Source organism: Allobosea sp. CRIB-10, assembly GCF_900112185.1.
Taxonomy (GTDB): Bacteria; Pseudomonadota; Alphaproteobacteria; order Rhizobiales; family Beijerinckiaceae; genus Allobosea.
Genome location: NZ_FOKP01000014.1, coordinates 54,964 through 111,442, shown reverse-complemented (window position 1 = coordinate 111,442; position 56,479 = coordinate 54,964). Strand labels below are relative to the sequence as shown.

Genomic DNA, 56,479 nt, shown 5'->3' with positions numbered 1-56,479 from the left:
GACCGGGCCGGTTTCTTCTCTGCGCTCTATCTGCTGATCCACGAGAGGCGGCCGCTCGCAGAGGCGATGGCCGAGCTTTCGCTGCGCTACGGCCATTTCCGCTTCGCCAAGACCGGGATTCTCGACGCCTTCTTCGAGACCTATGCGCGCGAGGGCGCCAGCAAGGGCACGCCGTTCCTCGACTGGGTGGCGAAGGAGTACGATCCCGAGCGGCTCGAGCGCGAATTCAAGCCGGGCTTCTTCTCCTCGCTGCTCGCCGACCGGCTGATCCGGCGCGAATAGTCCAAGCTTGGAGCCTCGCCGACGGGCACTGCTTCGCCGTCCAAGCGTCCTCTCATTGCTTCTGGGCGATTCCCGAAGCGGAACCGCTGCGCATCGTTCTGCCGGAATTGCTTCAGGCGGCCGCCGCGAGTGGTGCCTTGCCGATCGCCGTCCATGTCAGGCGCAGATGCAGCAGCAGGCGCAGCAGCGAGACCAGGCCGATCGCGGCAAGCAAGGCGGGCGACAGGCTGCCGAAACTCCAGATCACGATCGCGATTACGGCGAGCGCCAGGGCATTGGCCGACATCTGGCTGCGCGGGCGCGATGAGAAGGTCCCCATTTCCTGCAAGGGGCCGACCAGCGCGCTGCAGCCATAGAACAGCGTCATGACCGCCATCACCTCGCCGACACCGCCCCATTTGGTGCCATTCAGGATGAGCAGGTCGGCGCCGATCGCCACGAGGGCAATAGCGACGAAGAGCGCGATCGCGGCGGCCATCATGGCCCATGTCAACAGGCGTGCGCGTCGTTGCCGGTCGCGATCCCGATGCCCGCGCAGATCGCTCATCACCAGTGGCGTCGTCACGGCGCCGAACATCTGCGCCGGCATGTCGAGCAGACGCATCGCCAGCACCATATGCGCCGCCAGGACCGGGTCGCTCGACATCGGCAGAACCACCAACGGCGCTACCGAGAAGCCAAAGGAGAGCAAGGTCGACGGCAGGAGATAAGTCGGCGCGCTGCGCCATTGCCAGCCGGCAGCGAGCAGCTCGGCCAGCGACCAGCGCGCAGGATGCAGCATCCGCAGCAGCGAGTGCCGTCGCCGCCAGACGAGATAGCACGCCGTGACGGTGTGACCGAAGGCATCGGCCGCGAACAGGGCAAGCGAGACCGGTCCGAGCGGCCAGATCAGCAGGATCATCATTCCTGGCTGGACCAATGCCTGAACGACGTTGCTGTTGCCGATCGTGCCGAAGTCGCCTTCCGCCGTGGCTTCTGCCAGAAGCAGGCGGATCGCCGCCCGGCTGGCCAGGGAGATCAGGAAGAGCGCGCCGAAGCCACGCAGCACCCAGCTTTGCGCCGCCGCGAACAGAACCAGGATCGTCGCCACGGCGAGAAACATCGTGCCCGCGGCCACCGCCAGGCGAAAGGCCCGGCCGAGCCGCATCCGGTCGTTGCTCTGAAAGAAAACCGCCTCGAAACGCAGCAGCACCACGATCGCGACGAAGTTCGCCAGCGCTCCGAAGATCGCGAAATCGGTGAAGACCTTGGGCGGGCACAGGGCCGCGGCGAGCAGCAGGCCCCACACCGACAGCAGCCTTGCCTGCACGAAACGCAACGCCAGCATCGCCCCGTTGCGGAAGCTGCCGTGCCTTACCAGCGCGGCGGGAAAGGTGTTGGAGTTGGCAGCGGCCAGCGTGGGGCCGATTAAATCTTTGGCCAGGTTGACCCGTGTCAGGGCTAGCTGCGCCGCCATCTCAGCGTCCTCAGCCGGGGCCTCAAGCAGGCTGCCTGCGCCGGCTGGCTGGCCACGGCGTTCGCCTGACGGAGCCGGCACGTGATCAACTGGCTCGATCACGTCGCTTCGCTCCGCATGTTGAAGGCTGCGCCTGTATGGTTAACGTCTGGTAAATTCTCGACCTTTCAGGCGCCGCTGACGCAGCTCAATCGATATGATGGTCGCTATGGCGGAAAAGAGGCGATTGCCGTCATTTATAAGTGATCGGCCTGCCGCCACAAGCGTATCGCCCGACGAAGCAAAGCCTCTCCCGGCGGCCGGCAGAGGCTTTGCCGGGGTCCCGACAGCCGTAGCTGGTCGATCTCAGGCAAAATCGCGCGTCAGCGCCTCGAAACGTGCGACTTGATCGGGCAGAAGCTCGCGCGCCGCGTCGCGGCGGACGAAGACCTTGAACATCGCCTCGCCGGCGCCGTTGAAGAACTGCACCGAACAGGAGCGGCGGCCATGGAAGGCGCGGTCGACGAGATAGATCGCCTTGCAGCTGCCGGCCTTGATATGGCCCCCGATCGGGCTGTCGCCGTGGATGTTGTAATAGCCATGGCCGAAGGAGCCCACCGGCAGCGAGCCCTCGCATTCCAGCACGATATCCGGCGTGTGCACGATGAAGAGCACTGTGCCCCAGGTGGCGAGCTCCTGCCAGAGCGCCTCGAACCGTTCGGCGGCGATGAGGCGGCGCTGCTCCTCCGGCGTCGCCTCGAGCACGGCGAGCGTCGAGACGCCGTGCTCGCGCGCGACGGCCTCGATCACACCGTCCGGCTTGGCGGCGAGCGCCGCCCGGACCTTTTCCATGGCCTCGGCCGGAGCGGCCGGAGCCAGCGTTTCAGCGAGCGACATCGTCTGGAGCCTTCTTACTCGGCCGCCTGGCGCGGCAGATGCGGGTTGTGCTCGGTGAGGATGGTCTCGAAGCCCTCGAACTCGGGATGGCCGAGATAGAGCGGCTTCGGCCGGGGCTGGCCGGCATTGCGGTGCGACTCGCGAAACTGGTCCGACTTGGTCCAGGCGGTGAAATCGTCCTTCGAGGCCCAGGTCGTGTGCGAGGAGTAGAGGGTGTGGTCCTCCTTCTCCGGCCCCTTCAGCAGGTGGAAGGCGATGAAGCCCGGCATCTCGTCGAGACGGGTCTTGCGCGAGGACCAGACCGTCTCGAAGGCCTCCTCCTCTCCCTTGACGACCTTGAAGCGGTTCATAGCGATGAACATCGGGAAACCTCGGCGGCTCTTGAAAGGGGACGGTCGGGCGGTTTTGCCGCTCTTGACCCTCCTTAGTAAAGCCGAATATCACCGTCAATAATGGCTCGCTGACTGTTGTTTTGAATGGTTATAAACTGAGTCAATACTTTAGAACGACTTTAGCGTAGAAAGCTGCCGCTGCAAGGCCGCTTGCTGCGCCGCGGCGAGCCCCGAGATGCTCATGCACGATCTGTCATCCTCGACGTCAAGACCGTTCTCCAGCCTGAAGGCGAAGCGCCTCGGGCGCGAGCTTGCCGCAGCCATTTGCCTCAGCGCGCTGGCAGCCATCGGCTTCGCGGGGGATCTTCGCTCCGGCGGCTTCATCGCCGCCGCCCAGGCGCAGACCGCCGAACGCATCGTCGCGGCGGGCGGCGTCGTCACCGAAGTGCTTTACGCGCTCGGCCAACAGGACAAGATCGTCGGCGTGGACACCACCAGCCAGTGGCCGCCCGAGGCATTGAAGGAAAAGAAGAGCGTCGGCTATGTCCGGGCTCTCTCGGCCGAGGGCGTGCTTTCGCTCAAGCCTTCGCAGATCATCGCGGTGGAAGGCGCCGGCCCGCCCGACGCGCTGGCTCTGCTTAAGGAATCCGGCACGCCGATCACGATGATTCCGGAGGCGCTGACCCCGGAAGCCGTCGTTTCGAAGATCGCAGCCATCGGCAAGGCGGCAGGCGCCGCCGAGCCGGCTCAGCAGCTCGCCGCCGCAGTGAGGACCCGTTTTGACGAGCTCGACAAGCTGCGCAGCGGCCTGCCGAAGCAGAAGCGCGTCCTGTTCGTGCTCTCCCTACAGAACGGGCGCACCATGGTCGGCGGCAGGAACACGACCGCCGATGCGATCATCGCGCTCGCCGGCGGCGTCAATGCCGCCAGTGCCGTCGAGGGCTTCAAGCCGATGACCGACGAGGCGATCATCACCGCGGGTCCCGACGTCGTGCTGATGATGCGCCATTCCAGCGCCCACAATGCCGGTCCCGACGAGCTCTTCGCCATGCCGGCCTTCTCGCAGACGCCGGCGGCGAAGCAGAAAGCGTTGATCCGGATGGACGGGCTCTATCTGCTCGGCTTCGGCCCGCGCACACCGAACGCGGCCCGCGACCTGATGGCCGAGCTCTATCCCGACGCCAAGATCGCCCAGCTCTCCGCCGCCAAATGACATTGGCTGTGAAGCAGACTCCGAGCGCGAGCGCTGCGGCGCTGGCCCTGCTCACGGCCGGTCACCGTCGCAAGGGCGTCATCGCCGTCGCGGCGCTGGTCGGGCTCTGCCTGCTGCTGATGCTGCTCTCGCTCGGGGCAGGGGCCTTCGCGATCGCACCCGGCCGCGTCGCGGACATCTTGCTGGCGAAGCTCGGCTTCGGCCCGGCCGATCTGCTCGACAGCCGCGAGGCGCTGGTCGTGCTCAATATCCGCATGCCGCGCCTGCTGCTCGGCGCGCTGGTCGGGGCGGCGCTCGCCATCTCCGGCGCGCTGATGCAGGGCCTGTTCCGCAATCCACTCGCCGATCCCGGGCTGGTCGGCGTCTCCGCCGGCGCCGGCCTTGCCGCCGCCGCGACCATCGTGCTCGGCGACCGCCTCCTCACAGGCTTCGCGATGAAGCTGCCCTTCGCCGTGCTGCCCTTCGGCGCCTTCTTCGGCGGGCTCGTCTCGACGCTGGCGCTCTATCTGATCGCGACGCGCCAGGGCCGCACCTCGGTCGCGACCATGCTGCTCGCCGGCGTCGCGCTGGGCGCATTGGCCGGCTCGCTCACCGGCCTGCTCGCCTTCATCTCCGACGACCGGCAATTGCGTGACCTGACCTTCTGGTCGCTCGGCAGCCTCGGCGGCGCGAGCTGGACCAAGCTCTCGGTGGTGGCGCCGATCGTGCTGCCGCTGCTCTTTGCCGTTCCGCTGCTGGCACGCGGCCTCAACGCGCTGATGCTCGGCGAAGCCGAGGCCTATCATCTCGGCGTGCCCGTCCAGCGCGTCAAGGCGCTCGCGATCCTGCTGGTCGCGCTCGCGGTCGGCGCCAGCGTCGCCGCGGCCGGCGTGATCGGCTTCGTCGGCATCGTCGTGCCGCATCTGATCCGGCTCTCGATCGGGCCCGATCACCGCCTGCTGCTGCCGCTCTCGGCAATCGGCGGCGCGGCCCTCCTAGTCGGCGCCGACATCATCGCCCGCCTCGTCGTCGTGCCGGCCGAACTGCCGATCGGCATCGTCACCGCCTTCATCGGCGCGCCCTTCTTCCTCTGGCTGCTGCTGCGCCGCGGCCGGATCGCGGAGCTCTGAGCATGGCGATCCTCGAAGCGACCGATCTGTCCTTTTCGGTACGCAGTAGCACCCTCGTGCGCGGCGCCTCGCTCGCGCTGGAGGAGGGCGCCACCACCATCGTCGTCGGCCCCAACGGCGCGGGTAAGTCGACTTTGCTGAAGCTGCTTACCGGCGAGCTTGCCCCTTCGCAGGGCTCGGTCCGCATGGACGGCGCGACGTTGCCGCAGATTCCGGCCTGGGAGCTCGCCTGCCGCCGCGCCGTGATGGTGCAGAACCAGCGTCTTGCCTTCCCGTTCAGCGTCTACGAGGTCGCGCGCCTCGGCCTGGAAGGTGTCGGCCGGGCGCAGTCGCGCGTCCGCAAGGCTGAGATCATCGCCCAGGCGCTGGAGACGGCCGGCGTCGTCGGCCTTGCTGGCCGGCAATACCAGACCCTCTCAGGCGGCGAGCAGCAGCGCGTCCAGTTCGCCCGGGCGCTCTGCCAGTTGGAGGCCGGCCGCAGCGTCGCGCAGCGCCAGATCCTGTTCCTGGACGAGCCGATCGCCAGCCTCGACCTTTGCCACCAGCTCTCGCTGCTTGACGCCGCCCGCTCCATCGCGGCGCAGGGTGCGGCCGTGCTGGTGGTGCTGCACGACCTCAACCTCGCCGTGACCTATGCCGACCGGCTGGTGGTGATGCATGAGGGCGCGATCGTCGCCCAGGGCGAGCCCGCGACCATCCTCGACGACAACCTGCTCCGCGGCGTCTTCCGCGTCTCGCTCTCCTTCAGCCGCCTGCCGCCGGCCGGCCAGCCCTTCCTGCTGCCACAGCAGCACCTCACACCCGTTTCACCGGGCGGCGGCGTGTCCTTGCGCGCTGCCGGCGCCTAACGGGAGCCGGGCGCGACAACTTTGCGGTTGTGCGCTGCGACAACAGGTCTATAGCGAGCGCTCCGGCGCCTTCCGCCCGACAAGGCGAGCGGGCGCATCGCTGGACCATCCGAGCGCGCCATGAACCTTCCCACCGACCGGCTTTCCTTCCCGAAGGACCGACTCCGCGTCCTCCTGCTCGAGGGGATCAACGATTCCGCCGTCGCCGCCCTGCAGCAGGCCGGCTACACCAACCTGACACGCCTGCCGAAAGCGCTCGACGAGGCCCAGCTCATCGAAGCCATCGAGAAGACGCATATCCTCGGCATCCGCTCGCGCACGCAGCTGACCGAGCCGGTCTTCGCCGCTGCAAAACGCCTCTTCGCCGTCGGCTGCTTCTCGGTCGGCACCAACCAGGTCGATCTCGACGCCGCCCGCCTGCGCGGCGTCCCGGTCTTCAACGCGCCCTTCTCCAACACCCGCAGCGTCGCCGAACTCACTATCGGCGAGATCGTCATGCTGCTGCGCCGCATTCCCGACCGCTCGCGCTCGGCGCATGAGGGCGGCTGGGACAAATCGGCCAACGGCTCCTTCGAGGTGCGCGGCAAGGTGCTCGGCATCGTCGGCTACGGCAATATCGGCAGCCAGCTCTCCAACATCGCCGAGGCGATGGGCATGCGCGTGATCTATTACGATCACACCGACCGCCTGCGCCATGGCAACACGGAGCCGGTCGAGAGCCTGAAGGCCCTGCTCGCCAACAGCGACGTCGTCTCGCTGCATGTTCCGGAAACGCCGGCCACGCACAACATGATCGGCAAGGCCGAGATCGCGGCGATGAAGCAGGGCGCCTATCTCATCAACAATTCGCGCGGGACGGTCGTCGATCTCGATGCCCTCGCCGAGGCCTTGCGCAGCGGTGCGCTTGCTGGCGCCGCGGTCGACGTCTTCCCGAAGGAGCCGGCCTCGAACAGCGAGCGCTTCGTCACGCCCATCCAGGGCCTGCCCAACGTCATCCTGACCCCGCATATCGGCGGCTCGACCGAGGAAGCGCAGGAGCGCATCGGAGCCGAGGTGGCGCGCAAGCTGGTCGACTATTCCGATGTCGGCTCGACCGTCGGCGCGGTCAATTTCCCGCAGGTGCAGTTGCCGGCGCGCCCGGCCGGCACCCGCTTCATCCAGGTCCAGCGCAATGCGCCGGGCATGCTGCGCCGCCTCAACGACGTCTTCGCCAGCCGCAACATCAACATCGCCGCCCAGAACTTCCAGACCGACGGCGAGATCGGCTATGTCGTGATGGAAGCCGACCCGGTCGGCGAGGTCGCGCGCGAGATCATCGAGGAGATCCGCGCTCTCGACGGCACGATCCGGGCGCGGCTGCTCTACGAGCGCGGTTGAGCCTGCTACCCACCACCCGTTTCCAGTTCGTCATGCTCGCCCTTGTGGCGAGCATCCACGTCTCGACCGCCGCTCTCGACCAGTGAAATGAAGACGTGGATGGTCGGGACAAGCCCGACCATGACGGGGAAGCGCAGACACGTCTCACAAGCTGTGCAATTTCGCATTTCTCTGACGTCGTATCACACATCGTTATGCGTTATCGCACAAGTTATCTCATCGGCATCCAAACTTCGGAGCAAGCCGATGACCCCGATCGACCTCTATACCTACCAGACCCCGAACGGCCACAAGGCCTCGATCATGCTCGAGGAAACCGGGCTGCCCTATGCCGTCACCGTTATCGACATCGAGGCGGGCGAGCAGCATCGGCCGAGCTTCCTGGCGCTCAACCCGAACAACAAGATTCCGGTCATCGTCGACCACGACCGTGACCGGACGATATTCGAAACCGGCGCGATCCTGCTCTATCTCGCCGAGCGCTCCGGCGTGCTCCAGCCGAACGGCCCGCAGGCGCTCGGCAAGACGCTGCAATGGAGCTTCTTTCAGGCGGCTCATGTCGGACCGATGATCGGCCAGCTCTGGCACTTCAAGGTCTTCGCCAAGGAGACGCTGCCCTATGCGATCGAGCGCTATGAGCGCGAGACCGGCCGCATCCTGCGTGTCCTCGACGGCGAGCTGGCGCTGCGGCCCTATCTGGTCGAGGCCAGCTACGGCATCGCCGACATCATGGTCTGGCCCTGGATCAATGCCCTGCCCAAGCTCGGCGTCAGCCTGACCGATACCCCTCATCTCAAGCGCTGGCACGAGACGATCGCGGCCCGCCCCGCCGTGCAGCGCGGCCTCGCCGTGCCGGTGCTCACTCACGCAGACGCCTGAGCGCTCCCGGCCAAGCCTACAGGACGTCTCGTCATGGATACCCTTTTCATCCCGCTCTCCCTCGTCGCCGGCGGCCTGCTGGCGGTGCAGGCCGGCGCCAATGCGCAATTGTCGAAGGCGACCGGCAGCCCCTTCGCCGCGACCACGATTAAGGTCGTCCTGGCCGCCATCCTGCTGCTGATCGTCGCGCTCGCGACCGACACGAGCGCCGCTTTCGGCGGGCTGCGGGCCGTGCCCTGGTGGCATGCGATCGGCGGCGTCGCGACGGCGCTCTATGTCGCCTCGACCATCCTGGTCTTCCCGCGGCTCGGCGCCGTCGTCGCGGTTGGCCTGTTGATCGCCGGCCAGATGCTGGCTTCGCTCGGGCTCGACAGCTTCGGCCTGCTCGGCGTGCCCCGGCAGACGCCGAAGCCCGCCACACTGCTCGGCAAGGCCGCCGTCCTCATCGGCGTGGTCGCGATCGTCTTCGGCCAGAAAGGCGCGACCAAGGAACTCTCCGGCTCCAAGCTCGGCTGGATGCTGCTCGCCCTCATTGCCGGCGCCGTTCTGCCGTTACAGGGCGCAATCAACGGCTTGCTGCGGCAGGATCTCGGCGCGCCCTTCGTCGTCGGCGCGTTCAGCTTTGCGGTCGCGACCTTGTCGATGGTCGCGGTGCTGCTGGTGACGCTGCTGCTGATGGGCGGCGCCAAGCCCCAGCTCGGCGGCCTCCGGACCATGCCTTGGTGGGGCTGGATCGGTGCGGTCTGCGGCGCGACCTATGTCACCACCGTGTTCATCGCGATCCCCGTGATCGGCACCGCCGCCACCGTCGGCCTGACCGTTGCCGGCCAGCAGATCGTCTCGCTCTTCGTCGACCGCCATGGCTGGTTCCGCCTGCCCCAGCGCGAGATCTCGACCCTGCGCTTCTCCGGCGTCGTCGTCCTGCTGCTCGGTGTCGCCGCGATCAAGGTCTTCTGACCCCTCAAGCTTCAGGACGGCGCCGATCCGGCGCCGTCACCCCATTCCAAGGAGACATCCCATGTCCTGGTTGCTGCTCACCGGAGCGGGCCTACTCGAGATCGTCTGGGCGGTCGCGCTGAAGCAGGCCGGCGGCTTCACCCGCTTCTGGCCGAGCCTGATCGGCATCATCTCGGCGATCATCAGCTTCGTCATGCTGTCGCTGGCGCTGAAGCAACTGCCTGTCGGCACCGCCTATGCGGTCTGGGTCGGCATCGGCGCGCTCGGCGTCGCCCTCGCCGGCATCGTCACCCTCGGCGAAAGCGCCTCGCCGATGCGCCTAGGCCTGCTCGCGCTGATCCTGATCGGCGTGATCGGCCTCAAGCTGGTCGAGGCGTGATCCTCAAGCGGAGGGCGCGCCCTCGGCCTCCAGCAAGGCGCGGCGCTTGCGGAAGGCGCCATAGGCGAAATCGGTGAAGGCGCGGACCCGCGCCGCGGCGCGCAGGTCTTCATGGGTCAGAATCCACAAGGCGGTCTCTATCTCCGGCATGGGACGGCGCACGCAAGCGAGAGCCGGAACGCTGTCGCCGAGATAGCAGGGCAGCGCCACCAGACCCAAGCCCGCTACCGCCGCCTGCTGCATCGCCAGCAGCGAATCGGCCCTGAGCACGATCTCGCTCTTGGGCAGCTTGGCCTGCATCCAGCGCGCCACCGAGGTTCCGCCGAGGGTATCGTCCGGCCCGATCCAGCGATGCTCGGCGAGATCGGCATGATCGTGTCTCGCGAGATAAGCGGGCGCGGCATAGATCGCGAAAGCGATCTTGCCGACCCGGCGCCCGACCAAAGTCGGCGGCGGATTGTCGGCGGTGCGCAGCGCGACATCGGCATCGCGCTTGGTCAGGTTGAACATCAGATTGGAGACCGCGACCTCCAGGGCGATGCCGGGATGGGCCTCGCCGAATTCGGCGAGAATCTCCGGCAGGATCGAGCCCATCAGCGTGTCGGTGGCGGTGATCCGCAGCGTGCCGGAGAGGCGCAGATCCTGCCCGGCGATCCGGCGTTCGAGCTCGGTGACGGTGCCGGAGATGCTGCGCGCGGCGGCGACCAGCTCCTCGCCGCCGGCCGTCAGGACATAGCCGGTCGGCAGGCGCTCGAACAGGCGAAGGCCGAGCTGCTGCTCGAAGGCGGCGATGCGACGCAGCACGGTCGAGTGGTTGACGCGCAGTTCGCGCGCCGCACCGGCGAGCGAGCCGGCCTCGGCGACGGCGAGGACATAGCGCAGATCATCCCATTCGAGCGCGGCCATGGGCCTCCTCGCCAGGTGCCAGGGTCAGGCGACGCCCAATGCCAGCAGGTCATGGACGTGGACCAAGCCGACCGGCCTGTCATCAGCATCGGCGACAATCAGCGCGGTGACGCGCAAGCGGTTGACCATCTCCAGCGCCTCGGCGGTCAGCGCATCCGGCGCGATCCGGCGCGGATCCCGCGTCATCACGTCGCGCGCAAGCCGTCCGCCCCAGCCGGCGCCGAGCTTGCGGCGCAGGTCACCATCGGTGACGACGCCGGTGAGCCTGCCGTCGGCATCGATGACGACGGCGCAGCCGAAACCCTTGGCGGTGATCATCGCGACGACATCGGCCATCGCAGCGGTCTCGCCGACGACCGGCAGATGCTCGCCGGAATGCATGATCGTCGCGACGGTCTTGAGCTGCGCGCCGAGCTTGCCGCCGGGGTGGTAGACGTAGAAATCCTGGCGCGAGAAGCCGCGCGCCTCCAGCAGGGCGACCGCGAGCGCGTCGCCGAGCGCCATCTGCATCGTGGTCGAGGTCGTCGGCGCGAGCCCGTTCGGGCAGGCTTCCTCGGCTTTCGGCAGGACGAGCGGGATGTCGGCCTCGCGGCCGAGCGCGCTGTCGCGGTTGGCGGTGATCGCGATCAGCCCGACGCGGAAGCGGCGGGTGTAGCCGACGATCGCCGAGAGCTCGACCGCCTCACCCGACCAGGACAGGGCGATTACGACATCCTCGGGCTGGACCATGCCGAGATCGCCATGGCTGGCCTCGGCCGGGTGGACGAAATGCGAGGGTGTGCCGGTCGAGGCGAGCGTCGCCGCGATCTTGCGGCCGACATGGCCGGATTTGCCCATGCCGGTGACGATGACCCGGCCCGAGGAGGAGCGGATCATCTCAACGGCGGCGGCGAAGGGCTCGGCGAGGCCGTTGCCGATCGCCTCGTGCAGGGCATCGAGCCCGGTGCGCTCGGTGGCGATGGTGCGGAGGGCGGAAGCGCTGATGGTCGCGATCATGGCGGGCGTCTAGACCATGTTCCGGGAAAGTGGAAAACACTTTTTGCGGGCAGGCAGGTGCTCGCGCCATCCGAAACCGCTTCTGTCTCCGGCATAGGCAGAGTCAGTCGCCGCGCCGGATGATGTGTTGACGATGCCACGCTGCTACCCGACGATGCCGTCCACAGGCTGCGCATCGCCATGCCAGGAGTTCGAGCATGAAGGATAGCGATATCAAGGCCGCCATGTCGCCGGAGTATCAGCGCTATGCCGAGGATCTCTCGATCTGGCGCGAAGGCCTGATCGCCCAGTTGCCGGCGCTCCGCAAAGCCAAGAAGGAAGCGCTCGCACGCGGGGATCAGGAGGAAAGCGAGCGGATCGCGCGCCGTTACCAGGAAATCCTCGACGTCCTGTCCCGGCATTGAGTCCGGGCATGACGCAATCCCTCCTCTCCCCCGCCGATCGCCAGGACTATTTCGACGCCGAGATCGAGCGCTCGCTCAACCGCGTCTCGCCATCGTCCGGCCAGAAGAAGGCGACGATCCTCGCCGGGCAGCCCGGTTCCGGGAAGGGCGGGCTCACCGAGAAGGCGATCGAGGCCGCGCGGGAGACCGGCGGCGCGGTCGTCATCGATCCCGACGCGTCACGCGCCAACCATCCCCTCCATGTCCAGCTCATGCGCGAGGATGACACGACCGCTGCCGACAAGACGCATGAAGACGCCAGCAACGCCGCCGAGGCGGTGCTCGAGGCGGCGATCGAGAATGGCCTCGATCTCATCATCGACGGCACGCTGAAATCGCCGGACAAGGCGGAACGCCTGGTGCAGAAGCTGGTCGATGCGGGCTACGAGGTCGAGGTGATCGCGCTGGCCGTATCGCCCGAAGTGAGCTGGCAGGGCGTTCAGGATCGCTACAACAATCAGAAGCGCACCCAGGGCTATGGGCGCATGGTGCCCCGCAGCATCCACGATGCCGCCGTCAAGGGCATGGTCGAATCCCTGGAGCGAATCGAGCAGCAGGGCAAGGCGACGTCGCTGAAGATCGTCAACCGGAGCGGCGACATCTTGTATGCGTCCCAGCCGAAAGCGCTCGCCGCCGCCGGAGCTGCGCAGGGACAGGGCAAGATCACCTCGGTGATGGCCGAAGCGCGAGGAACCGGGCCGAAACCTCCTGCGCCAAGCGCCAGTTCGAGTTCCCCTTCCTCCGCAGCCGGCGGAGGCGGCGGTGGCGGGCGCCCGGCCGCTCGCGTGACCGATCCGACGGCGCACACAATCCCGCTTACCCCTGGTACCGGAAGCCCCAACGTCATCATCGGCGGCTTGCTGGCCTGGCGTGGTTTGCCCGCCGCCGCGGCGGCTGCGCTCCAGTCCGCCCAGGCTGCGGTCGATACGGCCATCAAGACTGCCGAAGCTGCTACACTGGCCGCGGCGGGAACGCCGGGAGCGCCGGCGGCTTATGCAGCCGAGCAGACCGCCAAAACGACGGCGGCCGCCAGCATGAGCTCGATGATGTCGGGAATGGCCGCCGCCGCTGGAGCGGCGTCCGGCGGATCGGTCGACATCCACTTCTGTTCGATACCCACACCGGTGCCGCCGCATGGCCCCGGCATGGTGATCGACGGATCGCAGACGGTGCTGGTCAACGGCCTGCCGCTGTGCCGGCAGGGCGATACCGTGCTCGAAGCGCTCGGCGGGCCCGACAAGATCGTCATGGGCATGACGACGGTCCTCGTCGGCGGCTGACACAGCGCTGGCAAGGGCCCGAAAGCAAGCCGTCACGCGCCCAGCTCGACGGCGTTGACGCGGTATTAACCCTCTTCGTTCTAACTCCGTTAACCATCCGCGCCCTCCCGGCGCGGATGAGCCTTTGCCTCGCCGGAGCAGCGTCCGCCTCGTGTCCCGTTTCGCCCAGATCTGCTGGCTGGCCGGCGTCGCAGGCTGCTGCGGCGCCGCCGGGCTGACGGTCTGGCCCGAGCCGGCAACAGCGCAGACGCAGCCGATCGACATGCCCGCGCGCCCGCGCGCTCCGGCCCTGCGGACCGGCACTCCCGACTATGTCGCGCAGCGGCCGGGCCCGCCTCCTGGCGAGGCCTCGGCTCTGCCGGATGGGGTCGCCGATCCGGTTGCGCCAGTTCGGGGCCGCTCCAGTGCGATCGCACGCGGGCAGCCGCCGCGCGCCAGCCAGCCGCTACAGTCCTCGCGCCTGCGCGGCGTCACCCAGCGCCAGTTCCGCGCGCCGCAGCCGACGGTGTCCAACCTGCCGCCGACGCCTCCGCCGGCGCCCGAACCGCGCAAGCGCAAGCGGCCGGAGGAGGACCCGTATGCGCCGCTCGGCCTGCGGCTCGGCAATGTCATCCTGCGCCCGGCGATCACCGGCTCGGTCGGCTATGACAGCAATCCCGAGCGCATCTCCGGGGCGAGCAAGGGCTCGCTGTTCACCCGTACCGAGGGTGAGCTCGGTGTCCAGTCCGATTGGAACGTGCACGAGCTCACCGGCATGCTGCGTGGCGGCTACAGCCGCTATTATCGCAATGACAGTGCCTCGCGCCCGGATGCGGAAGGCAACATGTCGCTGCGACTCGATGCAACGCGCGACACCCGCATCCTGCTCGAATCACGGCTTCGGCTCGATACGCAGCGCCCCGGCTCGCCGGACCTGACCTCCGCCGTGCAGGGCCGGCCGATCACCTGGGCCTATGGCGCTGCGGCCGGCGTCACCCATGATTTCAACCGCCTGCAAGTCACCCTGCGTGGTTCGGTCGATCGACAGGACTATGAGGACGCCGAGCTCGGTAATGGCCGCATCCTCAGCCAGGCCGACCGCAACCAGACGCAATACGGCCTGCGCCTGCGCGCGGCCTATGAGGTGACGCCGGGCTTCAAGCCCTTCGTCCAGGGCGAGATCGACACCCGCCAGTTCGACGAAAAGGTCGATTCCAGCGGCTATATGCGCTCCTCCGACGGCTATACGGTTCGCCTCGGCTCGACCTTCGAGATCAGCCGCATGCTCACCGGCGAGGTCTCGGGCGGCTACCAGGACCGCAAATACGAGGATGGCCGGCTGCGGAACCTGCGCGGCTTCGTCGGCGATGCCGCGATCCTGTGGACGCCGACGCCGCTGACCACGGTGACGCTGCGCGGCACGGCCGAGCTCGGCGACACCACCATCCCCGGTTCGAGCGGCACGACGGCGCGTCGCGTCAATCTCGAAGTGGCGCATGCGCTGCGCCGCAATCTCACCGTCACGGGCTTCGCCGGCTATGGCCGCACCGAATATGACGGCCAGGACCTGCGCGAGGACCTGTCCACCATCGGCGCCAGGATCGAATACAAGCTGACCCGGACCTTCTCGGTCCGCGCCAGCTTCACCCATGAGCGGCTGAACTCGACCAATCAGGGCTCGGACTACACCGCGAACGTCGCGCAGGTCGGCCTCAGGGTGCAGTTCTGACGGCGTTACGCCGTCAGCCCTCGTATTTGTCCAGGAAGGCCTCAACCGGCAGCGCGCGGAAATCGTCGAGTGCGGCGCGCAGGGCGACGTGCTCCCAATCCCACCAGGCAAGTGCCTTCAGCCGCTCCGCGATCTCCTCCGGGAAGCGCCGGCGGATGATGCGGGCCGGGTTGCCGGCGACGATGGTGTAGTCGGGCACATCCTTGGTCACGACCGCGCCGCCCGCGACGACCGCGCCGGTGCCGATGCTGCGGCCGGCGAGCACGATGGCGCCATGGCCGATCCAGACATCATGGCTGATCGTCACCGGCGTCGAGCGACGCCAGTCGAAGAAGGCGGCCTCGTCCTGCGCATCCTCGAAATAGGCGCTGGCCCGATAGGTGAAATGCGACTGGGTTGCGCGCTGCATCGGGTGGTTGCCGGGGTTGATGCGGGTATGCGCCGCGATCGAGCAGAACTTACCGATCGTCGTGTAGATCACGTCGGAATCGTTCACGACATAGGAATAGTCGCCGAGCGTCGACTCCGCGAAGGAGGTACGGGCGCCGATCTCGGTATAGCGGCCGAGCACGGCGTCGCGGACCCTGGCGGTCGCATCGATGACGGGTTCGAGCCCGAGCTTCTTGCCTGCCATGACGGGCTTCCTTGGAAGAGATGTTAGCCGAGCGGGATGCTGTCGAGCAGCACGAACCGGCTGTTGCGGTTCGCCTGCTTGAAGATGGCGACGCGGTCGATCAGCACCGGGCCGGCCGGTACGGCCTGCGCATGGGCCTCGACCAGCGCTGCCTTGACCGGCGCGACCTGATCGTCCGGCAGCGAGCCGGTCAGGGTCATGTGGAAGCGGAAGGCGTCGTCGACATAAGGGTAGCCATAGGCCTCGAGATAGGCCCGGTGTGCCGGCGTCAGCGGACTCTGCAGGCGGCGCGCCAGATCAGCGTCCGACAACGGCGCGCGGAACGGCTCGAAGGCCTGGACGATGTCGAAGGCGAAGCGCTGCAACGCCTCGCTCGGCTCGGACGGGGTCAGCGCGATGAAACGGCCGAGCGCATTGACGGATAGTCCGGCAAGTCGGACCGCCGGGCGTCCGGCGACATAATTGCGGGCGAAGGCGCGCAGTGCGCCCTCATTGCGGCCATTGGCGAGCTCGAACGGCGCCTTCAGCGTGGCATGGAAGCCGTAGCGGCGCGGCTCGGCGGTGACGTCCGACCAGTCGAGGCTTTCGCAGCCCGGCGGGACGGCGAAGTCGGCATCCGCGCCGGTGACGGCGTCATAGCCCAGCGTCGCGCTGCCGAAGCGCCAGAGGGCGCTGTCGGCGGCGGGAGCGTAGTAGAGCGCGTAGCGCGGCGCGGTCTCGGTCATGCTGCGCTCAGAAGGCCCTGCGTCCCTGCGACCAGACGGTGGCGATCACCGGCGTCGCGCCCAGCGCCTTGAAGCGCACGATATCGGCGCGCAGGCCGGGCTTGAGATGACCGCGATCTGTCAGGCCGAGGATGTCGGCGACCTTCCAGGTCACCTTGGCCATCGCCGCCGGCAGGGTGATACCGTGCTTGTCGTGGAGCTTGAGCACCGCCTGCAGCAGGCTTGCCGGGACATAGTCGGAGGAGAGCCCGTCGAGCAGGTCCTTCTCGGCCAACTCGGCCACCGAGACGCCGCCGGAATGCGAGCCGCCGCGGACGACATTGGGCGCGCCGGCGATGGTGGCGAGACCGCGCTGCTTGGCGGCCTGCGCCGCCTCGACCGTGGTCGGGAATTCCGAGATCACCGCGCCAGAAGCGATGCCGGCCTCGACATGCTCGATCGTGGTGTCGTCATGGGTTGCGATCGGGATGCCGCGGGCCTGGAACATTTCGACCACGGCGCTCCAGTTGCGCCCGACATTGTCGGCGCCCTCCCGCTGGCGGACGACGACGTCCTCCTCGAACTCGGCCTCGGTCTTGCCGTTGCCGAGCGCATAAGTGCGCAGATGGGCGATATCGCGCCATTGCCGCTGGCCTGGGGTGTGGTCCATCAGCGAGACCAGCTGGACCAGGGCATCGTCCTGATAGGGCTCGATATCCCTGAGCAGGTCCGGGCTGGTCAGTTCGCAGCGCATATGGATGCGGTGGTCGATGCGGAAAACGCCCTCGGCGCTGCCGAGTCGGAGCGCATCCATCACGTCGGCGAAGATGTCCTTGCGGTAGTCCTTGGCCGAGAACGGTGTGCCGGCGCAGATCGCGTCGTAGACAGTGGTGACGCCGGCCGCCGCCATCTGCGCGTCATGGACCAGAGCCGCCGCGAGCCCGTTCGGCCAGAAGACCTTCGGGCGCGGCATGAAGTGCTTTTCCATGTTGTCGGTGTGCATCTCGACGAGGCCTGGCGCGACATAGTCGCCCTGCACGTCGATCGCCTCCGGCAAAGAGGAGCGGCCCTGGTCGACCGAGCGGATGCCGCTCTCGTCGAAGGCGATGGTCCCGGTGACGACCTCGTCCTCGAGGATCAGGCGGGCATTGGTCAGGATGGTGGACATCAGGCGGCCTTCCGGAAATCGGTGATGTCGAGATAGCGGGTCGCGACAGCCTCTCGCACGGCTTCGTCATGGAAGATACCGACGATGGCGGAGCCCTGCGCGCGCGCCTCGGCGATCAGCCTGACCACGACATTGCGGTTATTGGCGTCGAGCGAGGCCGTCGGCTCGTCAATCAGCATGATCGGCGAGGGATCGACGAAGGAACGGGCGATGTTGACGCGCTGCTGCTCGCCGCCGGAGAAGGTCGCAGGCGCGAGGTCCCAGAGGCGCTGCGGCAGGTTGAGGCGGGCCAGCATGGCTTTCGCGCGCTCGCTGGCTTCCTCGGGCGTGGCGCCGCGGGCGAGCAGCGGATCGCGGACGATGTCGAGCGCCGTGACGCGCGGGATCACCCGCAGGAACTGCGAGACGAAGCCGAGCGTGCGGCGGCGGATGTCGAGCACGGTGCGCGGCACGGCCGAGACGATGTCGATGGGGCGGCCGCCATGGGTGATGGCGATGGTGCCGGAGGTCGGCCGGTAATTGCCGTAGAGGATGCGCAGCAGGCTCGACTTGCCGGCACCCGACGCGCCCGCCAGCACCAGCGCCTCGCCGGCGGCGACCGAAAAGTTGACGTTGTCGAACACCGGCAGGCGCACGCCGCCCTGATTGTGCAGGGTGAATTCCTTGGCGACGTTCTCGACGTGAATCATCGTGGTCATGATCGAGATGCCTTGCGGGTTCGGGGTGACGCGGTTGTGACGAAGGCTCCACCGTCATGCTCGCCCTTGTGGCGAGCATCCACGTCTTGAACACCGCTCTTGAGGAACGAAGACGTGGATGGTCGGGACAAGCCCGACCATGACGGGAGAGGAGGCGGTAAGAGGGTCATACCGTCAGCACCGCCGATGTCAGGAGTTGCGTGTAGGCGTGCTGGGGATCGTCGAGGACCTGGTCGGTCAGGCCCTGCTCGACGACGCGGCCATCCGTCATCACCATCAAACGGTCGGTGAGCAGGCGGGCGACAGCGAGGTCGTGGGTGACGATGATCGCGGCTAGGCCGAGATCGCGCACCAGCACGCGCAAGAGGTCGAGCAGGCGGGCCTGGACGGAGACGTCGAGGCCGCCGGTCGGCTCGTCCATGAAGACGAGCTTCGGCTCGGAGACCAGCACGCGGGCGATCTGCAGGCGCTGCTGCATGCCGCCGGAGAACTGGCGCGGCCGGTCGTCGATGCGGGTTCCGGCGATCTCGACTCGCTGCAGCCAGTCGAGCGCGGTCTCGCGGATCCTGCCATAATGCCGCGCGCCATTGTCCATCAGCCGCTCGCCGACATTGCCGCCGGCCGAGACGTCCATGCGCAGCCCGTCGCGCGGATTCTGGTGGACGATGCCCCAGGCCGTGCGCATCAGCCGCCGACGCTCCTGCTCGGCGACCGAGTAGATGTCGAGCGGTTCGATTCCGCCCCGAAACAGCACCTGCCCCTCGTCGGGCTTGTCGATGCCGGCAAGGCAGCGCAGCAGGGTCGATTTGCCCGAGCCGGATTCGCCGACGATGCCGAGAACCTCGCCCGGCCAGAGGTCGAAGGAGACGTCGGCGCAGCCGATGCGCTCGCCATAGAAGCGGCTGACGCCGGCGACCGAGAGCAGCGGGGCAGGATCGAGCGTCAGCTCCTGCGGATTGACCTGCATGTTCATGGCTTGGCCTCGTCTTCGACCAGATGCAGCGCCGAGGCATCGGCGAGCATGGCGCCGCGATGGCCGTCGGCCCGCCGCGTCTCGCAATGATGGCTGTCGGAGCAGACGAACATCCGCCCGCCCTGGTCGTCGATCACCACCTCGTCGAGATAGGAATCGGCGGCGCCGCAGAGCGCACAGGGCTGCTCCCAGCTCTGGATGCGGAAGGGATGGTCGTCGAAATCGAGGCTGCGCACGCTGGTATGGGGTGGAACCGCATAGATGCGCTTCTCGCGGCCGGCGCCGAAGAGCTGCAGAGCCGGCGACATCTGCATCTTCGGATTGTCGAATTTCGGGATCGGCGACGGCGCCATCACATAGCGGCCATTGACCATAACCGGGTAGTCATAGGTCGTCGTCACCTCGCCGAAGCGGGCGATGTTTTCATAGAGCTTGACCTGCATCAGCCCGTATTCGGCCCAGGCGTGCATCTTGCGCGTCTCGGCCTCGTGCGGCTCGAGCTTCCTGAGCGGCTCGGGCTGCGGCACCTGGTAGACCATGATCTGGCCGGCCTTCAGCGGCGCCTCCGGGATGCGGTGGCGGGTCTGGATGATCGTCGCCTCGTCGGTCGCCTCGGTGGTGCGCGCATCGGCGGTGCGCTCGAAGAAGCGGCGGATCGAGACGGCGTTGGTGGTGTCGTCGGCGCCCTGGTCGATGACCTTCAGTGTGTCATCGGGCCCCATGATCGCCGCGGTCACCTGGATGCCGCCGGTGCCCCAGCCGCGGGCGAGCGGCATCTCGCGCGAGCCGAACGGCACCTGATAGCCTGGGATCGCGACCGCCTTGAGCAGGGCCCGGCGGATCATCCGCTTGGTCTGCTCGTCGAGATAGGCGTAGTTGTAGGCCGGCCTGGTCTCGTCGCTGATGCTCTGGTGCACGGTCATTCCGCGGCCTCCGGCAGGGCTTCCTGTTGCTTGGCAAGGCGCTGCTCGCGCTCCTTGCGGATGCGGCGGATCAGTTCGAGCTCGCCCTGGAAATCGACGTAATGCGGCAGCTTCAGGTGCTCGACGAAGCCGGCCGCCTCGACATTGTCGGAGTGGTAGAGGACGAACTCGTCCTGCTGGGCCGGATAGGTCGTGGCCTCGCCGAACTCGCGCGCCTTCAGCGCCCGGTCGACCAAGGACATCGACATCGCCTTGCGCTCGCTATGGCCGAAGGAGAGCCCATAGCCGCGGGTGAACTGCGGCGGCACCTCCTTTGAGCCGGCGAACTGATTGACCATCTGGCATTCGGTCAAAGTGATGTCGCCGAGATCCACGGCGAAGCCGAGCTCCTCCGGCACGTATTCGACCGCGACCTCGCCGACCCGGACCTCGCCGACGAAGGGATGGGAGTTGCCGTAGCCGCGCTGCACCGAATAGCCGAGGCCGAGCATGAAACCCTCGTCGCCGCGTGCCATCGCCTGCAGCCGGACATCGCGATCAGCCGGGAAGGTGACGGGCTCGCGGGTGAGGTCGAAGGGGCGCGGATCGCCGGCGGGCGGGGCTTCCTCTTCCATCAGCCCTTCGGCGCCGAGGATGTCGGGCACGCGCGGCATCGAGGTATCGAGCGGCTGCGCGGCCGGACGGGCCGGGCTCTCTGCTGGAGCTGCCTCGTCCATCAGGGCGAAGTCGAAGAGCCGGTGCGTGTAGTCATAGGTCGGGCCGAGCACCTGGCCGCCCGGCAGGTCCTTGTAGGTGGCGGAGACGCGGCGGCGGATCGCCATCTTCGCGGTATCGAGCGGCTCGGACGAGCCGAAACGTGGCAGCGTCGTGCGATAGGCGCGCATCAGGAAGGCGGCCTCGATCGCATCGCCCTGCGCCTGCTTCAGTGCCAGCGCGGCGAGGTCGGGATCGTAGAGCGAGCCCTCGTTCATGACGCGGCCGCAGGCGAGACCCATCTGCTCGCGGATCTGCGCGACGCCGAGTTCCGGCACGCTCTCATCGCCGCGCCTTGCCTCGGCGACGAGATCATGTGTGGCGAGAATGGCGGCTTCGCCGCCCTTGACCGCGACATACATCAGTAAAGCTCCCGGTGGGGCATTCAGCGGGCCTCAACGATTTGCGTCGAGCGCGGCAGGCCGAGCACCTGCGCGCCATGGACCAGCAGAAGGTCGACGCCGAGCGGGTAGAGCGCGGCGTTGCCTTCAACCTCGGCCCAGAAGCCGGGGCGCAAGCCCGTTGGAGCGATGCTGCGCCGGCCGGCAATGCCGGGACCTTCGAGCGTGACCGTCTCGCCGCCTGCGAGTCCAGCGCATTGGACGAGCACGGTGGTCGAGCGATCGGGAAACTGGTCGTCGCCGGCATTGAAGCCTGCGAGCTTCGGCTCGGTCATGGCACCGTCGACCACCGCGAAGGCGGCGCGGGCGGGATCCTCGACGAGGGCGGCGCCACAATGGAAGCGCAGCCAGGCGCCGGCCGGGCCGTTACGCAGAGCGGCCGGCAGCCAGATCGGCGTCTCGTAGTCGGCCAGTGTCAGCAACGTGACGGCGGTTGCGGCTTCGAGCCCGGCGGGCGGTGCGATCGCTTCGCCGAGATCGCAGGCGAGGCCGGGCTCGGACAGGGCGGCCAGCAAAGCGCGGAAGGCGCCTTGCGACTGGAAGACCGGGTCGGAGAAGCCGGCGCCGATGAGGGTATCGTCGTGAGCCATCAGCCCCCCCTGACCAGCGTGAAGAAATCGACCTTGGTGGCGGCTGCCTTGCGCGAGGCGAGTTCGCGCGCAGCTTGCTGCTTTTGGGCGAGGGCAAAAACGCCGCGCCGCAGCGGGCCGGTCTCGATCTCGCCCTGGAGGAGCGCGTCGGTGATCGCCGCCAGCCGCGCCTTGCGACCGTCGCGGCCAAGTGCGTAGGAAAAACCCATCGCGCCGCTGTCGAGGCGGACGACGCAGCGCGTCACCGTGGCCTCGCCGAGGTTGAAGCGCCGGCCGGCGCCGCCGGCGCGGCCTTCGACCATGACAGTGCCGGTCTCAGGCGCCTTGAGCAGTTCATGCGTCGGCAGCGGGCCGGTCTGCTGCAGCAAGGCGTCGATCTCGCCTTGCGTCGCACGGGCCAGCACTGCCATCCAATGCTGGCGTGTCGCGATGTCCATCATGCCGTGTCGGCCTCTCGCCAAGCGCTAATGTCTAGACTAAGATAGGTGCGTCGTTGAAAAAGGTCTATACATTTTGGATGAAATTTTGATGACGGGAACGCCGGACAATCAGGGCGGCGATGGCGGCACGGCCTGGCGGCGGATCGCCGACGCGCTGGCGGCCTCGATCGAACAGGGCGAATACGAGCCCGGCGACACGCTGCCGGCCTCGGTTGCGCTGGCCGAGCGCTATGGCGTGCACCGGCACACGGTGCGCCAGGCCTTCCGGCATCTGGCCGAGCGCGGGCTGGTGACGGTCTCACGCGGCCGCGGCACGCAGGTGACGGCGCCGCGCTTCCCCTACAAGCTCGGCCGCCGCGTCAGCATGCGCACCAACTTTGGCGCTGCGGGTATCGCGGTATCGGGCGCAGTGCTGGCCTCGGAAGTCGTTGTCGGCGAGGCGGAGCATTGCATGCTGCTCGGCCTGCCTGTGGGCACATCGCTCTGGGCGATCGAGACCCTGAGCCGGGCCGGTGGCACGCCTGTGGGCACCGGCATCCACTATCTCAGCGTCGCGCGCTTCCCGCGCTTCGACGAGATCCTGACCGAGGCGGGCTCGTCGATCACAGCCGCCTTCAAGGCCTGCGGCATCGCCGACTATGTCCGGCGCTCGACCCGGCTGGCGGCACGGCTGGCCAGCGAGCGCGAGGCGGCCCTGCTCAGGATCGAGCCGGGCGCGGCGGTGCTGACCTCCGATGCGCTCGATGCGCTGCCCGACCTGACCCCGATCCACATCGTCAACAGCGTCTTCGCCGGCGAGCGGATGGAGATGGTGGTCGAGCCCTTCGGCGACTGACCGCCGGGCTCAGACCGCCCGCTTGCCGATGATGGCGAAGCGCAGCCTGTTCGAGAGGAAGTCGATCGCCGTCACCGCCGCCAGGACCAGCAGGATCAGGAAGGAAACCTGCTGCCATTCGAGCGTGCGGATGGTCTCGGCGAGGTAGAGGCCGATGCCGCCGGCCCCGACGATGCCGATGATGGTCGAGGAGCGGGTGTTCGACTCGATGTAATAGAGCACCTGGCTGGCGATCACCGGCAGCACCTGCGGGATCAGGCCGAAGCGGATCTCATGAGCCTTGCCGCCACCGACCGAGGTCACGCCCTCGACGGGCTTGCGATCGGCGGATTCGATCGCCTCCGAGAACAGTTTGCCGAAGGCGCCGAGATCGCTGGTCATGATCGCGAGCATGCCGGCGAAGGGGCCAAGGCCGACGACATTGACCCAGATCAGCGCCCAGATCAGCGCATCGACGCCGCGCACCGTGTCCATCGAGCGGCGCGCCAGGAAATGCACAACGCGGTTGGCGACGACGTTCTTGGCTGCAAGGAAGCCGAGCGGGAAGGCGAGGATCGCCGCCAGGATCGTGCCGAGGAAGGCGATGGCGATGGTCTCGAACAGCGCCTTGACGAAGATGATGGCGCGGGCGAACGAGCCGGGGTCGGGCGGTAGCATCAGCACGACGAAAGTGCCGAGATTGGAAAAACCGGCGATGATCTTCCAGAGCGATGTCTCGAGCGTGGTCAGCCCGTAAAGGAAGAGCCCGACGAGGCCGCCGATGACGGCGATCGTCGTAAGCTTCGTCTTGAGGGAACCGTCGATCGCGGCCTTGTGGCGGGCGATCAGCGCGGCGCGGTCGGCGGCGGAGAGGGCGAGCGTCATTTGCCGTGCTCCAGGCTGAGCAGCGCGTGGCGCAGGCGCTCGGTGCCATAGTCGATCAGCATCACCGTGACGATGATCAGCAGCAGGATGGCGCTGACATCGGTGAAGTAGAATTTGCGGATCGCCTCGATCAGGTCCTGTCCGATACCGCCGGCGCCGACGAAGCCCATGATCGAGGCGCCGCGGACATTGATCTCGAAGCGCAGCAGCGCGTAGCTGGCGAAGTTCGACAGCACTTGCGGCACCACTGCGAAGCGGATGGTCTGCCACCAGCTCGCGCCGGTCGCGGTCAGGCCGTCGACCGGCTTCATGTCGATGTTCTCGACCACTTCGGAGAAGAGCTTGCCCATCGCGCCCATGGTGTGGATGGCGATGGCGAGGACGCCGGGCAGCGGGCCCAGCCCGAAGGCGATGACGAAGATCAGCGCGAAGACGATCTCGGGGACGGTGCGGCAGAATTCGAGGAAGCGGCGCGTGCCCCAGCGCAGCCAGTGCGACCGGCCGAGATTGCTGGCGGCGGTGAAGCAGAGCAGGAAACCGCCGACGGCGCCGAGCACGGTGCCGATATAGGCGATCAGGAGCGTCTGCCAGAGCAGCTTGAGCCAGCCGTTGAGGCCCCAGTACCATTCCTTGAGGTCGGCGCCGAGGGTTGCGAAGCGCAGGGTCGGCATGGTCTCGAGGATGTATTTCGGGAAACGCCAGGCGTTCTCGGCGAATTTCGCGAAGTCGACTTCGGAGCCGATGCCGGCGAGCACGACGCAGGCGACGAAGATGGCCGCGCCAAGCAGCGTCTGCAGACGCTTGGCCGCCATTTCACGCCGATAGAGCTCGGCATGGGCGGCGATGGCCGGGTTGTTGCGATCGATCGCGAGTGTCATGGGAGCGCTTCCACACATGTCGCAGGACCGGCTGTTACCGGTCCTGGACTGGGCGTCATTCTCGGGCGGAGCGAAGCGCAGACCCGAGAATCTCGATCAGGAGATGCTCGGGTCAAGCCCGAGCATGACGGCTGTCAGAGTTACGACGACTTCTTCTTGCGGAGCGCGTCGACGAACTTGTTCAGCTCGATGATCGGGTCGTAGGCCTTGTTGTCCACGGCGACGAGCGGGCCCTGCTTGCCTTCATAGATCTTGTCGAAGGCGGCCTTGTCCTTGGTGGCGAGGTTCAGCACCGCGTCGCGGATCTTGGCCTTGAGCTCGGTCGGCAGCTCGCTGAGATAGGCCATCGGCGAGTTCACGATCTGCTCGGACTTGTAGATGATCCGGAAATCCTCGGCCTTGACCATCTTCTTGCGGTCCATGCGCAGCAGGTTCGATTCCTGCTCGTCGTTCCACCAGTTGGCGGCGATGTCGACGGTGCCCTGCTGCAGGGCGATGACAGCGTTCTCATGGCTGCCCGTGTAGACGACCTTGCCGAAGAAGGTCTCGGGCTCGATCTTCATGCCGTCGAGCGCGAAGCGCGGGACGTTGTTGCCGGAAGTCGAGTTGGGGTCGACGAGGCCGAGGTTCTTGCCCTTGAGGTCCTCGATCTTCTGGTACGGCGAGTCCTTCTTCACGTAGAAGACCGAGTAGTAGCCCTTGGTGCCGTCGAGATTGGTCTCGATCGCGAAGGCGTCGATCTTGGCGCCGGTCATCAGCGCGCGGGCGAAGGAGGCCGGGCCGTACATGCCGATGTGGATGTTGCCGGCGCGCTGGCCCTCGATGATCGCGGCGTAGTCGTTGGCGATGCGCAGGGTGACCTTGGTGCCGAGCTCCTTCGCCAGATAGTTCACGAAGGGGGTATAGCGCTCGACGACGCCCGAAGCGTTCTCGGCCGGGATGATCGCGAAGACGAGCTCGGGATACTTCGCCTTCCAGTCCTGGGCGAAGGCCGGGGCGGCGAGCGACGCGGCGAGGCCGGCGGCGGCGAGCGTAAGCGTATGACGACGGGTCAACATGGTGGGTGCTCCTTTGAGAAAATACTGCTGATGAAGGGGCAGGCTTAAGGGCAGGCTCTGGCGTGCCGCCTTTTGCTCAGGCGACGTTCTGCTTGGCGCGCTTGGCTTCGGAGGTCGCGATGGCCTCGAGCGCGTCGAGCGCTTCGGCGCCGGCGTCCTTGGCCTCGATGCCGTAGAGCTCGGCTGCGATCTCGCTGGTCAGCGCATGCGGCGGGCCGTCGAACACGACCTTGCCGGCGGCCATGCCGATCAGGCGGTCACAGTACTTGGCGGCGATGTCGAGGTGGTGGAGATTGCTGATGACGGTGATGCCGTCCTCGCGATTGATGCGGAACAGCGCGTCCATGACGATCTGGGTGTTGCGCGGGTCGAGCGAGGCGATCGGCTCGTCGGCGAGGATGATCTTCGGCTCCTGCACCAGCGCGCGGGCGATGGCGACGCGCTGCTGCTGGCCGCCGGAGAGGGTCTCGGCGCGCTGGGCGAGCAGATGACCCATGTCGAGCCGCTCGAGGGCGGCGATGGCGCGGACCTTGTCGTCCTGCGAGAAGCTCTTGACCAGCGTCAGCGCCGCCGAACGATGATTGAGACGGCCGAGCAGGACATTGGTCAGCACGTCGAGGCGGCCGACCAGATTGAACTGCTGGAAGATCATGGCGGTGTCGCGCCGCCAGGCCCGGAGCGCCGCGCCGCGCAGGGCGGTGACGTCGCGCTCCTCGCTGAGGATGCGGCCTTCGCTGGCGTCGGCGAGGCGGTTCAGCATGCGCAGCAGGGTCGACTTGCCGGCGCCCGAGCGGCCGATGATGCCGACCATCTCGCCGCGCGGAATCGACAGGGTGACGTTGTCGACGGCGGCCTTGCCGCCGAAACGCTTGGTCAGACCCTCGATACGCAGCATCAACACTCTCCCGCGATTGCGGGACGATGCGGTATCGGCGGTAGATGACAGCGCCGTGACAGGAGGTGCATTCCGGCACGGTCAGGCCGGAAGGTCGGTCATGGACCGTCAACCATAGCGCCTGGCGCTGTCGGATCAGGCCGGTGCGTCAGGCGGCCCGCAGCAGCAGATCGACGCAGGCGGCGACGTAAGCCTTGCGCTCTGCCTCGGGAACCGGAGCGATGCCGAGCAGGCCGCGGACCTGGTGGAAGCCGCGCAGCATGCCGATGAACTGCTCGGCGAGCCTGTCCGCCTCCTCGCGTTCCAGCGTCCGCAGCAGGCCATCACCGGATCGTGACCGCTGCTCCAGCAGGACGGAGAGTTCCGAGATCATACGCCCGGCGCCGGCCTCGTAGGCCGCCTGTCCCAATTCGGGAAAACGGCTGGCGGCGCCGACGATCAGGCGATGCAGATCGAGCGAGGCCGGGTGCAGCATCATCGCCAGCGCATCCTCGCCGAGGCGCAGCAGAATGGCGCGCAAATCGCCGGTTTCGCTGCGTGGGCGGCGCAGCGGAATCGTCAGCTTTTCAGTGAGTTCGCTGCAGATCGCCAGGAACAGCGCCTGCTTGTCGGCGAAATGGCTGTAGATCGTCTGCTTCGAGACGCCGGCGCGCTGGGCGATCTGGTCGAGACTGGCGCGGTCGAAGCCCTCGGCAAGGAACATTTCCGAAGCGGCTCGGGTGATCGCGTCATGTTTATCCGGCCGTGATTTTTCGGCCGGCATCTGTCTTGCTTCTGCAGCAGCGGAGCCGTTACGTCCGTGCATCCATCATTCCGTCACGCTTGTGCCCCTAAAGGGCTCTTATCAAACTAGACCGTCCAGTCTAAATTAAACGCGTGATACCGGAGCGTCCAGCCTGATGAAGCGTTTTCTCCTCATTCTCCTGATCGCAGGGCTGGCGGGTGGCGGGTATTACGGTTACCGCTATCAATACAAGGCGCCCAATCAGCAGGCGAAGGCGCAAGGCGCTGCCGGCGCGCAGAACGCTGCGATTCCGGTCGAAGTCGGTACGATCGAGCTCACCTCCGTCGCCGAGGAAGTCGAGGCGCTCGGGACCCTGGCCGCCGACGAATCCGTCGTCATCGCGCCCGAGATCGCCGGCCGGGTCGTCTCGCTCGGCTTCAGGGAAGGCGAGCGGGTCGCCAAGGATCAGCCGCTGGTCATGCTCGATACCGCGATCCTCGATGCCGAGCTGAAGCAGGCGCAGGCCGATCTCTCGCTCGCCCGCGACACTTATGACCGCAACCGCTCGCTGGTCCAGCGCGGGGCGGGAACGCAGGTCGCGCTCGAGCAGGCGACGGCGCAGCTCGCCTCGCAGGAGGCGCGCCTGCAGCTCGCCCAGGCCAAGCTCGCCTTCGCGACGATCAAGGCGCCGTTCAGCGGCGTGGTGGGGCTGCGCTCGGTGGGCGTCGGCGACTTCGTCTCCATCGGCAAGCCGCTGATCACGCTGACCAATATCGACCCGATCAAGGTCGATTTCCGCGTGCCCGAGATCTACCTGACCCAGCTCAAGGTCGGCCAGCCGATCCAGCTCAAGGTCGACGCGGTGCCGGACCGGCCCTTCGCCGGCAAGATCTTCGCCATCGATCCGGTGGTCGACGTCAATGGCCGTGCGGTCAAGCTGCGCGCCACCATCCCCAATGCCGACCTCGTCCTGAAGCCCGGCCTGTTCGCCCGCGTCACCATCATGGTCGACAAGCGCGAGAACGCGCTGGTCGTGCCGGAGACGGCGGTGGTGCCTGACGGCCTCAGCAAGACCGTCTTCATCATCGAGAACGGCAAGGCCAAGCGCATGCCGGTCGAGCTCGGCAAGCGCCTGACCGGCAAGGTCGAAGTGGTCAAGGGCCTGAAACCCGGCATGCAGATCGTCACCGCCGGGCAGATGCGCCTGCGTGAGGGCTCGACCGTCTCGATCAAGGAACGGACCGTGGTCCAGACCAGCTCGCTGCCGGGCGCCGTGCAACGATGAGCCTGTTCGAGCTCTTCGTCCGCCGGCCGGTCCTCTCGACCGTGCTCAGCCTGCTCGTCGTCCTGATCGGCTTCGTCTCCTATACGCGCCTGACGGTGCGCGAATACCCGAACATCGACGAGCCGATCGTCTCGGTGCAGACGACCTATCGCGGCGCCAGCGCCGAGATCATCGAGACGCAGGTCACGCAGATCCTGGAGAACTCGATCGCCGGCATCGAAGGCATCGAGATCATCAACTCGACCAGCCGCCAGGAGCGCAGCCAGATCTCGGTGCGCTTCCGCCCCGATGTCGATCCGGACGTTGCGGCCTCCGATGTGCGCGACCGCGTCAGCCGCGTGCGCGGCCGCATGCCCGACGAGATCGACGAGCCGATCATCGCCAAGGTCGAGGCCGACGCCCAGCCGGTGATGTATCTGTCGCTGACCAGCTCACGGCATTCGCCGCTGGAGCTGACCGATTTCGCCGACCGCTTCATCGCCGACCGGGTCCAGAACATCACCGGCGTCGCCGAGGTCCGCATCCTCGGCCAGCGCCAATACGCCATGCGCATCTGGCTCGATCGCGCCCGGCTCGCCGCCTACAACATCACCGTCCAGGAGATCGAGGCGGCGCTGCGGGCACAGAACGTCGAGATCCCGTCCGGCCGGATCGAGAGCAACGACCGCGAATTCACGGTGCTCTCGCAGACCAGCCTGAACACCCCCGAGCAGTTCCGCGAGATCACGGTCAAGGACGCCAACGGCTTCCCGGTGAAGCTGCGCGACATCGCCAAGGTCGAGCTCGGGGCCCGCGAGGAACGCAACGCCGCCTGGTTCCGCGGCAATCCCTCGGTGACGATCGGCATCGTCAAGCAGGCGACGGCGAATCCGCTCGACGTCTCCTCGGGCGTCGTCGCGGCGCTGCCGAGCATCCGCGAAGACCTGCCCGACGGCATGGCGATCGCGACCTCCTACGACACCTCGATCTTCATCGATCGCTCGATCAAGGCGGTCTACACCACGATCGGCGAGGCGGTCGTCCTCGTCGTCCTGATCATCTTCCTGTTCCTGCGCTCGCTGCGCGCGACGCTGATCCCGCTCGTCACGATTCCGGTCTCGCTGATCGGCGCCTTCGCGCTGATGTATATGCTCGGCTTCACGGTCAACACGCTGACCCTGCTCTCGATGGTGCTCGCCATCGGCCTCGTCGTCGACGACGCCATCGTCGTGCTCGAGAACATCCACCGTCACATCGAGGACGGGATGGAGCCGAACAAGGCCGCGATCAAGGGCATCAACGAGATTGCCTTCGCCGTCGTCGCGATGACGCTGACGCTGGTCGCGGTCTATGCGCCGATGGCGTTCTCGACCGGGCGCACCGGCAAGCTCTTCGTCGAGTTCGCGCTGACGCTCGCCGGCGCGGTGCTGGTCTCGGGCTTCGTCGCGCTGACGCTGACGCCGATGATGTGCGCCAAGCTGCTGAAGCATCACGAAAAGCACAACTGGCTCTACAATGTCCTGGAGCGCTTCTTCGAGGCGCTCGCCAGCGGCTATCGCCGCTCGCTGCGCTTTGCGCTGTCGATCCGGCCGGTGATCGTGCTGCTGGCGCTGCTCGTCGCCGGCGGCAGCTGGTGGTTCTTCACCAATCTGCGCTCCGAGCTCGCACCGGTCGAGGATCGCGGCACGATCACCGCGATCGGCGTCGCGCCGGAAGGCGCGACCATGGCCTTCACCGCCGATTATGCAAGGCGGGTCGAGGACTATTTCAGCAGGATTCAGGAAGTCGAGACCTATCTCGTCATCGTCGGCTTTCCCGATGTGACGCGGGCGATCGCCTTCGCGCGCCTGAAGCCCTGGGAACAGCGCCAGCGCAAGCAGCAGAATCTCGTCGCCGAGATCAACAAGGGCCTGTCGCAGATCCCCGGCATCCGCCTGTTCGCGACCAACCCGCCCTCGCTGGGTCAGGGTGGCGCCAACAGCAAGCCGGTCGAGTTCGTGCTGCGCTCCTCGGACCCTTACGTCACGATCAAGGAGAACGTCGACAAGTTGATCGCCGAGGTGCAGGGCAATCCGGCGCTGACCAACATCGAGACCAACCTCATCCTCGACAAGCCGCAGATCAAGGTCTCGATCGACCGCCAGCGCGCCGCCGATCTCGGCGTCGGCGTCGACGTGATTGGACGCACCATGGAAACGCTGCTCGGTGGCCGCCAGGTCACGCGCTTCAACATGAACGGCGAGCAGTACGACGTCATGCTCCAGGTCGCCGGCGCCGAGCGCAGCACGCCGCAGGCGCTGCAGTCGATCTATCTGATGGGCCGCGGCGGCCAGGCGGTGCAGCTCTCCAGCCTCGTGCAGATCGAGGAGAACGTCGCGCCCAAGGAGCTGATCCGCTTCAACCAGCTCCGTTCGGCGACGATCACCGCCGTGCCGGGGCCGGGCTATTCGCTCGGCGATGCGCTGAACGTCCTGGAGCAGGGCGCCGCCAAGGTGCTGCCGGCCTCGTTCCAGACCGACTATTCCGGCCAGAGCCGCGAGTTCAAGCAGTCCGGCGCCAGCATCTTCCTGGTGTTCCTGCTGGCGCTCGGCTTCATCTATCTGGTGCTGGCGGCGCAGTTCGAGAGCTTCGTCGATCCGATCGTGATCATGGTCTCGGTGCCGCTCTCGATCACCGGCGCGCTCGCAGCGCTCTATTTCGCCGGCGGTACGCTCAACGTCTACAGCCAGATCGGCCTGATCACCCTGGTCGGCCTGATCACCAAGCACGGCATCCTGATCCTCGAATTCACCAACCAGCTGCGCGAGGAGGGGCATGAGATGATCGACGCCCTGGTCGACGCGGCGGAACTGCGCCTGCGGCCGATCCTGATGACGACGGGCGCGATGGTGCTGGGCGCCGTGCCGCTGGCGCTGGCGGAAGGAGCCGGCGCCGAGAGCCGCTCGCAGATCGGCTGGGTCATCGTCGGCGGCATGACCTTCGGCACGCTGCTCACGCTCTATGTCGTGCCGGTGGCCTACAGCTACATGGCGCGGACCAAGCACGGCTCGCGCCATGCCCCGGCCGAGGCGCATCCGCAGCCGGCGGAGTAGCCTGCGCCTTTGCCGTCATGGTCGGGCTTGTCCCGACCATCCACGTCTTCACTGATCGAATGCGGTGTTCAAGACGTGGGTGCTCGGCACAAGGCCGAGCATGACGCGCTGGATCAGCGTCGCAATTGGTTTCGGAGCGCCCTGCTCCTCGGTCCGGGTAGAGGATATCCGGATAGCCCTTAGCGGAAACGTCTATTCGCTTTCGCCGCCGCCCGACGCTAACCGTCGCGGCGGCGGTGTCCAATGAGCGAAAACTCAGGTGCCGCCCGTGACATCGACGGGAGGAACGGCATGAGGATTGGCTTCTGGCTCAAGGCTGCGGGATTCGCTGCCTGCATGGCTTCGGCCTCGTTCGCGCAGGCTCAAACCTTCCCGAGCAAGCCGGTCACCATGCTGATCCCATTCGCCGCGGGCGGGCCGACCGACGTGGTCGGGCGCCTGGTCGGCGAGCATATGAGCCGCACGCTCGGCCAGCCGGTGATCATCGAGAACGCGGTCGGCGCCGCCGGCACGCTTGCCGGACAGCGCCTGATGGCCGCGCCGGCCGACGGCCATGTCATCCTGATCGGCCATACCGGCACCCATGCCGCCGCCGTCTCGCTCAATCCGAACCTGAAATACCGCCCGGTCGAAGACTTCGCTCCGGTCGGGCTGGTCAACACCAACCCGATCTTCCTGACCGTGCGCAAGACGCATCCGAGCGCGACGCTGGCCGAGTTCGTCGCCTGGGTGAAGGCGAACGAGAAGGCGGCAAGCAACGCCCATGCCGGCGTCGGCTCGGTCAGCCACACCACCTGCCTGCTGTTCAACACCGTCGTCGGCGTGAAACCCAACGGCGTGCCCTATCGCGGTACCGGCCCGGCGATGAACGATCTCGTCGCCGGACAGGTCGACTATCTCTGCGACCAGGCGGTGAACGTCGCCCCGCAGCACCGTGCCGGCACGATCAAGACGCTCGCCGTCGCCTCTACGGCCCGGGCGACGGCGCTGCCGGACGTGCCGACCAGCACCGAGGCCGGCGTGCCCGGTTTCAAGGTCGAGGTCTGGAACGCGATGTTCGCGCCGAAGGACACGCCGGCGCCGGTCGTCGCCAAGCTCAACCAGGCGCTGAAGGCGGCGCTCGCCGACGCGACGGTCAAGGCCAAGCTGAACGAACTCGGCGCCGAAATCCCCGCGGCCGAATTGCAGGAGCCGGCTGGACTACGTTCCTTCGTCGGAGCCGAGATCGAGCGCTGGGCGCCGATCATCAAGGCGAGCGGCGTCAAGATCGAGTGAGTGTTGCTTAGTTATCGCATTTTCTTCACGCGAACCGGTAGCCGCTTCGCTCGAAAATGCTCTGGCTACTGCAGCCTGACCGAGACGCTCTCGCTGGCGCCGGCGGCGTCGATCACCGATATCCGGACAAAGCCCTTGCCGGGCGGCTGCCAGGCGGCTTCCCGGCGCTTCACCGCCGCCATGACCGGCGCGCCGTCGACCAGCCAGGTGAAGGGTGCGACACCGCCGGAGACCTTGAGGTTGAGTTGCGGCGTGCCATCGAGCGCAGAGGCGGCAAGATCGATCCTGGCGCCCTCCGGCGGGAAGGCGAGCTTCAGACCGGGCGTCGCGAGCGCAGCGACCGTCTTCGGCACGTCCTGGCGCAAATGCCGGAGCGGCGGCGGCAACGTCGCGCTACTGGCGGCGATCGTCCCCGGCGGCTGCACGAAAGGGTGCGGATCGAGACCGATGCGGGCGAAGGCGTCGAACAGGATCGGCGCTGCGACGACGCGACCGACGAGGCCGGGCACTGCGCCATTGTCGGGCCGGCCGACCCAGACGCCGATCGTGTGCTTGCGGTCGAAGCCGACGGCCCAGGCGTCGCGATAGCCATAGGAGGTGCCGGTCTTGTAGGCGATCCGCCCCGGCGGGGCGTTGAGCGGCGGCGGCGCGCCGAGCAAGGTATCGGCGACATACCAGGCAGCGACAGGCTCGACGAGGCGCAAAGGCGGCTCGATCACGCCGCTCGCCGACTTCACATGCAGCGGCACGACCTCGCCGCCGCGGGCGAGGCCGACATAGAGCCGGGTCAAATCGGAGAGCGTGATGCCGAGCCCGCCGAGGCCAATGGCGAGGCCGGGCGCGCCGCCATCCCTCGGCATGGCGATCGCCGCGCCGGCATCCTTCAAGCGCGACAGGAAGCGCTGCGGGCCGACGGCCGATAGCAGCTCGACCGCTGGCAGATTGAGCGAGAGCTGCAGCGCCTTGCGGGCGCTGACCATGCCCTGGAAGCCGAGGTCGAAATTCTCGGGGACATAGAGGCCGTAGCGGGTCGGCCGGTCTTCCAGCATCGTCTCAGGATGGGCGAGGCCGTTGTCGAAGGCGAGCGCGTAGATGAAGGGCTTCAGCGCGGAGCCGGGCGAGCGCAGCGCCTGGGTCAGGTCGAGCGAGCCGGCGCGCCCGGCATCGAAATAGTCGACGCCGCCGACCGAGGCGCGGATTTCGCCGGTCTCGTTGTCGGCGACGAGGATGGCGATCGAGAGCTGCGGGCCCTGGCCGATGGCGCGCTCACGGGCGAGCTGCTCCAGGCTCGCCTGCCAGCGGGCATCGATGGTGAGGCGCTGGCTGCGCTGCTCCGGTGCCTCGGCGACGACCTGTTCGGCGGTGTGCGGTGCGAGGTTCGGGAAGGGCTTGCGCGCCGTCGGCACCGGCTCCTCGCGCGCGGCGGCGACCTCGTCCGGCGTCGCGAGGCCGGCGGCTTCGACCCGGACGAGCACGCGCTCGCGGGCCTTGCGCGCGGCTTCGGGGAATCGGTCGGGCCGGCGCGTCTCCGGCGATTGCGGCAGGGCGACCAGCAATGCGGCTTCCGCGGTCGAGAGCCGCTTCGGCTCCTTGCCGAAATAGGCGAAGCTTGCGGCGCGCACGCCCTCGAGATTGCCGCCGAAGGGAGCGAGGGTGAGATAGAGGTCGAGAATCGCGGTCTTGCTGAAGCGCTGCTCGAGTTCGATGGCGCGGACCGCCTGCCTGAGCTTTGCCGAGAGCGAGCGCTCCTGGCGCGGTTCGAGCAGGCGGGCGACCTGCATGGTCAGGGTCGAGCCGCCGGAGACGATGCGGCCGTTGCCGAGCATCTGTCCGGCCGCCCGCAAGGCACCGAGCGGGTCGATGCCGGCATGGTCGTCGAAGCGCTTGTCCTCGAAGGCCTTGAGCATCGAGAGGTAACGCGGATCGACGTCGTCGGCGCCGACCGGCAGCTTCCAGCGTCCGTCCGCGGTGACGAAGGGGCGCAGCAATTTGCCCTCGCGGTCGAGCACCACGGTCGAGCGATCGCGGGCGGTTGCGAAATCGATCGGGGGCAGGGTGGAGGCGTACCAGACGAGGGAGGCAAAGCCTCCGGCAGCGAGCGCCAGAGTGCAACCCGCTGCGATTTTCAGCTTTCTGAAGGCTGCTGCAACGCGCAACCCCTGCCCCTTGTGGGGAGGGGCAGGGGTGGGGGGCGGAAAGGCAGGCGCGACGCCGTTAGGAAGAGCGCCGGGCTGTATCCGAGCCTCACCTGCGGCAGGCTCGCCTGGTCGTTTGCCCCCCACCCCCAGCCCCTCCCCACAAGGGGGAGGGGAGGAGTCGCGCTGGTCTCGCTCCGAGCCCATTTCGACCCTACCGCGCCGACGTGATCTCGATCGTACCGAAGCCCGTCCGGCCGAAGCGGTCCGGCCGGTACATGTCCTCGATCACCGCCGCCGGCGCGACATAGCGTCCGGGCGAGACGGCCCTGGCGATATAGGCGACCGTGTAGCTCAGCGGATCGTTCTTGCCGCCGCTGCGCTCGAAGGCCGCGACGAAGCGGTCGTCGCGTGCCTCGGTATGCACCGGCGAGACCTCCTGCTTCAGCCAGTTGAGGCCCTCGACCGAGGCGCCCTCGGTCAGCTTGGCGTTCTCGATCTCCAGCCCGGCCGGGACGGGATCGACCAGCAGCAGGCGGCCATAGCGCGCCGCCGGCTCGGTCACCTTGAGCGCGACGACATAGCGCTCGTTCTGGCGCAGGCGCGAGGGATCGACGCGCTCGCCCTTCATGGTGAAGAGCGTGCGCTCCAGGCCGAAGCCCTGGTTGAGTGCAGGCTCCGGTGTCGAAGGGATGCCGGACACGGTGATCACCGCATTGGCCGAGGCGGTGCCGGGGTTGCCGATCACCAGCGACTTCGCCTCCAGCGCCGCCTGCGGGATCGTGCGGTAGAGGGCGCCCTTGCGTTCGGTGCCGTCGACGGTCAGCGTGAGACCGTCGGCGTCCTTTACGATGGCCGCCGCCGCCATCGCCATCCACATATTCTCCTGCGTTGAGGTGTAGCGCGCATTCTGGCGCGCGTTCTGGACGACGTCGGCAGCGCGGGAGAGGTCGGCGCGCTCGCCATTGCTCTCGGCGATCAGGGTCAGGATGCCGGCGCCGTCGCGCAGCCGCGAGCCATAGTCGGCGCGCGACAGGCCGTCATCACTCGCTTGTTGCAGCGTTCCCAGCGCGCTGCTGAAGGCGGCACGGCCGCGGGTGCGGTCGCCGAGCAGCGAGAGCGCCGCGCCGATCTGGGCGCGGGCGAGAGGTGAGGCGAAATCGCCGAGCTTGTTGTCGGCGAGATAGCGCAGATCGCCCATCACCGGTCGCCCGTTCCGGGCGAGGACATAGAGGGCATAGGCGATGCCGGCGGCCTCCTCCTTGTTGATCTCGCTGGTGTTGACGACCTGGTTGCGCAGGCGGTCGAGCGCCATGTTGAACGCGGTCTGCGGCACCGCGAACTGGCGCTCGCGGGCGCGGGTCAGGAAGTCGGTGACGAAAGCGTCGAGCCAGAGGTCCTCGCCGCCGACGCCCCAGAGGCCGAAGGAGCCGTTATTGCCCTGGCGGGCGAGTACGCGCTCGATCGCGGCGTTGACGCGTTCGTCGGCATTGCCGTCGAGCGCCAGCTGCTCCATCGAGGCGAGCCGGTTGACGACGAGGAGCGGCAGCGCCCGGCTGATCGTCTGCTCGGTGCAGCCATGGGGGTAGCGGTCGAGCGCCTTCAGCACCGAAGCGACGTCGAGCGCCGCGACTGGCGAAACCGAGACGGAGACCGCGCCGGAATCCGGCACGAGATCGGCCATCAAATCGGAGGAGACGGTGAGCGAGCCGCCGCCCGGGATCGGGCGGACGATCCGGCGCGCGATCGTCTGGGTCGAGGGCTGGACCCGCAAGGCAAGGTTCTGCACCGTGCCGATGCCGTTGGGGCCGGTGACCTTGACGTCGAAGCTGGCGCGGCCGAGCCCGGCAGCGGTGACCGGGATCGTCAGCGAGCTCTTGGCGCCGGCGGCCATGGTCATGCTGCGGCGGGTCGCGTCGGCCGCGACGACGACCGGGCCCTTGACGTCGAGATCGACGAGATAGGAGCCGGCCGGCCCCTCGACATTGTCGATCTGCAGGTGGAAGCGCGACTGGTCCCCGAGCGCGAGGAAACGCGGCAGCGTCGCCTGCGCCACGATCTGGTCGCGCACGAAGACGTCGGCGCTGGCCTGGCCGGTGCGGCCGGCGCTCCAGGCCACGGCCATGACGCGGACCGAGCCGTTGAAGGCCGGTAGTTCGAAGTCGACCTTGGCGGTGCCGTCCGGGCCGAGCTTGACCACGCCGGAATAGCGCGCCAGCGGCTCCTGCGTCGGGGCCTCGCCATTGAGCTGCGGGGCGGCGTCGCCGCCGGAGCGGATCGCGCCGCGCACGCCCTGCATGCCGTCGATCAGATAGCCGTAGAGATCGCGCAGCTCATGGCCGAGCTGGCGCTGGCCGAAGAAGTACTTGCTCGGATCGGGGCTCTCGAAGCGGGTGAGGTTGAGGATGCCGATATCGACCGCAGCGACGGTGACGAAGGCGTCTTCGCCTGCTTTCGCGCCGATGACCTTGACGGGGAGCGACAAGATCGAGAGCGGGCGCACCAGGTTGGGCGCGCCGAGATCGATCGCGAGGTTGCGTTCGTCCTTGCCGACGCTGAACCAGGCGAGGCCGATGGCGCGGCCGGGCATGCGCTGGGCCGCCGTGTCCATCGGGCGATGGGCGAGCACGACGAGATAGGCGCTGGCGCCCCAGTCGGACTTCGCGGGTATGGTCACGGTCGTGCCATTGGCCGGCACGTCGACGGTGCGGATCTCGGCGACGCGGTCGCTCATCACTGCCAGCGTCGCCTTGCCGGCGAAGCGCGGGGTGAGACGCACCTGCATGCTCTCGCCATTGGCGTAGGACGGCTTGTCGAGGGCGACGTCGAGCACATCGGGCTGGTCGGCAGTCTTCTCGGTCTCGTAGCCGACATTGAAGGAGACGCTGGTCTCGGTCGCCTCGGCGCCATCGGCGCTGACGTCGAGCCGGTAATTGCCCCATTGCACCGGGGCGGCGATGCGGGCCGGGGCGTTCTCGGTGACGGCGATTTCGCCATCGGCGACACGGCGGGTCGTCTTCACGCCCTCATAGTTCCAGCGCCCGTCCTGGTAGAACCACTGATAGTTGCGGCTGACCTTGGACAGGGTCCATTTCAGGCCCTGGCGGGCGATGCGGCGCCCGTCGCCCTGGGCCATGATCACGTCGAAGGTCGCGGTCTGGCCGTTGCCGAGCTCGCCGTCCTTGAAGGCCTTGCGCACGCCGATGGCGGCGCTCTTGGGCACGATCGGCAAGGTGACCGAGCGAGCGATGGCGCGCCCGCCGGGCTCGCCGACGCGCACGGTCAGCTCGATTTCGAGCGGCCGGTTGGTCTCGGGCTGGGCGACCGGATTGGCGATCGTGACCTTGCCGTCCGCGCCGGTCTTGGCAGCGTCCTCGAACTCGCTCTGCTGCGGCTCGAAGGCCTCGTCGGTCAGGCCGACCTCATAGCCGGAGAAGCCGGGAATCGCGGTCTGCGCCGCCGAGCGCACGGTCATCGAGCCGGTGACGTCGAGATCGGAGCCGGGCGCGCCGTAGAGATAGCGGGCGTTGACGTCGATCTCGGCCGGCTCGCCGGCCTGCAGCACCTGCTTCTTCGGAGAAAGCGTCAGCTCCAGCCGCTCGGGGACATAATCCTCGACCAGGAAGGAGACCTCGCCGATCGCGGCGCCCTTGGGATCGGAATAGGCCTGGACGCGCCAGGTGCCGGTCTGGGCGCCGGAGATCAGCGGGATCGAATGGGCGCGGCCGCCGGCGCCCTGGTCCTCAACCTGGCGGCGGCGATATTCGACGCCATCCGGCCGCCTGACGACGAGCGTCAGCGGCAGGCCGGCGACGGCGGCGCCCTTGGCGTCGCGCAGCAGCGTCGTCAGGTAGACGGTCTCGCCGGAGCGATAGACGCCGCGCTCGGTGTAGAGGAAAGCGTCGAGCCCGGCCGGGGCGACGCGGCCCTTTACGCCGCGATCCGACAGGTCGAACGCGGTCTGCTTCAGGTCGAGGAAGCCATAATCCTCGGCGAGGCTGGCGGTGACGAGGCCGGGCGCATTGCCGCCCTGGCCCTTGCTGAGGGCGGCGTCGAAGCGGGCATAGCCGTCGCGATCGGAGCGGACGGTCGCCAGCACCTCGTTGTTGCGGGCGATCAGGCGCAGTTCCGCATTGGCAACCGGCGAGGCGTCGGCGAGCGAGCGCACCAGCACATGCACGCCGTCCGGCCCTGAGAAGGAGGTCAGGCCGAGATCGGAGACGACGAACCATTGCGTCGCGCGGGTGGTGCCGTCGTAGTCATAGTCGCCATCGCCATCCGAGGAACTGGCCGTCTTGCTGGTGCCGGTCGGCTTGGCGAACATGACGTAGACGCCGGGCTGAAGGCGGCCGACCGCCTCCAGCACCGGGAAGGCGGTGGTGACGTCCTTGTTGAGCTCGGACTTCACCGCCATCGTGCCCTTCCAGACGCTGGAACCCTTGTCCGAGGCGATCTGATTGGCGTTGTAGCTGCCCAGCTGTGTGAGGAAGTCCTCGGAATGGACCGAGCCGATCAGGTTGCGGTCGCCGATGCGCATGACTTCGAGATCGAGGCTGTCGGCATTGACCGAGACGACCGGCACGCCCTGCTGGCCGGTGCGCGGCAGCACGTAGTTCTTGCCGGTGAAGCGCACGGACGGGGCGCGGTCGCGGACATAGACCTCGTAATCGGCCGATTTCAGCAGCTTCTCATCGGGGATGGCCGAGGGCACGCCCTGGCGGATGACGAAGCCGTAGCGCTCGCCATGGCGCAGGCCGTCGACGCAGAGCTGGCGCTCCTCGCCGCTGACGGCGAAATCGCCCTTGCCGGTGATGGCGACGTAAGGCGCGAAGTCGACGCGGCCGCGCGAGAGCGGCTCGGAGAATTCGAAACAGGCTCGCGGGCTCGCCGCGTCGGAATCGACCTTGTTGGAAATCAGGCGGAAGCCGCGCTGGGCCCGGAGCGCCTCATAGTCGGTGCGCAGCGAGGCGTTGTCGGCAAGGTCGAGACTGAGCCGATAGGTCGTCAGCGCCGGGCGCCAGAGCTCGTGCTTCTCGAAGACGCGGGCGAGCACGCCGAGCGAGGAGGCTTCGTCATTGCGCGAGGTCGAGCGCTGATAGGCGAGATAGGCGGAGCTGATCGCGCGCTCGCGCAGTTCGTAGCGCTCGCGATAATCGCGCGGCTCGATGCCGCTGGCCGCCTGCGCCATCAGGCGCCAGCCGCCGGGGTTGGCGGGATCGGCGACCGCCGCGGCATTGGCCAGCGGGAGGGCGGCGCGGGCGTCGCCGCGATTGAGAGCCGCGGTGCCGTCGCGCAACAAGGTGGCGAAGGGGCGTTGGCCGACCGAGACTTCGCGCTTCAGCCGCTCCTCCAGGCGCTGGCCGTCGCTGGCGAGATCGGGCCGGACATAGGCCTTCTGGGCGAAAGCGGGTCCGGCGGCGACAGTCAGGCCGAGCAGGAGGGCGAGACGGACGAGATGGCGCATGGCTCGGTCTCCGAAAAGGCGGGCGGCAGAATACTGGCCGCGGCAGGCGTCGACGCGATGACGGATCATCGCGTTGCGCTGCGCGAAGCTAGCACCGGGCGCGTCGGGCGCAACTCGGCTTGCGATCGACTGAGCCCTTCTCGCCTCTTGCCTCCGCGCCGAGGCTGACGCTGAATGGCGCCGCGTTGCGGCGCGACCTTTGGAAAGACGGAGATGCTCGTGTTCAAGGTTCCCGCGCTGATCGGCATGACCGCCATCCTCGCCTGCCTCGGCGCCGCGCAGGCGCAGCAGTCGGCCGATCCTCGCCTGGCCGCGGCGACGCAGAGCTTTTCCGCCTTGCCGGAAGCCGAGCGCAAGGCGATCCAGTCCGATCTGATCTGGACCGGGCATCTCAACAGCGCCGCCACTGGCAATTTCGGGTCGCTGACCTTCCGCGCCGTGAACAACTTCAAGGCCGGGCGCGGCGAGCCGAATGGGCAGTTGACGCCGGCCGAGCGGCAGGAGCTGGCGCGTCTCGCCAGGACGGCGCGCGATGCGGCCGGCTTCGCCGTGATCACCGACCAGCCGACCGGCGTGCGCATCGGCATTCCGCAGAAGCTCCTGCCGAAGCGCGAAGCGACGCCGGCGGGAGGCAGCCGCTGGCAGAGCGTCGACGGCAGGATCACGCTCGACGTCAGCGCCGGGCCGGCGACAGAGCCGCTGCAGGCGATCTTCGACCGGGCGATCGCGGTCAATCCGAACGTGCAGCGCAAGGTTACCTACAAGCTGCTGCAGCCGAGTTTCTTCGTCGTCGCTGGCGAGACGCCGACCGGGAAGTTCTTCAGGCGCCAGGCGCTCGGCCCTTCCGGCTTGCGCGGCTTCTCGGTCGGCTACGACAAGGGCGTCGCCGCGACCTTCGACAAGGTGGTGACCGCGATCGCCGACAGTTTCGAGCCGTTCCCGAGCGGGGCGGCACCGGTTCCCGCGCAGACGCCCGCTGCGCCCGGCGGGCCGCCGGTCGCGAGCGTTCCGGCACAGCCGGCGACCGAGCGCTTCGGCGTCGGCCTCGTCGTCGGCAAGGAGCTGGTGCTGACGGCGCGCGCCGCGGTCGACGCCTGCAAGGGTCTCAAGGTCGGAGCGCGACCAGCTAAGCTGCGGGCGCAGGACCAGGCGAGCGGGTTGGCGCTGCTCGATGTGCCCGGGCTGGCGGCCGGTGCTGCACCGGGGCTACGCGAGACCGCGCCCGCTGCGAAAGAGGCCGTGGTCGTGCTCGCCTATGATGGGACGGCTGCCGCGCGCACCGCGGTCGCGCTGCCGGGAGAAGTGATGAGCGACGCCGTGCTGGCGCCCTTGCAGCCGGGTGGGGCGGGCAGTCCGGTCTTCGACCGGCAGGGGCGGCTTGCCGGGCTGGTCACCGCCAACCCCTCCGACAAGGCCCTGATCGCCGGTGTCGCGCCGCAGCGCAACTACGCTCTCGCCGGCGTCGCGCAGCTCAAGGCGATGTTGGAGAAGGCCGATACAAAGCCTGGCGCCGGCGCAGTGGGCGGCGAGCTCAGCACCGGCGCGATCGCCGAGGCAGCAGGCAAGAGCGTCGTCCCGATCGCCTGCGGGCTCTGATCGGCGCTGCGTGATCGTGCATACAGCATACAAAGATAGTTGCCTCGCCAGCGGCAATCGGTTCTGATAGCGAGAACGTCAAGGAAGCCGCGCCGCGAGGCGAAGAAGCTTTCAAATTTTAAATCGATTGAACGGGAGGAAGACGACAATGAGCAAAATCAGCAGACGTTCGGTTCTGGCGGGTGCTGCCGCGGCCGGCGCGACGGGCCTGATCGCGCGCCCGGCGATCGGCCAGGCGCAATGGCCGAACCGGCCGGTGACCCTGGTCTGTCCCTGGGGCGCGGGCGGCGGCACCGACGCGACGGCACGCATCGTCGCCTCGCTGCTCGAGAAGAACATGGGCCAGCCCTTCAACGTGGTGAACCGCACCGGCGGCTCCGGCGTCGTCGGGCATTCCGCGATCGCGACCGCAGCGCCAGACGGCTACACGATCGGGATGATCACCGTCGAAATCACGATGATGCATCATCAGGGCCTGACCGATCTCAACCCGACCAGCTACACCCCGCTGGCGCTGATGAACGAGGACCCGCCGGGCGTGCAGGTCTCGGCATCGAGCCCCTACAAGGACATCAAGGCGCTGGCCGAGGCGATCAAGGCGGCGCCGGCCGGCAAGTTCAAGGCGTCCGGCACGGGTCAGGGCGGCATCTGGCACCTGGCGCTGATCGGCTGGCTCGTCGCCATGGGCCTGAAGCCCGATCATGTCGCGTGGGCGCCGTCCAACGGCGCCGCGCCGGCCATGCAGGATCTGGCTGCCGGCGGCATCGACATCGTCACCTGCTCGGTGCCGGAAGCGCGCGCAATGATCGACGCCGGCAAGGCGAAGGCGCTTGCGATCATGGCCAAGGAACGCAATCCGCAATTCAAGGACGTGCCGACGCTCAACGAGACGCTCGGCATCAACTACTCGGTCGGCGCCTGGCGCGGCATCGCCGGTCCGAAGGGGCTGCCCGCCGACGTCCAGGCCAAGCTGATCGCCGAGCTGAAGAAGGCCTACGACTCCAAGGAGTTCAAGGACTTCATGAACGCCCGCGGCTTCGGCATGACCTTCGCCGACCAGGCCGGCTTCACCAAGTTCATGGCCGATGGCGACAAGGCGATGGCGGCGGCGATGAACGCGGCGGGCCTCGCCAAGAAGGCCTGACCCGACCCTGTCACCCGTGAAGGGCCGGCCTCGCGCCGGCCCCGTTCCGTGCGAGGAGACAGCGCACGGGCGCTTGGAGAGATTGCCGATGCGCTTCAACGACGCCGTGATCGGAGCCGCGTTCATCCTGATCGCCGCCGCGATGATCGCGATGACCTTTTCGTTTTCCGCCTTTCCCGGCCAGCAATACGGGCCGAGCCTGTTCCCGCGCATTCTCGGCGCCGGCATCATCGGCTGCTCGGCCCTCCTGATCGTCCGCGGCCTGCGCGAGCGCACGGCCGGCGGGCGCTGGCTCCAGCTCGACGAGTGGACCGGCGTGCCGCGCCGCGTCGCTTCCTTCGCGCTGATGCTCGGCGCGATGGCGTTCTATGTCCTGGCCTCGGAGCCGCTCGGTTTCATCCCCTGCGCTCTCCTGATCCAGCTCATCCTGTTTCTCTGGTTCGGCGTCAGACCGATCACGGCCGTCGTGGTCGCTGTCGTCATGACCGGATTGGTGCACTGGTTCTTCTCGTCGCTGATGCGCGTGCCGCTGCCGCGCGGCGTCCTCGACAGCGTGCTGTGAGGAGCCGGCCATGACTGCGATCGCAACCGCCTTCGGCCTCGTCTTCGACCCTTATGTGCTGGCCGTGATCATGGGCTCGGCCATCTTCGGCATGTTCGTCGGGGCGATGCCGGGCCTGACCGCGACGATGGCGACGGCGCTGCTGGTGCCGGTCACCTTCTTCATGTCGCCGGTGCCGGCGCTCGGTGCCATCGTCACCGCTACCGCCATGGCGATCTTCGCGGGCGACATCCCGGCGGCGATGCTGCGCATGCCCGGCACGCCCGCCTCGGCCGCCTATGCGGACGAGAGCTACGAGATGACCAAGAAGGGTCAGCTCGACCTGTGCATGGGCACCAATCTCGTCTTCTCGGTGCTCGGCGGCATATTCGGCGTGATCATCCTGATCGTGCTCGCGCCGGTTCTGGCCGAAGTTGCGATCAATTTCTCGTCCTTCGAGTATTTCTGGCTCGCCTGCCTTGGCCTGACCTGCGCGGTCTTCATCGGTACCGGCGATCCGCTCAAGGGCCTGCTCTCTCTGTTCATCGGCCTTGCCATCGGCACGATCGGCATCGATCCGGCCGCAGGCCAGCCGCGCTTCACCTTCGGCAATGTCGACCTGCTCTCCGGGATCAACTTCATCCCGACGCTGATCGGCATGTTCGCGGTCTCCGAGCTGCTGCGCGGCGCCGTGACCATGGAGAAAGCTGGCGTCATGGTGCAGCAGAGCGTCGGCAACATGTTCGCCGGCCTCGGCGCGGTGACGCGCAAATACTGGAAGAACTTCATCCGCGGCTCGGTGATCGGCACGGTGATCGGCGCCCTGCCGGGCGCTGGCGCCGATATCGCTGCCTGGGTCTCCTATGCGGTCTCGAAGAAGCTGTCGAAGGAGCCCGAAAAGTTCGGCACCGGCCATATCGAAGGCATCGTCGATTCGACCTCGGCCAACAACTCGGCGCTCGGTGGCGCCTGGATCCCGGCGCTGGTCTTCGGCATCCCCGGCGATTCGATCACCGCGATCGTGATCGGCGTGCTCTACATGAAAGGTATGAATCCCGGCCCGACCGTCTTCCTGCAGACGCCGGAGCTGATCTACGCCGTCTTCATCATCTTCATCCTCGCCAACCTGATCATGTTCCCGCTCGGCTGGGCGGCGATCAAGTCGGCCAAGCAGATCCTGCGGGTGCCGCGCAACATCCTGCTGCCGATCATCCTGATCTTCTGCATGGTCGGCTCCTTCGCCATGACCAACTCGCTCTACGGCGTCGTGCTGATGGTGGTAATGGGCCTGTTCGGCTGGCTGCTGGAGGAGCATGGCATCCCGGTCGCGCCGCTGATCCTCGGCCTCGTGCTCGGCGAGATGCTGGAGCAGAACTTCATGAGCTCGATGATCAAGGCGAGCGGCTCCTTCATCGGCTTCATCGACCGGCCGATCGCCGGCACGCTCGGCGTGCTGACCATGCTGCTCTGGGCAGCGATGCTCTGGAAGGCGCTGCCCTTCGGCCGGCGCCAAGCGGTGACGGCGTGAAACGATAACCGGCGGCGACTGCTGCCGGCCAGCGCCGCGAATCAGTGCTAGAGACGGGCGCATGGACGATGCGCTCGACGAAGGGCAGGGCGGTGGCGGCACGGTCGAGGTGCTGATCCCGCTCGGCCTCGACCAGGCCTATAGCTATGCCGTGCCGCCGGGGCTGACGCTCGCGCCGGGCGATGTCGTGCAGGTGCCGCTGGGGCCGCGCGAGACTGTCGGCGTCGTCTGGGAGGCCGGCTCCGGCCGCGGCGGCAATCTCAAGAAGGTCGTCGCCAAGCTCGATATGCCGCCGCTCGATCCTGCCTTGCGCAAGCTCGTCGACTGGGTCGCCTGGTACACGCTTGCCGCCAAGGGCTCGGTGCTGGCTCTGGCCCTGCGCCGTCCGCCCGACGATACGCCGGAGCGGCCCAAGCTCGGCGTCAGGTTGGTCGGTGCGCCGCCGGCCCGGATGACGCCGGCCCGGGCACGGGCCATCGCTGCCGCCGAGGGTGGGCTGCTGATCGGCAAGTCGGCACTGGCCGAGGCGGCGTCCGTGAGCACGGCGGTGATCGATTCCCTCATCGATGCCGGCACATTCTCGGTCGAGGCGCTGCCGCAGGAGGCGATCGCGGCCAGGCCCGATCCCGATCATGCCAGGCCGCAGCTCTCCGACGACCAGCGGGCGGTCGGCGAGGCGCTTGCCGAGCTGGTACGCAAGCAGTCCTGGCAGGTCGCGCTACTCGAAGGCGTCACCGGCTCGGGCAAGACCGAGGTCTATTTCGAGGCCGTCGCCGAGGCGATCCGGCTCGGGCGCCAGAGCGTGATCCTGATGCCGGAGATCGCGCTGACCGCGCAGTTCATCGACCGCTTCGAGGCGCGCTTCGGCGTGCGGCCCGGCCTGTGGCATTCGGCGGTAAGCGGACGGCGCCGCGAGCGCCTGCAGGCGGCGATCGCCAAGGGCGAGGCGCTGGTGGTGGCGGGTGCGCGCTCAGCGCTGTTCCTGCCCTACAAGGATCTCGGGCTGATCGTCATCGACGAGGAACACGAGGCCGCCTACAAGCAGGAGGACGGCGTCGCCTATCATGCCCGCGACATGGCTGTGGTGCGCGGGCGCATCGAGAACGCCCCGGTGGTGCTGGCCTCCGCCACGCCTTCGCTCGAAACCCGCGTCAATGCCGAGCGCGGCCGCTATCTCCATCTCAAGCTGCCCGAGCGTTTTGGCGGGCGCGAATTGCCGACGCTCGGCCTGGTCGACCTGCGCAGGGACAAGCCGGAGCGCGGGCGCTGGCTCTCGGGGCAGCTGATCAAGGCGGTCGAGGCCAATCTCGAGGCCAAGGAGCAGTCGCTGCTCTTCCTCAACCGGCGCGGCTATGCGCCGCTGACCCTCTGCCGCGACTGCGGCCACCGTTTCCAGTGTCCGAACTGCTCGGCCTGGCTGGTCGACCATCGCTTCCGGCGGGCGCTGGTCTGCCATCATTGCGGCCATGTCGAGCGCCGGCCGCATGAATGCCCTTCCTGCCATCAGCCGGAGAGCCTCGTCGCCTGCGGGCCCGGCGTCGAGCGCCTGGCCGAGGAGGTCGCGACGCTGTTCCCGCAGGCGCGCTCGATCGTGCTGTCGAGCGATTTTCCGGGGGGGACCGAGCGCCTGAAACAGGAACTGATGGCGGTGGCCGAGGGCGAGTTCGACATCGTCATCGGCACGCAGCTCGTCGCCAAGGGCCACAACTTCCCGGGGATGACGCTGGTCGGGGTGATCGATGCCGATCTCGGCCTGACCTCGGGCGATCCGCGCGCGGCGGAACGCACCTTCCAGGTGCTCAGGCAGGTCACCGGCCGCGCTGGGCGCGGCGAGAAGCCGGGGCGGGCGCTGCTGCAGACGCATGACCCCAACCATCCCGTGCTGAAGGCGCTGATCTCCGGCGATCCCGAGCGCTTCTACGCTGCCGAGACGGCGGCGCGTGAGGCGGCCGGCCTGCCGCCCTTCGGCCGGCTCGCCGGTCTGATCGTCTCGGCGAACTCGCAAGGCGAGGCCGAGACCCATGCGCGGGCGCTGGCGCGCTGCGCCGAGGCGCCGGCCGGCGTCGCCGTGCTCGGTCCGGCCGAGGCGCCGCTCGCCATCCTGCGCGGACGCCACCGCATGCGGCTGATCGTGCGCACGGCGCGCGAGATCAATCTGCAGGATTACCTGCGCGCCTGGCTGAAGCGGGCGCCGCGACCGAAGGGCTCGGTCAGGGTCGCAGTCGATGTCGATCCGCAGAGCTTCCTTTAGCTGTATTGAGGCCGGACGGCCGTGCGGGCCGTCGCGATGTGCATCCTCTGCTTCTTTCGACCGCATCCAAAGCATGAGAGGCGGGTATTTCGTCGGTTGCGCACCCCGAAACCCCATGCTATCGCACCGCCGCAATCCAAGCGCCGCAAGCCCTGGAACAGGTTTGTCGCGCGCTTGATCATCGCAGCGTCGGGGCCGTGCACTCCACCTTCGCCAGAAGGTCGCCGGAGCGGTCCCCTGGAAGAGAGAGCGAGAGCGTGGCCGAGGGCGGATCGCAGGAACAGTCCCCAGTCTCGGGCGTGGCCGAGCGTTACGCGACGGCTCTGTTCGAACTGGCCAGCGAGGCCAAGACGGTCGACGCCGTCGCCAAGGACCTCGACGGCTTCGCGGCGATGATCGCCGAGAGTGACGATCTCAAGCGCCTGATCGAGAGCCCGGCTTTCTCGGCGCAGGACCAGGTCTCCGCCATCACCGCGCTCACCGCCAAGGCCGGCATCGCCGGGCTTGCCGCCAACTTCATCGGCTTCGTCGCCAGCAAGCGCCGCCTGTTCGCGCTGCCGGGCATGATCCGCGCCTTCCGCGCCAAGGTCGCCGAGGCCAAGGGCGTCGTCAGCGCCGAGGTCACGCTGGCAGAGGAGCCCTCTGCCGCCCAGCTCAAGGACCTCACCGCCGCCCTCAAGGAGGTCGCGGGCAAGGATGTCGACGTCTCGCTCAAGGTCGACCCGGCCATCATCGGCGGTCTCGTCGTCAAGATGGGCTCGCGCATGGTCGATGCGTCCCTGAAAACCAAGCTCAATTCTATTCGTCTTGCCATGAAAGAGGTCGGCTGATGGACATCCGCGCCGCTGAAATCTCCGCTATCCTGAAGTCGCAGATCTCGAACTTCGGCTCGGAAGCCTCGGTCACCGAGGTCGGTCAGGTTCTCTCCGTCGGTGACGGCATCGCCCGCGTCTACGGCCTCGACAAGGTTCAGGCCGGTGAGATGGTCGAATTCGAGACGGGCGTGCGCGGCATGGCTCTCAACCTCGAGAGCGACAATGTTGGCGTCGTCATCTTCGGCTCCGACCGCGAGATCAAGGAAGGCCAGACCGTCAAGCGCACCGGCGCCATCGTCGACGTGCCCGTCGGCAAGGAGCTGCTCGGCCGCGTCGTCGACGCTCTCGGCAACCCGATCGACGGCAAGGGCCCGATCAAGGCCGCCCAGCGCGCCCGCGTCGACGTCAAGGCCCCCGGCATCATTCCGCGCAAGTCGGTGCACGAGCCGATGGCGACCGGCCTCAAGGCGATCGACGCCCTGATCCCGATCGGCCGCGGCCAGCGCGAGCTGATCATCGGCGACCGCCAGACCGGCAAGACCGCCGTTGCGCTCGACGCGATCCTGAACCAGAAGCCGCTCAACGTCGAAGGCGCTCCGGAAAGCCAGAAGCTCTACTGCGTCTACGTCGCCGTCGGCCAGAAGCGCTCGACCGTCGCCCAGCTGGTGAAGGTGCTCGAGGAGCGCGGCGCGATGGAGTATTCCATCGTGGTGGCGGCCACCGCCTCCGACCCGGCCCCGATGCAGTTCCTGGCGCCCTTCGCCGGCTGCTCGATGGGCGAGTATTTCCGCGACAACGGCATGCACGCCGTCATCATCTATGACGATCTGTCGAAGCAGGCCGTCGCCTATCGCCAGATGTCGCTGCTGCTGCGCCGCCCGCCGGGCCGCGAGGCCTATCCCGGCGACGTGTTCTATCTCCACTCCCGCCTGCTCGAGCGCGCCGCCAAGATGGGCGACGCCGCCGGCAACGGCTCGCTGACGGCGCTGCCGGTCATCGAGACCCAGGCCAACGACGTCTCGGCCTACATCCCGACCAACGTGATCTCGATCACCGACGGTCAGATCTTCCTGGAGACCGACCTGTTCTACCAGGGCATCCGCCCGGCGGTGAACGTCGGCCTCTCGGTCTCGCGCGTCGGCTCCTCGGCGCAGACCAAGGCGACCAAGAAGGTCGCGGGCAAGATCAAGGGCGAGCTCGCCCAGTATCGCGAGATGGCCGCCTTCGCCCAGTTCGGCTCGGACCTCGACGCGGTCACGCAGCGCCTGCTCAACCGCGGTGCCCGCCTGACCGAGCTCCTGAAGCAGCCGCAGTTCTCGCCGCTGAAGATGGAAGAGCAGGTCGTGGTGATCTATGCCGGCGTCAACGGCTATCTCGATCCGCTCCCGGTCAATAAGGTGCGCGCTTTCGAGGACGGGCTGCTCTCGCTCGTCCGCGGCAAGCACACCGACCTGCTGAACGAGATCGGCTCCTCGAAGGACCTGTCGGACCCGAATGCCGCGAAGCTGAAGGGGATCGTCGAAGGCTTCGCCAAGTCCTTCGCCTGATCATTGCGAGCGCAGCGAGGCAATCCAGCCCCGCTGCGCACCAGTTCTGGATGCTTCGTCGCTGCTCCCTGCAGTGACGGATAGGGGATCAAGACCGGATGCCGTCCCTTAAGGACCTACGCAACCGCATCGCCTCGGTGAAGGCGACGCAGAAGATCACCAAGGCCATGCAGATGGTCGCGGCGGCGAAACTGCGCCGCGCCCAGACCGCGGCCGAGGCGGCTCGCCCCTATGCCGAGCGCATGGATGCGGTGCTGGCCAATCTCGCCGGCGGCCTCGCCAATGGCAGCGCGCCGCGCCTGATCGCCGGCACGGGCTCGGACAAGGTCCAGCTGCTCGTCGTCTGCACGGCCGAGCGCGGCCTGTGCGGCGCCTTCAACTCCTCGATCGCGCGTCTCGCCCGCGACAAGGCGAATGCGCTCAAGGCCGACGGCAAGACGGTCAAGATCATCTGCGTCGGCAAGAAGGGCTATGACATCCTGCGCCGGCAGTTCGCCGCGGATATCATCGAGCTCGTTGACCTGCGCGCCTTCAAGCAGCTCGGCTTCGCCAATGCCGAGACGATCGCGCAGAACATCCTGACGCGCTTCGCCGCCGGCGAGTTCGACGTCGCGACGCTGTTCTTCTCGAAGTTCAAGTCGGTGATCGCGCAGATCCCGACGGCGCAGCAGATCATCCCGGCCGAGATCCCGGCCGGCGCCAAGACGACCGACGCGGTCTACGACTACGAGCCGGAAGAGAGCGAGATCCTCGAGACGTTGCTGCCGCGCAACCTGGCCGTCCAGGTGCTGCGGGCGCTGCTCGAGAACGCCGCCTCCGAGCAGGGCGCGCGCATGTCCGCCATGGACTCCGCCACGCGCAATGCCGGCGAGATGATCAAGAAGCAGACGACGATCTACAACCGCTCGCGTCAGGCGATGATCACCAAGGAACTGATCGAGATCATCTCCGGCGCGGAAGCGCTGTAGTTTTTGAGAAGAGAGCATGATGTCGGCCGAAAACCGGTACCCACCTTTCGGCATCATGCTCTAACCGCCTAAATTCAGGCCGGCGTGCCGGCCATCCGACACGCTGAACGCGAATCCGAGGTTCGAACCATGGCCAAAGCCGCTACCAAGACCAAGACCGACAAGCCCGCCAACACCGGTACCGGCCGCGTTGCCCAGGTCATCGGCGCCGTCGTCGACGTGCAGTTCGACGGCGCTCTGCCCGAGATCTTGAACGCGCTCGAGACCGACAACCTCGGCAACCGCCTCGTCCTCGAGGTTGCCCAGCACCTCGGCGAGAACACGGTCCGCACCATTGCCATGGACTCGACCGAAGGTCTGGTCCGCGGCCAGGCGGTCACCGACACCGGCGCGCCGATCGCGGTTCCGGTCGGCGACGAGTGCCTCGGCCGCATCATGAACGTCATCGGCGAGCCGGTTGACGAAGCCGGCCCGATCAAGACCTCGGGCACCCGCGGCATCCACCAGCCGGCTCCGAGCTATGCCGACCAGGCGACGGAAGCTCAGATCCTGGTCACCGGCATCAAGGTCGTCGACCTCCTCGCCCCCTACGCCAAGGGCGGCAAGATCGGCCTGTTCGGCGGCGCCGGCGTCGGCAAGACCGTGCTGATCATGGAGCTGATCAACAACGTCGCGAAGGCCCACGGTGGCTATTCCGTGTTCGCCGGCGTCGGCGAGCGCACCCGTGAGGGCAACGACCTCTATCACGAGATGATCGAGTCGGGCGTGAACAAGAAGGGCGGCGGCGAAGGCTCCAAGTGCGCCCTCGTCTACGGCCAGATGAACGAGCCTCCGGGCGCCCGCATGCGCGTCGCCCTGTCCGGCCTGACCGTGGCGGAAGACTTCCGCGACCGTGGCCAGGACGTGCTGTTCTTCGTCGACAACATCTTCCGCTTCACCCAGGCCGGCTCGGAAGTGTCGGCGCTCCTCGGCCGCATCCCGTCGGCGGTGGGCTATCAGCCGACGCTCGCCACGGACATGGGCAACCTGCAGGAGCGCATCACCACCACCAATAAGGGCTCGATCACCTCGGTGCAGGCGATCTACGTGCCGGCGGACGACCTGACCGACCCGGCGCCTGCCACCTCGTTCGCGCACTTGGACGCCACAACCGTGCTCTCGCGTTCGATCGCGGAAAAGGGCATCTATCCGGCGGTCGACCCGCTCGACTCGACTTCGCGCATGCTCTCGGCCGCCATCGTCGGTGACGAGCACTACGGCGTTGCCCGCCAGGTCCAGCAGATCCTCCAGCGCTACAAGGCCCTGCAGGACATCATCGCGATCCTGGGCATGGACGAGCTCTCGGAAGAGGACAAGCTCGCCGTCGCCCGCGCCCGCAAGATCGAGCGCTTCCTGTCGCAGCCCTTCTTCGTTGCGGAAGTCTTCACCGGTTCGCCGGGCAAGCTCGTCGCGCTCGAGGACACGATCAAGGGCTTCAAGGGCCTGGTCGAGGGCAAGTACGACCACCTGCCGGAGGCGGCCTTCTACATGGTCGGCTCGATCGACGAGGCGATCGAGAAGGCCCAGCGCCTGGCCGCCGAGGCGGCGTAAGGTCCAACACACGCGCCCGTCATCCCGGACAGGCCGCGTAGCGGCGCTGATCTGGGATCCATCGAAGGGCGTTGCGTTCTAGGATGGATTCCGGCGCGCCGCTTCGCGTCGGCCGGAATGACGGCGGAGAGATAGCAAGATGGCCACCTTCACATTCGAACTCGTCTCGCCGGAGCGCATCCTGTTCTCGGGCGACGCCGTCAGCGTCATCGTGCCGTCGGTCGAGGGCGAGATGACCGTGCTCGCCGGTCACGCCCCGGTCGTCGCCGTGCTGAAGCCGGGCATCGTCCTGGTCCAGACCGACTCCAGCAACGGCAAGGAATTCTTCGTCTCGGGCGGCCTCGCCGAGGTCAACGCGACGAGCGTCACCATCCTGGCCGAGCAGGCCCGCTTCCTTGAGGACGTCGACACCGCCGTCCTCGACGCGGAAATCCTGACCGCCGAGACCCGCCATGCCGGCTCGCATGACGAGGCCGAGAAGAAGCGCCTGCACGACCAGCTCGTGCAGCTGCGCGAGTTCAAGGGCGTGTTCGAGCAGCGCAAGGCCGCTTGAGCGAAGTCTACTGGACGGAATTGAAAAAGGCCGGAGCTCGCTCCCGGCCTTTTTCGTTCGGCCTCAGGGGATCTCGCTGTCGGGCAGCTTTCGCGTCATGCTCGGCCTTGTGCCGAGCATTCACGTCTTGAACACCACATGACCCGAGGAAGACGTGGATGGTCGGGACAAGCCCGACCATGACGGGGAACGGCTCTCAGGCGGCGATCGCCTCGGCCAGCGCCACCACGCGCTTGGCCATCTCGGCATGCAGGCGCTCGACCATGCGGCCGTCGAGCTGGATCGCGCCCTTGTCAGCGTTCTCAGGCTCGTCGAAGGCCGAGATGATGGCGCGCGCACGCGTCAATTCGCTCTCCTCCGGCGCAAAAACCGTATTCGCCAGGGCGACCTGATTGGGATGGATCAGGGTCTTGCCGTCGAAGCCGAGATCGCGGCCCTGCTCGCATTCGGCCTTGAAGCCGGCATCGTCCTTGAGGTCGTTATAGACGCCGTCGATCACGTCGATGCCATGGGCGCGGGCGGCGAGGATCGCCGTGGTCAGCCACGGCAGCATCGGGGCACGGCCCGGCACGAAGCGGGCGCGCGTCTCCTTGGCGAGGTCGTTGGTGCCGAGGATGAAGCAGGCGAGGCGGGTCGAGGGATCGCGGGCGGCGCGGGCGATCCTCTCGCAGTCGAGAATAGCGAGCGGGGTCTCGATCATCGCCCAGACCCGCGTTTCCGGCTTGGCCCAGAGCCCGGTCAGGCGATGGCCGATCTCGACCAGCGTCTCGGGCGAGGAGACCTTGGGGATCAGGATCGCGTCGGGGCCCGCCTCGGATGCGGCGGCGAGGTCGGCGTCGAACCAGGGCGTATCGATGCCATTGGTGCGGATGACGAGCTCGCGCCGGCCATAGCCGCCGGCCTTGATCGCGGCGCAGACCTGTTCACGCGCCAGCCCTTTGGCATCGGGAGCGACCGCGTCCTCGAGATCGAGGATCAGCGCGTCGGCGGCGATCTCGCGGGCCTTCTCCAGGGCGCGGGCATTGGAGCCCGGCATATAGAGGACGCTGCGGCGCGGACGGATATCGGTCATTATGGTTCTCCGGATTGAGGGTCGCCGGTTTCGCCGCAGTGCACACTAAGCTGCGCCGCAATGCAATGTCAGTTCTGCGAAAGACGAATGACAGGGCTGTGATGGGCTGGATTGCGGGTGTCGACGGCTGCAAGGCGGGCTGGATCGCGGCTTTCGCCGATCGCACGGGAATGGAGGCGCCCTTCTTCCGTGTCTTCCCGCGCTGGAGCGATCTGCTGGCCGATCCGCTCGTGCCGGAGCTGATCGCGGTCGACATGCCGATCGGCCTGCCGGATCGGATCGCCGGGTCCGGGCGCGGGCCGGAGCAGTCAGTGCGGGCGCTGCTCGGCGAGCGGCAATCCTCGGTGTTCTCGATCCCTTCGCGCAGCGCGGTCCATGCCGTCGATTATGCCGAAGCCTGCCGATTGGCGCTCGCCACTTCGGAGCCGCCGCGCAAGGTCTCGAAGCAGGGTTTCCACCTCTTCCCGCGCATCCGCGAGATCGACGCGCTGCTGCGGGCCGAGCCGGGTTGGTGCGCGCGCATCTATGAGACGCATCCGGAGCTCGCCTTCCGGACCATGCGCGGCGCGCCGCTGCTGCACCCGAAGAAGATCAAGGGCGTGGTCAACCCGGCCGGCATGGCCGAGCGCCGCGTTTTGCTGCTGGCGGCCGGGCTGCCGGAGGCAATCGTGCATGCCAGACCGCCGCGCGGCGCCGGGGCAGACGATGCGCTCGATGCGCTCGCAGCGCTGGTCGTCGCCCGGCACATTGCTGGCGGGCGTGGCAGGCCCTTCCCCGATCCACCGGGACGCGATAGCCAAGGTCTACCTATCGCGATCTGGACCTACGTCGCGGATCGCCCCCGCCCAGGATACCCGCCATGACAGACAAGCCTGTGCCGCGCTCGATGATCGAGGCTGCGGCTGATCGCATTGCCGGCCATGCCCGCACCACCCCGGTGATGCGGCTCGGCACCGGCGCCTTCGGCTCGCGCGCCGATGTCTCGCTCAAGCTCGAAAGCCTGCAGCATGCCGGCTCGTTCAAGACGCGCGGAGCCTTCAACAACCTGCTCTCGCTCGATGTGCCCGCCGCCGGCGTCGCCGCAGCCTCGGGCGGCAATCATGGCGCTGCCGTCGCCTATGCCGCCGGCAATCGCGGCGTCAAGGCGACGATCTTCGTGCCGGAGATCTCGCCGGCCGCCAAGATCGAGGCGATCCGCCGCTTCGGCGGCGAGGTCCGCATTGGCGGCGCGCAATATGACGACGCTCAGGCCGCCTGCGACAAATTCGTGGCCGAGACCGGGGCACTGAAGATCCATCCCTTCTCGGCCAAGGAGACGATCGCCGGCCAGGGCACGCTCGGGCGCGAATGGCACAAGCAAGAGCCCGATCTCGATACGGTGCTGGTCGCAGTCGGCGGCGGCGGTTTGATCTCGGGAATCGCCGCCTGGTTTGCCGGCAGCAGCGTCAAGGTCGTCGGTGTCGAGCCGGAGGGTTCGCGGGCGCTGCAGGCCGCACTCGAGGCCAAGGGCCCGGTGACGGTGACCGTCGCCTCGGTCGCGGCCGATTCGCTCGGGGCCCGCAATGTCGGCCAACTGGTCTATGACGTCTGCAAGGATGCCGTCGACCATGTCGCACTGGTGCCGGATGCGGCGATCACCGAGGCTCAAGCGCTGCTCTGGCGCGATTTCCGCCTTGCGGTCGAGCCCGGCGGCGCAGCGGCGCTCGGTGCGCTGATCGCGGGCTCCTACAAGCCGCAGCCCGGCGAGCGCCTCGGCGTTCTCGTCTGCGGCGCCAATGTCGACCTGACCAAGCTGGTCGAGATCACGGCATGAGCAAGCGGGGCATCGCGAGGGGCGGCAAGGCGCTCTATGGCGCGCCGCTCGGCGTGCTGATGCTGGAGGCGCGCTTTCCGCGCATCTTCGGCGACATGGGCAATGCCACGACCTGGCCCTTCCCGGTGCTCTACCGCGTCGTCTCCGGAGCGAGCCCGGAGAAGGTGGTGCTGAAGGGAGCAGCCGGGCTGCTCCCCGATTTCGTCGCGGCGGCGCAGGAGCTGATCCGGCACGGCGCCGAGGCGATCACCA

Annotated in this window: 50 protein-coding genes and 1 pseudogene (2 of these 51 running past the window's edge); 29 read left to right on the top strand and 22 right to left on the bottom strand. The window is 67.7% G+C overall.

Annotation, left to right across the window (positions count from 1 at the left end; translation table 11 throughout):
• A protein-coding gene (locus tag BMZ69_RS18005) for a fused DSP-PTPase phosphatase/NAD kinase-like protein (RefSeq protein ID WP_092159064.1) crosses the window boundary here: on the top strand, positions 1-282 show its end. The gene continues 441 nt to the left of window position 1, outside the view; 282 of the gene's 723 nt are visible here — the last part of the coding sequence; its start codon lies beyond the left edge, outside the window; it ends in the stop codon at positions 280-282.
• 112 nt (positions 283-394) lie between these two features.
• On the opposite strand, the gene BMZ69_RS18000 is transcribed toward BMZ69_RS18005, so the two are convergent.
• The gene (locus tag BMZ69_RS18000; protein WP_092159063.1) at positions 395-1,738 is read right to left on the bottom strand and encodes a hypothetical protein; all 1,344 of its coding nucleotides are present in this window, start codon (positions 1,736-1,738) and stop codon (positions 395-397) included.
• A gap of 81 nt (positions 1,739-1,819) precedes the next feature.
• On the opposite strand from BMZ69_RS18000, the gene BMZ69_RS31645 reads away from it, so the two are divergent.
• On the top strand, positions 1,820-1,984 hold the full coding sequence (locus BMZ69_RS31645) for a hypothetical protein (RefSeq protein WP_175506857.1): 165 nt from the start codon (positions 1,820-1,822) through the stop codon (positions 1,982-1,984).
• Positions 1,985-2,083: 99 nt separating this feature from the next.
• On the opposite strand, the gene hutX is transcribed toward BMZ69_RS31645, so the two are convergent.
• Complete coding sequence (gene hutX / locus BMZ69_RS17995) at positions 2,084-2,614, bottom strand: heme utilization cystosolic carrier protein HutX (RefSeq protein ID WP_092159062.1); 531 nt, start codon at positions 2,612-2,614, stop codon at positions 2,084-2,086.
• Between the two features lie 14 nt (positions 2,615-2,628).
• A complete protein-coding gene (locus BMZ69_RS17990; protein WP_092159061.1) occupies positions 2,629-2,976 on the bottom strand; it encodes a heme-degrading protein HmuQ in 348 nt (115 codons plus the stop codon).
• A gap of 211 nt (positions 2,977-3,187) precedes the next feature.
• On the opposite strand from BMZ69_RS17990, the gene BMZ69_RS17985 reads away from it, so the two are divergent.
• The 7 genes from BMZ69_RS17985 (at position 3,188) to sugE (ending at position 9,708) form a co-directional block, all read left to right on the top strand.
• Positions 3,188-4,159, top strand: a complete 972-nt coding sequence (locus BMZ69_RS17985; protein WP_092159144.1) for a heme/hemin ABC transporter substrate-binding protein — start codon at positions 3,188-3,190, stop codon at positions 4,157-4,159.
• 8 nt (positions 4,160-4,167) lie between these two features.
• The gene (locus BMZ69_RS17980) at positions 4,168-5,268 is read left to right on the top strand and encodes a FecCD family ABC transporter permease (RefSeq protein ID WP_280142115.1); all 1,101 of its coding nucleotides are present in this window, start codon (positions 4,168-4,170) and stop codon (positions 5,266-5,268) included.
• Between the two features lie 2 nt (positions 5,269-5,270).
• Positions 5,271-6,116: a heme ABC transporter ATP-binding protein gene (locus BMZ69_RS17975; protein ID WP_092159059.1), complete on the top strand. Its 846-nt coding sequence runs from the start codon at positions 5,271-5,273 to the stop codon at positions 6,114-6,116.
• A 120-nt stretch (positions 6,117-6,236) separates the two neighbouring features.
• On the top strand, positions 6,237-7,493 hold the full coding sequence (gene serA / locus BMZ69_RS17970; RefSeq protein WP_092159058.1) for a phosphoglycerate dehydrogenase: 1,257 nt from the start codon (positions 6,237-6,239) through the stop codon (positions 7,491-7,493).
• Positions 7,494-7,739: 246 nt separating this feature from the next.
• A complete protein-coding gene (locus tag BMZ69_RS17965) occupies positions 7,740-8,372 on the top strand; it encodes a glutathione S-transferase family protein (RefSeq protein WP_092159057.1) in 633 nt (210 codons plus the stop codon).
• Positions 8,373-8,405: 33 nt separating this feature from the next.
• Complete coding sequence (locus BMZ69_RS17960) at positions 8,406-9,329, top strand: DMT family transporter (protein WP_092159055.1); 924 nt, start codon at positions 8,406-8,408, stop codon at positions 9,327-9,329.
• 61 nt (positions 9,330-9,390) lie between these two features.
• Positions 9,391-9,708: a DMT family transporter gene (sugE, locus tag BMZ69_RS17955; RefSeq protein WP_092159053.1), complete on the top strand. Its 318-nt coding sequence runs from the start codon at positions 9,391-9,393 to the stop codon at positions 9,706-9,708.
• A gap of 3 nt (positions 9,709-9,711) precedes the next feature.
• On the opposite strand, the gene BMZ69_RS17950 is transcribed toward sugE, so the two are convergent.
• Positions 9,712-10,614: a LysR family transcriptional regulator gene (locus BMZ69_RS17950; protein WP_092159051.1), complete on the bottom strand. Its 903-nt coding sequence runs from the start codon at positions 10,612-10,614 to the stop codon at positions 9,712-9,714.
• 24 nt (positions 10,615-10,638) lie between these two features.
• Entirely contained in the window at positions 10,639-11,610 is a 972-nt protein-coding gene (locus tag BMZ69_RS17945) for a KpsF/GutQ family sugar-phosphate isomerase (RefSeq protein WP_092159049.1), read from the bottom strand.
• A gap of 197 nt (positions 11,611-11,807) precedes the next feature.
• On the opposite strand from BMZ69_RS17945, the gene BMZ69_RS17940 reads away from it, so the two are divergent.
• The 3 genes from BMZ69_RS17940 to BMZ69_RS17930 all read left to right on the top strand — a co-directional run bounded on the left by BMZ69_RS17940 (position 11,808) and on the right by BMZ69_RS17930 (position 15,041).
• Positions 11,808-12,014 carry a hypothetical protein gene (locus BMZ69_RS17940; protein ID WP_092159047.1) on the top strand — a complete coding sequence of 69 codons (207 nt, stop codon included), beginning with the start codon at positions 11,808-11,810 and terminating at the stop codon, positions 12,012-12,014.
• Between the two features lie 8 nt (positions 12,015-12,022).
• Positions 12,023-13,333, top strand: coding sequence for a zeta toxin family protein (locus tag BMZ69_RS17935; protein WP_092159045.1), 1,311 nt, complete (start codon positions 12,023-12,025; stop codon positions 13,331-13,333).
• Positions 13,334-13,484: 151 nt separating this feature from the next.
• Positions 13,485-15,041, top strand: a complete 1,557-nt coding sequence (locus BMZ69_RS17930; protein WP_092159043.1) for an outer membrane beta-barrel protein — start codon at positions 13,485-13,487, stop codon at positions 15,039-15,041.
• Between the two features lie 13 nt (positions 15,042-15,054).
• Here BMZ69_RS17930 and BMZ69_RS17925 read toward each other — a convergent pair whose 3' ends face one another.
• The 9 genes from BMZ69_RS17925 to phnG form a co-directional block, all read right to left on the bottom strand.
• Positions 15,055-15,675 (bottom strand): LbetaH domain-containing protein, encoded by a 621-nt coding sequence (locus BMZ69_RS17925; RefSeq protein ID WP_092159041.1) that lies wholly within the window; start codon positions 15,673-15,675, stop codon positions 15,055-15,057.
• A gap of 23 nt (positions 15,676-15,698) precedes the next feature.
• Complete coding sequence (locus BMZ69_RS17920; protein WP_092159039.1) at positions 15,699-16,400, bottom strand: DUF1045 domain-containing protein; 702 nt, start codon at positions 16,398-16,400, stop codon at positions 15,699-15,701.
• Between the two features lie 7 nt (positions 16,401-16,407).
• Positions 16,408-17,547: an alpha-D-ribose 1-methylphosphonate 5-triphosphate diphosphatase gene (locus BMZ69_RS17915; protein WP_092159037.1), complete on the bottom strand. Its 1,140-nt coding sequence runs from the start codon at positions 17,545-17,547 to the stop codon at positions 16,408-16,410.
• Positions 17,547-18,245 (bottom strand): phosphonate C-P lyase system protein PhnL, encoded by a 699-nt coding sequence (gene phnL / locus BMZ69_RS17910; RefSeq protein WP_092159035.1) that lies wholly within the window; start codon positions 18,243-18,245, stop codon positions 17,547-17,549. Before phnL ends, BMZ69_RS17915 begins: the two co-directional genes overlap by 1 nt.
• A gap of 166 nt (positions 18,246-18,411) precedes the next feature.
• Complete coding sequence (gene phnK, locus BMZ69_RS17905; protein WP_210188044.1) at positions 18,412-19,212, bottom strand: phosphonate C-P lyase system protein PhnK; 801 nt, start codon at positions 19,210-19,212, stop codon at positions 18,412-18,414.
• Between the two features lie 2 nt (positions 19,213-19,214).
• A complete protein-coding gene (locus BMZ69_RS17900) occupies positions 19,215-20,141 on the bottom strand; it encodes an alpha-D-ribose 1-methylphosphonate 5-phosphate C-P-lyase PhnJ (RefSeq protein WP_092159031.1) in 927 nt (308 codons plus the stop codon).
• A complete protein-coding gene (locus BMZ69_RS17895; protein WP_092159029.1) occupies positions 20,138-21,256 on the bottom strand; it encodes a carbon-phosphorus lyase complex subunit in 1,119 nt (372 codons plus the stop codon). The genes BMZ69_RS17900 and BMZ69_RS17895 overlap by 4 nt, the downstream gene beginning before the upstream one ends.
• Before the next feature lie 23 nt (positions 21,257-21,279).
• Positions 21,280-21,885: a phosphonate C-P lyase system protein PhnH gene (gene phnH / locus BMZ69_RS17890; protein WP_092159027.1), complete on the bottom strand. Its 606-nt coding sequence runs from the start codon at positions 21,883-21,885 to the stop codon at positions 21,280-21,282.
• Positions 21,885-22,322 (bottom strand): phosphonate C-P lyase system protein PhnG, encoded by a 438-nt coding sequence (gene phnG / locus BMZ69_RS17885; RefSeq protein ID WP_244543424.1) that lies wholly within the window; start codon positions 22,320-22,322, stop codon positions 21,885-21,887. The genes phnH and phnG overlap by 1 nt, the downstream gene beginning before the upstream one ends.
• Before the next feature lie 91 nt (positions 22,323-22,413).
• Between phnG and phnF the strand changes: the two genes are divergently transcribed.
• Positions 22,414-23,160 (top strand): phosphonate metabolism transcriptional regulator PhnF, encoded by a 747-nt coding sequence (gene phnF / locus BMZ69_RS17880; protein WP_092159023.1) that lies wholly within the window; start codon positions 22,414-22,416, stop codon positions 23,158-23,160.
• A 9-nt stretch (positions 23,161-23,169) separates the two neighbouring features.
• Here phnF and phnE (BMZ69_RS17875) read toward each other — a convergent pair whose 3' ends face one another.
• From phnE (BMZ69_RS17875) to BMZ69_RS17855, 5 genes are all read right to left on the bottom strand, one after another.
• Positions 23,170-24,024 (bottom strand): phosphonate ABC transporter, permease protein PhnE, encoded by an 855-nt coding sequence (gene phnE / locus BMZ69_RS17875; RefSeq protein WP_092159021.1) that lies wholly within the window; start codon positions 24,022-24,024, stop codon positions 23,170-23,172.
• Positions 24,021-24,902 carry a phosphonate ABC transporter, permease protein PhnE gene (phnE, locus tag BMZ69_RS17870; RefSeq protein WP_092159019.1) on the bottom strand — a complete coding sequence of 294 codons (882 nt, stop codon included), beginning with the start codon at positions 24,900-24,902 and terminating at the stop codon, positions 24,021-24,023. Before phnE (BMZ69_RS17870) ends, phnE (BMZ69_RS17875) begins: the two co-directional genes overlap by 4 nt.
• 140 nt (positions 24,903-25,042) lie before the next feature.
• A complete protein-coding gene (phnD, locus tag BMZ69_RS17865) occupies positions 25,043-25,960 on the bottom strand; it encodes a phosphonate ABC transporter substrate-binding protein (RefSeq protein WP_092159017.1) in 918 nt (305 codons plus the stop codon).
• A gap of 76 nt (positions 25,961-26,036) precedes the next feature.
• A complete protein-coding gene (phnC, locus tag BMZ69_RS17860; protein ID WP_092159015.1) occupies positions 26,037-26,855 on the bottom strand; it encodes a phosphonate ABC transporter ATP-binding protein in 819 nt (272 codons plus the stop codon).
• A 148-nt stretch (positions 26,856-27,003) separates the two neighbouring features.
• On the bottom strand, positions 27,004-27,618 hold the full coding sequence (locus tag BMZ69_RS17855; protein ID WP_175506856.1) for a TetR/AcrR family transcriptional regulator: 615 nt from the start codon (positions 27,616-27,618) through the stop codon (positions 27,004-27,006).
• Positions 27,619-27,754: 136 nt separating this feature from the next.
• Here BMZ69_RS17855 and BMZ69_RS17850 point away from each other — a divergent pair, with 136 nt between their 5' ends.
• From BMZ69_RS17850 to BMZ69_RS17840, 3 genes are all read left to right on the top strand, one after another.
• Entirely contained in the window at positions 27,755-28,864 is a 1,110-nt protein-coding gene (locus BMZ69_RS17850; RefSeq protein ID WP_092159011.1) for an efflux RND transporter periplasmic adaptor subunit, read from the top strand.
• Complete coding sequence (locus BMZ69_RS17845; protein WP_092159009.1) at positions 28,861-31,935, top strand: efflux RND transporter permease subunit; 3,075 nt, start codon at positions 28,861-28,863, stop codon at positions 31,933-31,935. Before BMZ69_RS17850 ends, BMZ69_RS17845 begins: the two co-directional genes overlap by 4 nt.
• Before the next feature lie 291 nt (positions 31,936-32,226).
• The gene (locus BMZ69_RS17840; RefSeq protein WP_092159007.1) at positions 32,227-33,210 is read left to right on the top strand and encodes a tripartite tricarboxylate transporter substrate-binding protein; all 984 of its coding nucleotides are present in this window, start codon (positions 32,227-32,229) and stop codon (positions 33,208-33,210) included.
• A gap of 65 nt (positions 33,211-33,275) precedes the next feature.
• On the opposite strand, the gene pbpC is transcribed toward BMZ69_RS17840, so the two are convergent.
• Together pbpC and BMZ69_RS17830 are read right to left on the bottom strand one after the other, a co-directional pair.
• The gene (gene pbpC / locus BMZ69_RS17835) at positions 33,276-35,339 is read right to left on the bottom strand and encodes a penicillin-binding protein 1C (protein ID WP_244543427.1); all 2,064 of its coding nucleotides are present in this window, start codon (positions 35,337-35,339) and stop codon (positions 33,276-33,278) included.
• A 220-nt stretch (positions 35,340-35,559) separates the two neighbouring features.
• Positions 35,560-40,809, bottom strand: a complete 5,250-nt coding sequence (locus BMZ69_RS17830) for an alpha-2-macroglobulin family protein (protein ID WP_092159003.1) — start codon at positions 40,807-40,809, stop codon at positions 35,560-35,562.
• A gap of 219 nt (positions 40,810-41,028) precedes the next feature.
• Between BMZ69_RS17830 and BMZ69_RS17825 the strand changes: the two genes are divergently transcribed.
• From BMZ69_RS17825 to BMZ69_RS17780, 10 genes and pseudogenes are all read left to right on the top strand, one after another.
• Positions 41,029-42,405, top strand: a complete 1,377-nt coding sequence (locus BMZ69_RS17825) for a trypsin-like peptidase domain-containing protein (RefSeq protein ID WP_139219086.1) — start codon at positions 41,029-41,031, stop codon at positions 42,403-42,405.
• 148 nt (positions 42,406-42,553) lie between these two features.
• The gene (locus BMZ69_RS17820; protein WP_092158999.1) at positions 42,554-43,549 is read left to right on the top strand and encodes a tripartite tricarboxylate transporter substrate binding protein; all 996 of its coding nucleotides are present in this window, start codon (positions 42,554-42,556) and stop codon (positions 43,547-43,549) included.
• Between the two features lie 88 nt (positions 43,550-43,637).
• Positions 43,638-44,111, top strand: coding sequence for a tripartite tricarboxylate transporter TctB family protein (locus BMZ69_RS17815; protein ID WP_092158997.1), 474 nt, complete (start codon positions 43,638-43,640; stop codon positions 44,109-44,111).
• 10 nt (positions 44,112-44,121) lie between these two features.
• The gene (locus BMZ69_RS17810) at positions 44,122-45,618 is read left to right on the top strand and encodes a tripartite tricarboxylate transporter permease (RefSeq protein ID WP_092158995.1); all 1,497 of its coding nucleotides are present in this window, start codon (positions 44,122-44,124) and stop codon (positions 45,616-45,618) included.
• Between the two features lie 61 nt (positions 45,619-45,679).
• On the top strand, positions 45,680-47,869 hold the full coding sequence (locus BMZ69_RS17805; protein WP_092158993.1) for a primosomal protein N': 2,190 nt from the start codon (positions 45,680-45,682) through the stop codon (positions 47,867-47,869).
• Between the two features lie 257 nt (positions 47,870-48,126).
• The gene (locus BMZ69_RS17800) at positions 48,127-48,699 is read left to right on the top strand and encodes a F0F1 ATP synthase subunit delta (RefSeq protein WP_092158991.1); all 573 of its coding nucleotides are present in this window, start codon (positions 48,127-48,129) and stop codon (positions 48,697-48,699) included.
• Positions 48,699-50,231 (top strand): F0F1 ATP synthase subunit alpha, encoded by a 1,533-nt coding sequence (gene atpA, locus BMZ69_RS17795; protein WP_092158989.1) that lies wholly within the window; start codon positions 48,699-48,701, stop codon positions 50,229-50,231. The genes BMZ69_RS17800 and atpA overlap by 1 nt, the downstream gene beginning before the upstream one ends.
• Before the next feature lie 98 nt (positions 50,232-50,329).
• On the top strand, positions 50,330-51,199 hold the full coding sequence (locus tag BMZ69_RS17790) for a F0F1 ATP synthase subunit gamma (RefSeq protein WP_092158987.1): 870 nt from the start codon (positions 50,330-50,332) through the stop codon (positions 51,197-51,199).
• Positions 51,200-51,382: 183 nt separating this feature from the next.
• A pseudogene (gene atpD / locus BMZ69_RS17785) lies at positions 51,383-52,789 on the top strand (F0F1 ATP synthase subunit beta); the annotation flags it as partial.
• A 139-nt stretch (positions 52,790-52,928) separates the two neighbouring features.
• The gene (locus tag BMZ69_RS17780) at positions 52,929-53,342 is read left to right on the top strand and encodes a F0F1 ATP synthase subunit epsilon (RefSeq protein WP_092158983.1); all 414 of its coding nucleotides are present in this window, start codon (positions 52,929-52,931) and stop codon (positions 53,340-53,342) included.
• A 196-nt stretch (positions 53,343-53,538) separates the two neighbouring features.
• Here the strand turns inward: BMZ69_RS17780 and BMZ69_RS17775 are convergent, their stop codons facing one another.
• Entirely contained in the window at positions 53,539-54,414 is an 876-nt protein-coding gene (locus BMZ69_RS17775; protein WP_092158981.1) for an HpcH/HpaI aldolase/citrate lyase family protein, read from the bottom strand.
• Positions 54,415-54,515: 101 nt separating this feature from the next.
• Here BMZ69_RS17775 and BMZ69_RS17770 point away from each other — a divergent pair, with 101 nt between their 5' ends.
• The 3 genes in view from BMZ69_RS17770 to BMZ69_RS17760 are tightly spaced (each overlapping or abutting the next) and all read left to right on the top strand, a layout consistent with a single transcriptional unit that may run on beyond the window.
• Entirely contained in the window at positions 54,516-55,277 is a 762-nt protein-coding gene (locus BMZ69_RS17770) for a DUF429 domain-containing protein (RefSeq protein WP_175506855.1), read from the top strand.
• On the top strand, positions 55,274-56,227 hold the full coding sequence (locus BMZ69_RS17765) for a threonine/serine dehydratase (protein WP_092158977.1): 954 nt from the start codon (positions 55,274-55,276) through the stop codon (positions 56,225-56,227). The genes BMZ69_RS17770 and BMZ69_RS17765 overlap by 4 nt, the downstream gene beginning before the upstream one ends.
• A protein-coding gene (locus BMZ69_RS17760) for an aspartate/glutamate racemase family protein (RefSeq protein ID WP_092158975.1) crosses the window boundary here: on the top strand, positions 56,224-56,479 show its start. The gene runs 473 nt beyond the window's last position; only the first 256 of its 729 coding nucleotides appear in the window; the start codon lies at positions 56,224-56,226; its stop codon lies off the right edge, out of view. The genes BMZ69_RS17765 and BMZ69_RS17760 overlap by 4 nt, the downstream gene beginning before the upstream one ends.

Bases quoted from the DNA above. Each gene is read 5' to 3' on its own strand.
- BMZ69_RS18000 (WP_092159063.1), bottom strand. From the start codon at position 1,738: ATGGCGGCGCAGCTAGCCCTGACACGGGTCAACCTGGCCAAAGATTTA.
- hutX (WP_092159062.1), bottom strand. From the start codon at position 2,614: ATGTCGCTCGCTGAAACGCTGGCTCCGGCCGCTCCGGCCGAGGCCATG.
- BMZ69_RS17990 (WP_092159061.1), bottom strand. From the start codon at position 2,976: ATGTTCATCGCTATGAACCGCTTCAAGGTCGTCAAGGGAGAGGAGGAG.
- BMZ69_RS17985 (WP_092159144.1), top strand. From the start codon at position 3,188: ATGCACGATCTGTCATCCTCGACGTCAAGACCGTTCTCCAGCCTGAAG.
- BMZ69_RS17975 (WP_092159059.1), top strand. From the start codon at position 5,271: ATGGCGATCCTCGAAGCGACCGATCTGTCCTTTTCGGTACGCAGTAGC.
- serA (WP_092159058.1), top strand. From the start codon at position 6,237: ATGAACCTTCCCACCGACCGGCTTTCCTTCCCGAAGGACCGACTCCGC.
- BMZ69_RS17965 (WP_092159057.1), top strand. From the start codon at position 7,740: ATGACCCCGATCGACCTCTATACCTACCAGACCCCGAACGGCCACAAG.
- BMZ69_RS17960 (WP_092159055.1), top strand. From the start codon at position 8,406: ATGGATACCCTTTTCATCCCGCTCTCCCTCGTCGCCGGCGGCCTGCTG.
- sugE (WP_092159053.1), top strand. From the start codon at position 9,391: ATGTCCTGGTTGCTGCTCACCGGAGCGGGCCTACTCGAGATCGTCTGG.
- BMZ69_RS17950 (WP_092159051.1), bottom strand. From the start codon at position 10,614: ATGGCCGCGCTCGAATGGGATGATCTGCGCTATGTCCTCGCCGTCGCC.
- BMZ69_RS17945 (WP_092159049.1), bottom strand. From the start codon at position 11,610: ATGATCGCGACCATCAGCGCTTCCGCCCTCCGCACCATCGCCACCGAG.
- BMZ69_RS17940 (WP_092159047.1), top strand. From the start codon at position 11,808: ATGAAGGATAGCGATATCAAGGCCGCCATGTCGCCGGAGTATCAGCGC.
- BMZ69_RS17935 (WP_092159045.1), top strand. From the start codon at position 12,023: ATGACGCAATCCCTCCTCTCCCCCGCCGATCGCCAGGACTATTTCGAC.
- BMZ69_RS17925 (WP_092159041.1), bottom strand. From the start codon at position 15,675: ATGGCAGGCAAGAAGCTCGGGCTCGAACCCGTCATCGATGCGACCGCC.
- BMZ69_RS17920 (WP_092159039.1), bottom strand. From the start codon at position 16,400: ATGACCGAGACCGCGCCGCGCTACGCGCTCTACTACGCTCCCGCCGCC.
- BMZ69_RS17915 (WP_092159037.1), bottom strand. From the start codon at position 17,547: ATGTCCACCATCCTGACCAATGCCCGCCTGATCCTCGAGGACGAGGTC.
- phnL (WP_092159035.1), bottom strand. From the start codon at position 18,245: ATGACCACGATGATTCACGTCGAGAACGTCGCCAAGGAATTCACCCTG.
- phnK (WP_210188044.1), bottom strand. From the start codon at position 19,212: ATGCAGGTCAATCCGCAGGAGCTGACGCTCGATCCTGCCCCGCTGCTC.
- BMZ69_RS17900 (WP_092159031.1), bottom strand. From the start codon at position 20,141: ATGACCGTGCACCAGAGCATCAGCGACGAGACCAGGCCGGCCTACAAC.
- BMZ69_RS17895 (WP_092159029.1), bottom strand. From the start codon at position 21,256: ATGTATGTCGCGGTCAAGGGCGGCGAAGCCGCCATTCTCGCCACACAT.
- phnH (WP_092159027.1), bottom strand. From the start codon at position 21,885: ATGGCTCACGACGATACCCTCATCGGCGCCGGCTTCTCCGACCCGGTC.
- phnG (WP_244543424.1), bottom strand. From the start codon at position 22,322: ATGGACATCGCGACACGCCAGCATTGGATGGCAGTGCTGGCCCGTGCG.
- phnF (WP_092159023.1), top strand. From the start codon at position 22,414: ATGACGGGAACGCCGGACAATCAGGGCGGCGATGGCGGCACGGCCTGG.
- phnE (WP_092159021.1), bottom strand. From the start codon at position 24,024: ATGACGCTCGCCCTCTCCGCCGCCGACCGCGCCGCGCTGATCGCCCGC.
- phnE (WP_092159019.1), bottom strand. From the start codon at position 24,902: ATGACACTCGCGATCGATCGCAACAACCCGGCCATCGCCGCCCATGCC.
- phnD (WP_092159017.1), bottom strand. From the start codon at position 25,960: ATGTTGACCCGTCGTCATACGCTTACGCTCGCCGCCGCCGGCCTCGCC.
- phnC (WP_092159015.1), bottom strand. From the start codon at position 26,855: ATGCTGCGTATCGAGGGTCTGACCAAGCGTTTCGGCGGCAAGGCCGCC.
- BMZ69_RS17855 (WP_175506856.1), bottom strand. From the start codon at position 27,618: ATGCCGGCCGAAAAATCACGGCCGGATAAACATGACGCGATCACCCGA.
- BMZ69_RS17850 (WP_092159011.1), top strand. From the start codon at position 27,755: ATGAAGCGTTTTCTCCTCATTCTCCTGATCGCAGGGCTGGCGGGTGGC.
- BMZ69_RS17845 (WP_092159009.1), top strand. From the start codon at position 28,861: ATGAGCCTGTTCGAGCTCTTCGTCCGCCGGCCGGTCCTCTCGACCGTG.
- BMZ69_RS17840 (WP_092159007.1), top strand. From the start codon at position 32,227: ATGAGGATTGGCTTCTGGCTCAAGGCTGCGGGATTCGCTGCCTGCATG.
- BMZ69_RS17830 (WP_092159003.1), bottom strand. From the start codon at position 40,809: ATGCGCCATCTCGTCCGTCTCGCCCTCCTGCTCGGCCTGACTGTCGCC.
- BMZ69_RS17820 (WP_092158999.1), top strand. From the start codon at position 42,554: ATGAGCAAAATCAGCAGACGTTCGGTTCTGGCGGGTGCTGCCGCGGCC.
- BMZ69_RS17815 (WP_092158997.1), top strand. From the start codon at position 43,638: ATGCGCTTCAACGACGCCGTGATCGGAGCCGCGTTCATCCTGATCGCC.
- BMZ69_RS17810 (WP_092158995.1), top strand. From the start codon at position 44,122: ATGACTGCGATCGCAACCGCCTTCGGCCTCGTCTTCGACCCTTATGTG.
- BMZ69_RS17805 (WP_092158993.1), top strand. From the start codon at position 45,680: ATGGACGATGCGCTCGACGAAGGGCAGGGCGGTGGCGGCACGGTCGAG.
- atpA (WP_092158989.1), top strand. From the start codon at position 48,699: ATGGACATCCGCGCCGCTGAAATCTCCGCTATCCTGAAGTCGCAGATC.
- BMZ69_RS17790 (WP_092158987.1), top strand. From the start codon at position 50,330: ATGCCGTCCCTTAAGGACCTACGCAACCGCATCGCCTCGGTGAAGGCG.
- BMZ69_RS17780 (WP_092158983.1), top strand. From the start codon at position 52,929: ATGGCCACCTTCACATTCGAACTCGTCTCGCCGGAGCGCATCCTGTTC.
- BMZ69_RS17775 (WP_092158981.1), bottom strand. From the start codon at position 54,414: ATGACCGATATCCGTCCGCGCCGCAGCGTCCTCTATATGCCGGGCTCC.
- BMZ69_RS17770 (WP_175506855.1), top strand. From the start codon at position 54,516: ATGGGCTGGATTGCGGGTGTCGACGGCTGCAAGGCGGGCTGGATCGCG.
- BMZ69_RS17765 (WP_092158977.1), top strand. From the start codon at position 55,274: ATGACAGACAAGCCTGTGCCGCGCTCGATGATCGAGGCTGCGGCTGAT.